Genomic DNA, 57,265 nt, shown 5'->3' on the forward strand with positions numbered 1-57,265 from the left:
CTCTCTTGCTCCTTAACCGGGGCGATCCAGCCGTGACCTTGTCGGGCCCCCCCCCCCCCCCCAGAACAAAGACACACTCAGCCGACGACGGAGAACAACCGCCGCCGCGCCCCCAGCAACGCGACGGAAGCCAGGACCAGCCCGACCCCCATCGTGACCAGCAGCGGGCTGGGGTCGCCCGGCAGCAACCCGGCAACCGACCGTGACGCGGTGCCCAGGGCGAGGTAGAGACCGGCCCAGGCGGCCGCGCCGATCGTCGCGCAGCCGAGAAATCGGCGGTACGACATCCGCAGCCCGCCGGCGGCCAGTGGCAGCAGCGCGTTGAAGACCGGCAGGAACGGCGCGACCACCATCATCCGGCCGCCGCCGCGACGCAGGATTCCTTCGGCCGCTGTCCAGCGGGCCTCGCCGATCCAGCCGCCGACGCGGCTGTCGCGCAGTCGGTCGGAGTAGCGACGGCCGACCAGGAAGCTCAGCGACCAGCCGGCCAGGCAGCCGATCAGCACCGCGGTGAAGGTGGCCAGCCCGGTGCTCGGGCGGCCGACGCCGACGGCGGCGAGGATCGCGACGTCGCCGGGGACCAGGACACCCAGCAGGGGTACGGCGTCGAAGAGCATGACGAGCCCGAGCGCACCCATCAGCAGCAGAATCGGTAGTTCTCCGATCTGGGCCAGCCATTGCGTCATACGCCGACGCTATGGCCGTAGCGCCACTTCGGACATCGGGTCGTAGCCCCCAGTGACCCCTGGTATCCGCCTCGGGGTCGCCCCTGAGTCGGGGTCGTCCGCCTCAGGCGGGGCGAAGCACCTGCACGTGGCGTAGCGACGAGTCGACCGACGGTTCGGTGGTGGGCACCGGGTAGTCGGCCAGCACGGTCAGGCGGTCCGTCGGTAGGTGTCCGCGGCCGGGGTCGCCGACCAGCACGTCGGCACCTGCGGCGGCAGCCCGCTGCAGGAAGGGCAGCATCCGGTCGGCCATCGCGCGGTCGTAGAAGACGTCTCCGGCGACGACCAGGTCGACCTTCGCTTCGGTGCTGTCGAGCAGGTCGTCCCCGGTCGCGTCGACGGCGACGTGGTTGGCCCGCGCGTTGAGGGTGACGGCGGCGACGGCGTACGGGTCGATGTCGTTGGCGATCACCTCCGCGGCGCCGGCGAGCGCGGCGGCGATGGCCACCAGCCCGGACCCGGCGGCGAGGTCGAGCACCCGGCGGCCGGCTGCCAGCTCCGGGTGGTCCAGGAGGTGGCGGGCGAGGGCCTGTCCTCCGGCCCAGGCGGACGCCCAGTACGGCGCCGGCAGCGCGTGCCCGGCGGCGGCCTCCATCCGGGCCCACCAGACGATCGCGTCCTCGGCCAGGTGCAGCCGCACCTCGGGGACGAACGGGGTGGGCATCAACCGGAGCCGGTCCAGACCGGCGCCGGGCGCGCGGATCTCGCGTTCCAGCTCGGTCAGCGCGTCGGCTGCGGCATCTCTCATCGGCGCAAGCATGCCCCAGCGGCAGTTGGTCGGGGCGGGTTTCGCATGCCGCCGCGCAGAGTTCACCCGAGTTCCGTCAAATACCTACGGCACTTCGGCCAGCGGATCGGGGTTTTGCCCGTTACTGTCGAACAGGTACGGGCGATCATCGGCCAGAGGCCGAGGGTCAGCCGCTTTGAACAGGGAGAGATGCATGGCAACCGGCACGGTTAAGTGGTTCAACTCGGAAAAGGGCTTCGGCTTCATCGAGCAGGACGGTGGAGGGCCGGACGTGTTCGTCCACTACTCCGCCATCGCTTCGAGCGGCTACCGGGAGCTCAACGAGGGCCAGAAGGTCGAGTTCGAGGTGACCCAGGGGCAGAAGGGTCCGCAGGCGGACAACGTCCGCCCGATGTAGCTCCGTGCCGGTGACGGCGGCCGGTCTCCGGCCGCCGTCGCAGCGCACTCAAGACGCCGCCGGGGCGGCGGGCAGGTCCCGCCGCCTCCGGATTGGCCCTACCAACAGAATCAACGGGGTGAGCGCCAGCCAGGCGGTCATCACGACAATTGCCGTCTGGACGCCGTAACGCGCGCCGATGGCACCGGCCAGCACGGCCGCCAGCGGGATCGTGCCGTAGTTGAGCAGATGCATGCTCACCGTCACGCGGCCCAGCAGGTGGTGCGGCGTGTAGGTCTGCCGGAAGGCACCCTTGACCACGTTGCCGATGGCCACCCCCAGACCGATCAGCAGGCCGCCGAGGGCTGGCCAGGCCAGCCCGACGCCGGGTGCGGCGAGCGGGATGAGCAGCGCGGGCGGGCCGGTGAGCGCCGCCGCGATAAGCAGCACCCGTGCGGTTCCGCAGCGCCGGGCCACCGTGGTGGCGAGCAGCGCGCCGATGATCCCGCCAGCGCTCATCACCCCGACGAGCCCACCCACCAGGCCCGGCTCGAGACGCAGTTCACGCACCAGGAAGACCACCAGGACGGCCTGGTAGCCGGTCAGCCCAATGTTGCTGGCCGCGCCGAAGAGCGTGAGCACCCGCAGGTACGGGTCTCGGGCGACGAAACGCAGCCCCTCGGTGATGTCCCGGCGCAGCGATCGAGACCGCTCCACGCGGCGTACGCGTGGTTCGCGGGTGCGGATACGCAGGAGAAACACCGCGGAGAGCAGGAATGTGAGCGCGTCCAGCAGCAGCGCGGCGACGGCGCCGGTGAGCTGGGCGATCAGACCGGCGAGGCCGGGTCCGACGACGTAGCTCACAGTCTGGGTCGCCTGAAGCTTGGCGTTGCCCTCCGGCAGTTGCCCGGGTCGCAGCAGCACCGGCAGGTAGACCTGGTCGGCGGTTTCGAAGAAGACCCGCGCGGCGCCCGCGCTCAATGCGACCACCAGCAGGTGCGCGACGGTGAGCCGGTCCAGTAGTGCGGCCAGCGGCACGCTGAGGAAAGCCACCGCGCAGAGCAGGTCGCAGATCACCATCACCGGTCGGCGGGGCAGCCGGTCGACCCACGCGCCGGCCGGCAGGCCGATCAGCAGCCAGGGCAGCCAGGCCGCGGCGGTGAGCACCGCCACCTGGAAGGTGCCGGCGTCGAGGACGGCGACCGCGACCAGGGGCAGCGCGACCTTGGTGACGTTGCTGCCGACGCTACTGACCGCCTGGCCGGCCCAGAGCAGCCGGAAGTCGCGGTGCCGCAGCAGCCCTCCGGTCGGCCGGACCTCGGTGGCGTCACAGCGGGTGGCGGTGGTCACGGTCGGGCCGGTACGCCGTGGACGAACACGAAGACCGGTCTGCGGTCGGCGTCGTCGTCGGGCAGGTCCCGGTTGGCCCAGCGCGTGAGGATGCCGATCATCTCGCGGCTCAGCTCGGCCAGTTCCTCGGGCGTAAGGCGCAGCCAGTGGTCGGTGGAGAACGCAGCGTCGTTCCAGGTGGCCTGCTCGGCCTCGTCGGCGGCGTGCCAGGCGCGGGCCAGGGCGACGTGCCGGTCGAGGTTGAGCGAGGTGGCGGCGTCGGCGACCGCCCGGGCGGCCGGGTCGGCGTCGAAGTCGGTGTTGGACCACCGCAGCCCCCGGGTGACCAGGCGCCACCACCGCTCGCGCCGGTCCCGGGCCAACTCGGGTGCCTCGGTGACCAGGTCGGCGGCGGCGAGGACCTTGAGGTGGTGGCTGACGTTCGCGGGGGCCTGGTCGGTGCGCTCGGCGAGCAGCCCGACGGTGGAGGGCCCGTGGACCTTGAACACGTCCATCAGCCGGCGGCGCAGCGGGTGGGACATGGCGGCCAGCACCCGGGAGTCGGTGATCTGGCGTACGTCAGAGCTGTCCATGCGGACAGGATGACATCTGCAACAGCTCTTGCGCAATGCTTATTGCTCAAGAGTCGTTGCGGAAGTGCCAAGAGAGGCGGCCCGGCGGCCTCGGGCCGCCCCTCGCTCAGGCGACCAGCCGGCGGGCCAGTTCGTCGGCGACCTGCTTGGCCATGGTGGGCGGAATGGCTGCGGCGATCTTCTCCGGCGTCAGCGAAGCCAGGACGCCCTGGACGATCGCCGGCTCGTCGGTGAAGTCCCGGTTGGACAGCGCGGTCAGCGCCGTCTGCAACGCGCTCACCTGGGCAGCGAGCGACTTCAGCGTCGGGTGCGCCGAGACGAAGTTCGGGACGGTGGCATCCTCACCCAACGCCATCCGGGTGTAGATCTGCCCGACCGGGTTGCGGCCGTCCAGCACGGTGAGGTTCTTGTGGACGGTTGCCAGCCAGTTGTGCTCTTCGGGGGTCATGTCGTCGTCCTCCAGGAGTCCGATGGAGCTGAGGTAGCGGCGGAACAAGGGCCGCTGGTCGCGGCCCGCCTTGATGGCGTCGCGAAAGAAGCTGAAGTGGGTGTGCCAGCGGTGGGAGCTGTCGCCGCTGGTGCGCTTGCCGAGGCGGTCCCACCGCTTCACCGTGCTGCCGTCGGGGCTGTAGATGATTTCCCGGATGTCCCGGGTGTCGGCCGCGTTCGCGGCGCACTGCGCGACGCACCAGACCGAGAAGCTGGGCAATGTGTTCGTACGACCACCGGAGCTGACATTGAACTGGCCGACGTCCAGCGCCGCCGCGTCGAGGGTCAGCCCGGCCCGGTCGCGGGGCGACTCGACCACCGAGTAGTCGTTGGTGACGACCCGGTCCGATCCGCAGTGGTAGCCACCCCGGTGGGCCGAGTCGCCGACGATGCCGACCTCGCCCGGGTCCAGGTCGTCTGGCCCAGGGGCGTTGTCCAGGTGAGTGAGAAGCAGGCTTCGGACGGCCAGAAGATTAGCCGGGGCCCGGGTCATGGGGTCCCCCTTTCGGAGAGGTGGGGACCGGGCACGACGTCACACCGCGTACGCGGTGCTGGGCTTGGGGCGAGCCCGGCCTACTGGTGCACGGCGCCGGGCGTTGACTCAACCATAGCCCCCTTATCAGACAAACGCCCAGCTCAGAGCAGGTCTGTTCAGATTGGAGGTTGCGGCGGGGCAGAGTGGACGATCGGCAGCAGCAGCGCCGAGGGGTGCGCCGGGTCGTGCAGAACCTGCCGCCAACCGGCACGCAGCGTCACCGCTGTGCCGAGCGGCTCCCCGGTGCCGGGGTTGCGGGCCCATCGTGGATGGGCGCCGCCGGAGACCTGCACCCGCAGTCGGTGCCCGGCGGCGAAGCGGTACGCGGTCGGCCAGAGCGGCACCGGAATCCGCAGCGCCCCGGAAGGATCGGCCGGGAAGCGCTCGGGCGTGACCCGCACCAGACCGTCGCACACGTTCCATGAGCGACCCCGACGGTCCACGTCGCACAGACGAACGAAGACGTCCAGGTACGGCAGATCGCTGCGGACGTGGATCTCGGCGCGGACCGGGCCGATCACCTCGACTGGCGCGGTCAGTGGGGCGCTGGTGTAGGTCAGCACGTCGGGGCGGGCCTCGACACGCCGGTTGTCGACCGGGCCGGCCCGTTGGGCGACGAGCAGTGGCCCGCCCAGCGACGGGGTGGGGTCGGCGGGGTCGTAGCGGAGTGCGTCCGGCGTCGACGCGACAGGTGGGCGTGCCGCCAGCTCGCCACCGGGTTGCAGGTGCCAGGCGGTCTCGACCGCCGGGGGTGGCCAGTCCGGCAGGTCCCGCCAGCCGCCACCGGCGCCGCTGACGTGGATGCGCACGGGCGGCCGGGCTGGTCCCGCCGGGACGGGCGATCGCGGCGCGGCCGGCAGATGCTCGTCGAGCCAGGCCAACCCCTCGCGCAGCGAGGCCACGAACAGTCCGGGGCTGCCGTGCGTCCACGGGCCGATCACCAGGCGCGACGGTGTGCCGGTGGCGCGCAGAACGGCGTGGTCGTCGAGCTGGGCGGGCAGGAAGATGTCGTGCCAACCGGTGACCATGACCACCGGGGCCCGCACCTTCGCGACCTGGTCGGCGAAGACCCGGCTCCGCCAGTACGCGGCCTGCGGGGTGTGGTGGCGCAACCACTCCTGGAAGAACGGGATGGTCACGCCGGTGGCCACCCGGTCGGCGTCGGTCAGGGGGAGGTGCTCCAGCGCGGCGGCCAGCCGGGGCTGCCCGCGCTTGAGTTCCCACTGCCGGGCCAGCCACGGCACGGTCTGCGCGTGCAGCAGCTCCGCCCAGGTCAGCACGGTGTCCAGGGCGAAGGACTCCCCCGCGTACGTCGAGTCGCGGGTGGCCGAGGCGGTCACCACGGCCACCATCGCGCACAGCTCCTCGCCGGCGTCGGCGGCCAGGGCCCACTGGGCGAAGCCCTGGTAGCTGACCCCGAACATGCCGAGTTGCCCGGACCACCAGGGCTGGCGACGCAGCCAGTCCAGCGTGTCCGCGCCGTCGTCGCGCTCGTGCACCAGCGGGGCGAACGTTCCACCGGAGCCGCCGGTGCCCCGGCACGACTGGATCACCGCGTGTCGACCCCGGGCGGCGAGCAGCCGGCCGAGCAACCGCAGCGGTCCACCCCGCCCGTAGGGGGTGCGGATCAGCACGGTCGGCGCGCCGCGCACGGCCGGGGCGTAGTGGTCGGTGCGCAGCACCACACCGTCGCGGGCCCGCACCGGGAGGTCACGGCGGACCCGCACCGGGCCGGGGCGGGTCGGTGGCAGACGCAGCGCGGCGCTGGCGAGGCGGGTGACGAGGTCCGGCACCGGTCAGCCCGTCGGGCGGCGGGGTGACTCCGGCCGGGCGGCGCGCACCGCGTCGCGGTGCCCCCGCAGCGACTCGCTCATCTCCGCCATGAACCGGTGCACCACCTCCAGCTCGTCCTCGCTGAAGCGGGCCATCACCGTGTCGGTACGGGCGCCCAGCGGCCGGAAGAACGCCACGGCCAGGGCAGCGCCCTGGTCGGCGTAGTGCAGCAGCACCTTGCGCCGGTCGACGGTGTCCCGGTCGCGGCGGATGTGCCCGGCCCGTTCCAGCCGGTCGATCAGGGCCGTGACCGAGCCGGAGGAGAGGTTCAGCTGCTCGCCGAGACGGCCGGGGGTGATCGGGTCACCGAGCAGCTCGGCGTCCATCACCGCGATCAGCGCCTGCAGGTCGGTCGGGTTGAGACCGTGCAGGTTGGCGAAGGCGTGGCCGACCTGCTGGGCGTCCGCCGCGTACCGCCGGAGGTTGTTGGTGATCTCCGCGACCAGCTGCTCGCGGCGCGTGTCGCGCCGTCGGTACATGCCGTGAGTCGCCACCTCGCGCCGCTCTTCCCGTCGTCGGTCCCCCGGGTTGCAGCATAGAACAGCCCCGGATAATCTCGGTCATCAAGATACTCGACTTTCGAAGGACCTTGAGGTCACTGATGTCTGTGTTCACCAGAGTCGCTCGTGGCCGGCTGGCCGCCTGGCTCACCGTGGCCGCCGCGATCGTCGTGGGCGCGGCCGTCTTCGGGACACCCCAGCCGGACAACCCGGCGCCGGTCTCCGCCACCGGCCTGTCCGTGCAGTGGCAGTCGACCCAGGTGCAACGTCTCCAGGATCAGCTGCCGTCGCGCGACGTGCAGCCGGCCATCGTGGTGATCAGTCGTGGTGACGGCGGCGCGCTGAGCGAGACCGACCGGGCGACCGTCGGCGCTCGCGCCGACGACCTGCGCCGCTTCGCGGTGGGTGGGCAGGTCAGCCCCGCCCAGGTCTCCCCGGACGGCGCGGTGGCCCTGGTCGCCGTGCCGCTGGACACCGCCGGCGGGCAGGAGGTCGTCACCGACGCGGTGACCCAACTACGCGCCACCCTCGCGGACCTGCCCGACGGGCTGACCGCCGAGGTGACCGGCGCCCCGGCGTTCACCGCCGACCTCTCCTCGGTGTTCGACGGCGCCGACGTCACGCTGCTCGTGGTGACCGCCGCCGTGGTCGCACTGCTCCTGCTGATCACCTACCGCAGCCCGTTCCTGTGGATCGTGCCGCTGGTCGTGGTTGCCGCCACCGAGCAGCTCACCCTGCGCGCGGTGGACGTCATCGTGCCGGGCGTCGGCATCAACCTCCAACAGGGTCAGGTCACCGGCATCGCCAGCGTGCTGGTCTTCGGCGCCGCCACCGACTACGCGCTGCTGCTCATCGCCCGCTACCGGGAGGAGCTGCGCCGCGAGGAGGACCGGTTCGCGGCGATGCGGGCCGCGCTGCGCCGCACCGCGGAGCCCATCCTCGCCAGCGGCGGCACTGTCGTGCTCGGCGTCCTCACCCTGCTGCTCAGTGAGCAGGAGACCAACCGGGCGCTGGCCGTGGCGTGCGCCACCGGTGTGGTCTTCGCCATGCTCTCGGCCCTGTTCGTGCTCCCCGCCGTGCTGGTGCTCTTCGGTCGCGGCCTGTTCTGGCCGTTCGTACCCCGGGTCGGCGGCCCGGTGCGCGAGGGTCGGCTCTGGGGTCGACTCGGCGCCGCCGTGCAACGCCGCCCGGTGGTTGTCGCGACGCTGGCCACCCTGCTGCTCGGCGGCCTGGCACTGGGTGGGCTCGGCATCCGTACCGGCCTGTCCGAGACCGAACAGTTCCGGGCCGAGCCCGAGGCGGTGACCGGGGCACAGACCCTGGCCAGGGCCTTCCCCGCCGGCAGCACCCAGCCCGTCGCCGTGATCACCACTCCGACGGCGGTGCGGGCGGTCACCGACGCCGCCACTGCGGTACCCGGTGTCGCCTCGGTGCGCCCCGGCGACGCCGGCGCGGCCGTCGCCCAGGTCGACGTCGTCCTCGACGCCGAACCCGGCACCACCGCCTCGGACCGCGCGATCGAGGCGCTGCGGGCGGCGGTCGCCGCCGTCCCCGACTCCGCGCCGCCGGCCGTCGCTGGCGCCGACGCCCCGTCGGGGGCGATCGTCGGTGGCTCCGTGGCCGCCACGTACGACTCCGACGAGGCCAACGACCGGGATCTGCGGCTCATCCTGCCGATCATCCTGCTGCTGGTCGGCGCCGTGCTCGTGCTGCTGCTACGCGGTCTGGTCGCGCCGCTGCTGTTGGTGCTCACCGTGATCGCGTCGTACTTCGCCAGCCTCGGCGCGGCCTGGCTGCTCTTCGACCACGTGCTGGGCTTCCCGGCCCTGGACAGCGGTGTGCTGCTGCTCGCCTTCGTGTTCCTGGTGGCGCTCGGCGTGGACTACAACATCTTCCTGGTCACCCGAGCCCGGGAGGACGCCCGCGGCGCCGGCACCCGCGCCGGGATGCTCTCCGCCCTGCGGGTCACCGGCGGCGTGATCACCAGCGCCGGAGTGCTGCTCGCCGCGGTCTTCGCCGTACTCGGTGTGCTGCCGCTGATCACCCTGACCCAGATCGGGATCATCGTCTGCATCGGTGTCCTGCTCGACACCCTGCTGGTCCGTACGGTCCTGGTGCCGGCGCTGGCGTTCCTGCTCGGCGACCGCTTCTGGTGGCCCGGCCGCATCACGCGCGACCCGGTGCAGGCCACCCCGCGCTCGCCCGAGCCGGTCGCCGCGCACGACTGACCGACACGTCGGGGCCGTGGCGAACCCGCTCCGGCCCCGACGAGGTCGGTACGCCAGGCAGACACACTCGCTCATCAGGGCCCGCACGTTGCGCACGTGTCGCCGCACCCCTAACAAGGTTCGACCGGGCGGCGGGGCCCCTGCGACGGCCGCCGGGGAGCCTGGTCCACCGGGGGCTGACCGTTGCCCACCGCCCGGTCCCGGGTCGCCCAGGCGACCATGAACACCACAGTCCAGAGCACCCCGAGCAGCACCGCCGCGGCCGTCCCGCTCGCCGTGTCCAGTCCGAGGTAGAGCCGCGCGCCGCCGATCCCGAGCACCCCCGCCGCCGCGGCGGTCCAGGCGGCCACCGCCACCGGCCAGCGGGCACTGCGCGACACCAGCCACGCCAGGGTGCAGAAACTCGCCGCGACCACGGCGTTCTGGGTCGAGAGCGGAGCCGCCTCACCGCCGCCCGGGGCGGTCCCGTTCGGGCCGGTCAGTTCGGCCACCACCGCCAGCACCACCAGCGGCACGAACGCGCCCACCGTGCCGACCACGCTGAGCAGGTCCGCCCGCCACGGTCGGTTGCGCCACGCCAGTACCGCCGCCACCAGCGCCACCAGCAGGATCAGCACCGACCCGCGTACCACCGACACCACGACCAGTGTGGCGTCGGCGGCGTCCGGGGTACGCCGGGCGGCGAACCACCCCGCGATGGCGCCGTCCAGCGCGGCCATCCCACTGTTGCGGACCGCCACCGCGAGCAGACCGGCGATGGCGAGCCCGGCGGCGAACAGCAGCAGCAGCCCGGCGGCCAAATTGAGCAGCAGCGTCCAGGCCGGGCCGATCCGCATGGCCACCAGGAAGAACAGCACCCCGTAGCGGGCGGTGAGCCACCGCACCGGGGGCAGAGCGCCGGCCCGGGACAGCAGCGCGCGCACCGGGTCGGGGTTACGGCCCAGCCACCGGCCCACGAGCACCACACCCACCAGGCCGGCCAGCAGCAGGAACGCCACCCCGGTGGCACGGCCGAGGAGCCGGGAGACCGTGTCGTACGACTCACCCGCGAGGTGACCGAGCAGCACCGAGCCGCCCACCCAGGTCACCACTCCGGCCAGGTTCCAGAGGGCGAACCGCCGGTACGGCATACCGGCCGCACCGGCCAGCCGGGGCACCAGGGTCCGGGCGAAAGCCACCCATCGGGCGGCGAACACCCCCCGCCCACCGAGACGTGCGAGCATGGCGTCGGCCCTTGCCCACCGCTGCGGCCCGACCCGGTGACCCAGCCCGGCGCGCAGCCGGGAGCCGTACCGCCGTCCGGCCCGAAAGGCCAGCCCATCGCCGAGGACCGCCGCGACGATCATCGCGAGCAACGCCGGCCCGAGCCGCAAGGTACCGTTGTAGGTGAGGAAGCCGACGAGCAGCAGGGTAGCCTCACCCGGCACGAGCAGGCCGAAGATCACCGCGGTCTCGCCCGCCACGATCAGCGCGGCGACCAGGTAGATCCACAGGGTGGGCAGACCCTGCACCCAGGTCAGCAGGTCGTGCACTCAGGCCCCCGGGACACGGGTGCCAGCATGCCAGCCGGGGGAACCACCGGCACAGCGGTTTCACCATAGATCAGGGGCACCTGGGGGTGACCCCGACGCAGCCTGCGCGAGCGCAGGCGGAAGGATAGAGGGTATGCAGCTTCGCACCGACCTCCGCAACGTCGCCATCATCGCTCACGTCGACCACGGCAAGACCACCCTGGTCGACGCCATGTTGCGGCAGGCCGGCGCGTACGGCGCACGCGGCGAGAACACCGAGCGGGTGATGGACTCCGGGGACCTGGAGCGGGAAAAGGGCATCACGATCCTGGCCAAGAACACCGGTGTGCGTTACCTGCCGGCGGACGGCTCCGACCCGGTCACCATCAACATCATCGACACCCCCGGCCACGCCGACTTCGGTGGCGAGGTGGAGCGGGGCCTGACCATGGTCGACGGTGTGGTGCTGCTCGTCGACGCCAGCGAGGGCCCCCTGCCGCAGACCCGCTTCGTGCTGCGTAAGGCGCTGCGGGCCCGGATGCCGATCATCCTGGTGATCAACAAGGTGGACCGGCCGGACGCCCGGATCAAGGAGGTCGTGGACGACACCTACGAGCTCTTCCTCGACCTGGACGCCGACGAGGAGCAGATCGACTTCCCGATCGTCTACGCCTGCGCCCGCGACGGCATCGCCTCGCTGACCCAGCCGGCCGACGGCTCGGTGCCCGACGACAGCACCTCCCTGGAGCCGTTGTTCCGCACCCTGCTGGACACCATCCCGGCACCCGCCTTCGAGGACGGCGCGCCGTTGCAGGCGCACGTCACCAACCTGGACGCCTCGCCGTTCCTCGGCCGGCTGGCGCTGTGCCGGGTCCGTCAGGGCACCATCAGCAAGGGTCAGACGGTGGCCTGGTGCCGCACCGACGGCAGCACCCAGCGGGTCCGCATCTCCGAGATGCTGATGACCGAGGGCCTGGAGCGTAAGCCGGCCGAGACCGCCGGCCCGGGCGACATCATCGCCGTCGCCGGCATCCCGGAGATCATGATCGGTGAGACCCTCGCGGACGTCGAGAACCCGGTCGCGCTGCCGCTGATCACGGTCGACGAGCCGGCCATCTCGATGACCATCGGCACCAACACCTCGCCGCTGGTCGGCCGGGTGAAGGGCTCCAAGGTCACCGCGCGGATGGTCAAGGACCGGCTCGACAAGGAGCTGATCGGCAACGTGTCCCTGCGGGTCCTGCCCACCGAGCGGCCGGACGCCTGGGAGGTGCAGGGCCGCGGCGAGTTGGCACTGGCCATCCTGGTCGAGCAGATGCGCCGGGAGAGCTACGAGCTGACCGTCGGCAAGCCGCAGGTGGTCACCAAGGAGATCGACGGCAAGACCTGCGAGCCGGTCGAGCGGCTGACCATCGACGCCCCGGAGGAGTACCTGGGCGCGATCACCCAGCTCCTCGCCACCCGCAAGGGCCGGATGGAGCAGCTGGTCAACCACGGCACCGGCTGGATCCGGATGGAGTGGCTGGTGCCGGCGCGTGGCCTGATCGGCTTCCGCACCGAGTTCCTCACCGACACCCGGGGCACCGGCATCCTGCACCACGTCTTCGAGTCGTACGAGCCGTGGTTCGGCGAGCTGCGCACCCGCAACAACGGTTCGCTGGTCGCCGACCGGGCCGGCGCGGTCACCGCCTTCGCGATGATCAACCTTCAGGAGCGCGGCCAGCTCTTCGTCGACCCCACCACCGAGGTGTACGAGGGCATGATCGTCGGGGAGAACTCCCGCTCCGACGACATGGACGTCAACATCACCAAGGAGAAGAAGCTCACCAACATGCGGGCGTCGACCTCCGACGAGACGGAGAAGCTGATCCCGCCGCGCAAGCTCTCGCTGGAGCAGGCCCTGGAGTTCTGCCGCGAGGACGAGTGCGTCGAGGTCACCCCGACCGCGGTGCGCATCCGCAAGGTGGTGCTCGACCAGCAGCTGCGGGGCCGCGCCGCCGCCCGCCGCAAGCACGCCGGCTGACCCACCAGCACCCGATGACGGGCGCGTCGGCCGCTTGCGGCCGACGCGCCCGTCGTTTTCCCCCCGACGGGTACGCGAGCCCACCCACGCTTGATCCGCTACGGTCACCGGCATGACCTGGGATGATCTCGACGCCCACCTGGACCGGGTGCCCGGCACCGTCTCCGCGTACGTGGGGCGGCTCGACGCGCCACCGACCTGGACCCGCCACGCGGACGCCGGCCACTACGCCGCGAGCACCATGAAGGTGGCGGTGCTCGCGGCGCTGCACCGCGCCGCCGAGGCCGGCACCCTGGACCTGGACGCCCCGGTCCCGGTCGTCAACGACTTCGACTCCGCCCAGCCCGGCGCACCCCGCTTCGCCAACGCCCAGCCCTACGACAACGACGACGCGGTCTGGGACCGCATCGGCGGCACCGCGTCGCTGCGCTGGCTGGCCGACCGGATGATCGTGCGCTCCAGCAACCTCGCCACCAACCTCGTCCTCGGACACGTCGGACTGCCCGCGGTCGCCGAGGTCTGGGCGCTCGCCGGTGCCCGCAACAGCGTCACCGGCCGCGGCATCGAGGACTTCGCCGCCCGCGAGGCCGGCATCACCAACACGGTCACCGCCGCCGACCTGGCCGCCCTGCTCGGCGCTCTGGCCACCGGGGCCGACACTCCCGGCCCACTCGCCTCACCGGCCGCCTGCACGACCATGCTGGACGTCCTGCTCGCCCAGGAACACCGCGAGGACCTCGCCGCCGGCCTGCCCGCGGGCACCCGCATCGCGCACAAGAACGGTTGGGTACGCGGCGTGCGCCACGGCGCCGGCGTGGTGCTGCCCGACGACGCCCCGCCGTACCTGATCGCCGTTTGCACCACCACCGACCTGGCCGGGGACGACGACCAGGTCGAGGACGACGCCTGCCTGCTGCTTGCGCACATCTCAGCGCAGGTCTGGGCCGCCCGCCACCAGCTCTGACCGCACCGCCTCGACGGCGCGGCGAGCGCCGCCGACTACGGCTACGCTGCTCGCACCCCCACCCCCGGAGCCGCAGATGCCCCGTAGTCGCACCGTGCTGATCGCCTTCCTCGTCGTGACGGCAGCGAACCTGCTGGCCAACGCCACCGATGGCCGCGTGGCCGAGGTGCTCACCAAGCCGCTGCTGATGCCGCTGCTGGCCGGGTACCTCTGGCGGGCCGCCGCCGAGGGCGGCGCCCGCCCGGACCGGCTGGTGCTCGTTGGGCTGGCCTTCTCCACCGGCGGCGACGTGTTACTGCTCGGCGACGGCACCGGCTGGTTCCTCGCCGGCATGGCCTGCTTCCTCGGCACGCACCTCTGCTACCTCGCGGCCTTCACCCGACACGGCGCCGCGACGGCGCTGCGCCGCACGCCGCTGGTCGCCGTCCCCCTCGGGTACGCGGTGCTGACCGTCGTCGCACTGACCTGGATGTGGGCAGGGCTGACCGATGTCGGGCTGGCCGTACCGGTGGCCGGCTACGCGATCGCGCTGGCCGCCATGGCGAGCACCGCCGCCACCCAGGGCTGGCGGGTCGGTCTGGGCGCCGCGCTCTTCCTCGGCTCCGACCTGCTGATCGCCGCCGGGGTGGCCGAGGTGGCCCAGCCACCTGGCGCGCCGGTGCTGGTCATGGCGACCTACGCCGCCGGTCAGGCACTGATCGTCACCGGCCGCGCCGCCCGCACCGGCACACCCACCGACGCACCGGTCACTCCAGCAACTGCGCCCGCAACGCCCTGAGGTCGGAGTCGGTGAGCCCCAGCCCGTCGCGCAGGTACGCGTCGAACGAGCCGTGCACCCGACCCACCTCGGCGTAACCGGCGTCGAGATACTCGGCGCGGACCTCCAGCACCGGCAACACCGCGTCCACGTCCAACTCGGGATTCCGCCGACGCATCGCCTCGACGATCACCGCCCGCAGGCTGTCGGTCAGCTCGTTGTTGCGCAGGTAGTCGGCGCGAATGGCCGCCTCGTCCACTCCGAGCGCCGTCAGCAGGATGACGGTCAACCAACCGGTGCGGTCCTTGCCGGCGGAGCAGTGGTAGAGCAGCGGCAGATTCTCCGGCCGGGACGCCAGCCGCACCGCCTCGGCGAAACCGACCCGCGCCGACTCACCGGTGACGAACCAGCGGTAGATCGCCGCCATCGCCCCCGCCGTGCCCTGCCGGGCCAGCTCCGCGTACGCGTTCAGGTCGTGACCGAGCAGCACCGCCGAGACGTACGTGAAGACCGGGTGCTCCGCGTCGTGCACCGGCAGGCGCACCACCCGCGGCTCACCGGCGAACCGGTCCTCCGGCGCGACCGCGATCTCCGAGGCGTCGCGCAGATCCACCACGCACGCCGGCCCCAGCTTCGCCAGCACCGGTAGGTCCTCGTCGGTCAGCCGACCCAGCGCCGGAGTGCGGATCAACTGGCCGACCCGGACCCGCCGCCCGTCCGCGCCGACGAGCCCGCCCAGGTCACGCGCGTTCGGTGCACCCACCAGCTCCCAGCCCTGCCCGGCCATCCGGTCTCCCCTCCCGCGGTGAACCTCCGTATAGGGTGCCTCACATGACGATCTCGGCGGTACGCACCCACCGGGTTTCCGCCCCCTTACACACCCCATTCGTGACCGCGCTGCGCCGTACCACCACAGTGGACACCCTGGTCGTCGAACTCGTCGACAGCGACGGCCGGTCCGGTTTCGGTGAGGCGCCCCAGGTCTGGCAGGTCACCGGCGCGTCGGTCGCCGGCGCGCAGGCGTGCGTCCGCGAGTTGCTCGGCCCGCAGCTGATCGGCCGCGACCCGGACGACCTGGTGACCCGTTGCGCCGAGGTGCAGCGCGCCGTGGTCGGCAACGAGGCCGCGAAGGCGGCGGTGGACGTCGCCCTGCACGACCTCGCCGCGCGGCGGCTGGGCGTACCCCTGGTGCGGTTGCTCGGGGGCACCACGCTGCGGGTCCCGACGGACGTCACCCTGGCGGCGGGCGACGCGGTGGACCTGGCGGCCGCGGCACGGCAGCGGCAGGCCGACGGCTTCGGCGTACTCAAGTTGAAGGTCGGCACCGACGCGGTCGGTGACCTGGACCGGGTGCGCGCGGTACGGGCAGCCGTCGGCCCCGGCACCCGGATCCGCCTGGACGCCAACCAGGGCTGGACGCCCCGGGAGGCGGTCCGGGTGATCCGCGGCATCGAGGACGCCGGGCTCGACGTGGAGCTGGTCGAGCAGCCGGTGGCCCGCTGGGACCTGGACGGGCTGGCCTGGGTCAGCGACCGGGTGTCCGTGCCGATCCTGGCCGACGAGGCGGTCTTCGGGGTCCGTGACCTGGTGGAGGTGATCCGCCGCCGGGCCGCCGACCTGGTCAACGTCAAGCTGGCCAAGTGCGGTGGGCTGCATCCGGCGCGCACCCTCCTCGACCTGGCCACCGCCCACGGGCTCGGCACGGTGGTCGGCTCGATGATGGAGAGTCAGGTCGGCATCGGGGCGGCGGCGAGCCTGGTCGCCGCGTACGGCACCACAGCTGTCGCCGACCTGGACGCCGCCTGGTGGCTGGCCTGGTCACCGGTGCAGGGTGGCATCCGTTACGACGGGGCGACAGTGGTGCTGCCGGATGCCCCTGGCCTGGGCATCTCCGGCCTCGCTGAAGCAAAAGTGCAGACTCGTGGTTGATGACCGTCGGTTTCTTTCATAGGGTTCCCCTGGACAGCCGACACGATCTGGGGGTTGACGTGGAGCTGCAACCGGGCCGCGAGGCCGTCGTCCGGGTCGCGGTGGCGACGCTGTGGACCTCCCCCGAGGCAGTCCGCCCGGTCGACCGTCCGGCGCTGACCGCCGGCGCCGACATCCCGACCTGGGTCTCGGGCATGGACACCGACCAGCAGGTCGGCGACTGCGTGCTGAGCCAGCTCCTGCTCGGCGAACGGGTCCTCGTCAGCGAGTTACGCCCGGACGGCTGGGCCCGGGTCGTCGCCGTCGAACAACCAGCCGCCAAGCTGGACCCCCGCGGCTACCCGGGCTGGCTCCCCGCCGAGCAGTTGGCCGCTCTCGACCCGGCCCACACCAGCATCGACCATCCGCTGGTGGTGGACGCCACTGTCACCGGGCTGCACGCCGCCCCGAACGGGCCGGTGGTGCTGCCCGGCGTCGTCGTCGGCACCCGGCTCGTCCCGGCCGGCCCCGCGTTCGACGACTGGCGGCCGGTGCACGTCCCCGGCCGGGCCACCCCGCTCTGGCTGCCGGACGGGCACCTGGTCCCGGCGTCGGCCGCGTCGCCTACCGCCGAGCAGGCGCTCGCGGTGGCGCAGCGGCTGCTGGACGTGGTCTACATCTGGGGCGGTCTCTCCGCGCACGGCATCGACTGCTCGGGGCTGGTGCATCTGGCCTGGCGGCGGTTCGGGGTGCTGCTGCCCCGCGACGCCGACGATCAGGCCGTGGCCACCACTCCGCTGTCACTGGGCGCGGAACGCCCCGGCGATCTCTACTTCTTCGCCCGACCCGGCCGCAAGATCCACCACATCGGCATCGTCACCGCCGCCCCCGGCGACGGCAGCCAGCGCCGGATGCTGCACGCCTGCTACCGGCGGCGGCGGGTCATCGAAGAGGAACTGCCGGCCGACCGGACCGCCACGCTGGTGGGCGCGCACCGGGTCTAGGGCGTTGTCGCGGGGCGGCGGCTGGGCCCGCCGCCGGCCGGCCAGCACTTCCGAAACACGCCCTCCACCGGCCGGGCGCGTGTCCGCACCCGGCCGGTGACCGGTCAGTGTCGGGCGTCGGCCAACTCGCGACGCCGGTCCCGGGAGGACTTGATCAGGCTGGCGGCGGTGGCGACGCCCAGGGTGCCGATGATGACCAGCAGCGACAACCAGATCGGGATGTGCGGCGCCCAGCCGACGTGCTCGCCACCGTTGATGAACGGCAGGTTGTTGTCGGCCAGTGCCTCCAGCACCAGCTTGACCCCGATGAAGCCGAGCACGACGGCCAGGCCGTAGCTCAGGTAGATCAGCCGGTCCAGTAGGCCGCCGAGCAGGAAGTAGAGCTGCCGGAGGCCCATCAGCGCGAAGACGTTCGCGGTGAAGACCAGGTACGGCTCCTGGGTGATGCCGAAGATCGCCGGGATCGAGTCCAGCGCGAAGATCAGGTCGGTGGTGCCGATCGCGATCATCACGATCAGCATCGGGGTGAACAGCCGCTTGCCGGCCACGTGGGTGGTGAGCCTCGCGCCGTCGTACTCCTTCGAGATCGGCAGCGCCTTGCGGCTCCACCGGATCAGCACGTTCTCGGAGAACTCGTCCTCGTCCGGCTCACCCTGCCGAGCCAGGTTCACCGCCGTGTAGATCAGGAACGCGCCGAAGATGTAGAAGACCCAGGAGAACTGCGTGATCAGCGCCGCACCCGCAGCGATGAACCCGCCGCGCATCACCAGCGCCAGCACGATGCCCACGAGCAGCACCTTCTGCTGGTACTGCCGGGGCACCCCGAAGCGAGCCATGATGATCACGAAGACGAAGAGGTTGTCGACCGAGAGGCTGTACTCGGTGAGCCAGCCCGTGTAGAACTGGCCGGCCGCGCTGGCCCCGGAGGTCAGCCAGACACCCGCACCGAAGAGCAGGGCGAGACCGACGTAGAAGCCGACCCAGAGGCTCGACTCCCGCACGCTCGGCTCGTGCGGGCGCCGACCGATGATCAACAGGTCGACGAGCAGGACCGCAGTCAGTGCGACAAGCGTCCCCGCCCACACCAATCCGGACACGTCCAACGTTCATTCCTCCGGCAGACACGCGGCGTCGGGCACACCGTACGCCCCTGCGGGAGCCGGCGTGCCGCTGTCGCTCACTCTGGTGACTGTCGGAGGTCTCTTCCGCCGTCGCCCCGGTGCGGGGCGGCGACCTACGGCGCCGGGTCGGGCCGCCGTGGTTCCGGCGATCGACCGTGCTGACGACTCCGTTGCGGGGGAATACTCCCCTCCTCGGTGACCATTGTTGCCCACCACGCCCCGTGATCACACCCCGGGCACCCGGTGGTGCCGGACACCCGCTCGACGTGTCACACCGGCTAGGGCTTCCTAGGAGGCTAGTGCACGTCGGGTGCGGCGATCGGGTCGGCGAGCGACCAGCCGGCGGCGAGCAGGTCGTCGCAGGCCCGCACCGCTCGGGCCAACCGGTCGGCGTGCGATCCGGCCAGCTCCACCACCGGCACCCCGCATCCGGCCAGCTCGGCCCGGAAGCGCCCGGTCATCCAGGCCCGCAGGTGCTCACCGTCGCGCAGACCGTCATCGGTGAACGGCACCCCCCGGTGATCCGTCAGCAGGTACAGCGCCGGCCGACGCGCCGCCGCCCGTACCTCCTCCGACGCGCTGCCCAGGTAGCGCTCCTCCCACACCGCCGTCGCCCGCGCGTCGGTGTCGCAGACCAGCAGCGGCCCGCTCGTCCGGGCCGCCGCGTCCTCGGCCGCCTGCTGCTCGCGGACCACCGCACGGAAGTCGTCCCGGTCCCAGGCGACGTCGAAGACGGTCGCCTCCGGCGTTCGTTCCCGCAGCCGGGCCAGCTTGCGAGCGGTCAACTCCCGGCCGTACTCCGGCACCCAGGACGTGCCGTAGTGCCCAGCGAGCGCCGCCGCCATCGTCGTGGTCCCGGTCGACTCGGCCCCGACCACCACCACCCGCCGGACGAACCACGACCGCACCGGTGGGCTCAGCCACCGCCAGTGACCCGCCGGGTCCGCGCGCACGGCCGTCCCGGACACCGGCACGGTCCGCCGGTCCGGATCCACCGACACGGGTACGGCGTGGAAGCGGCGCGCCAACTCGGCGCCGTACGCCTCGGAGGAGAAGACCGCGTCCACCGACCCCGACCCGACCGCCTCGCGGAACACCGCGCAGTGCGCGTCCCAGACGGCCGGATCGGCGTAGTCCACCGGGTGGTCGTCGTACCGGCCGACGAAACGGACCCACGGCGTGTCCGCGTGCACCTCGCGCAGCCAGTCCAGGCGCAGCGGGAGCGGAATGGACTCCCGACGTGAGGGCGCCACGACGACGGTCACCTCGGCGCAGCGAGCGGCTGCGGCCCGGATCAGCGCGTGGTGCCCGGCGTGCGGTGGATAGAACTTGCCCACCACCATCCCGTGCCCGAACTCCGCCACGCCGGCCGGCCGGCGTGGCGCCGGCGCCCGGCCGGACGTCTGGGCGTTCACGCGGTGACCGGGGCCGGGCCGGGCGGTACCGCACTCGGCCGGTCGGCCCGACGCAGGTCGGCACGCCAGGCCCGCAACCCGAGTACGCACAGGGCGAGGAAGACCAAATAGAGGACGGCCGTCAGGTGCAGCCCCTTGTACGCGTACAACGGGATGTAGATCAGGTCGGCGGCGATCCAGAGCCACCAGCTCTCCACCCGCTTGCGGGTCTGCCCGTACGTGGCCAGCAGGGACAGCGCCGTGGTCAGCGCGTCCGGCAGCGGCACTGTCGAGTCGGTGGCCCGGTCCAGCAGCACCCAGAGCGCGCCGGTCAGCAGCAGCCCGACGACTGCCAGCGCCAGCCACTCCCGCCGCTCCGTCCGGCTGACCGTGAGCCGGGTGCGCCGCTCGCCACCGAACAGCCAGTGCCACCAGCCGTAGCAGCCGAGCGCGACGTAGACGACCTGGAGCCCCGCGTCGGCATACAGCCCGGCGGTCCAGAACAGCACCATGAGCAGCAGCACGTTGGCGATGCCGATCGGCCAGTTGGCGACCTTCTGCCGGGCCACCAACCACACGTTGAGCACACCGGTCACGAACCCCAGCAGCTCCGCCCAGGTGGTGCCCGTACCGGCCACCCGAAAAGCGGTGCCGGTGAGCCAATCGATGATCACGAGGCCACCCTAGGGTCTGTGTCAACGCCCTCGGCCGAGCCGAGGCGGAGTCCAGGCAGTGGTCCGACACAGACCCGCGACACCCACTGCCCCGACCACCGTGGGAGGCTGTCCGACATGGTGCTTGAGGTCGCGCTGATCGACGTACTACCCGGACACGAGGACGCCTTCGCCGCCGCGTACGCCGAGGGTCACCCGGTGCTCGCCGGAGCGACCGGCTGCCGGTCCGTGCGGATGACCCGAGGAATCGAGTCACCGACCCGCTTCGTGCTGCTCGTCGAATGGGACTCGGTCGAGGCGCACGAGAAGAACTTCCGGGCCACCGAACGGTTCGACAAGTGGCGGGCGCTGATCGGGCCGCACTTCGCGGGACCGCCAGTGGTCGAACACTTCCTCGACGTACCGGCCTGAGCCGAGCTGTCGTACCCCGCGGTTATCGTGCCGGGCGCACGCGCCGGCCGCCGGTCCCGACGGGCTCGGGGGCGCCGGGCCCGGTGGCCGCGCGGCGCGTCGCCGTCGGCACCGGTCGACCGTTACTCGCCGACGCGGCGGGCCAGCACGGTGACCGTCTCCTCCGGTGACAGCGCCGCGGCCAGCAGCGCCGAGGTCATCCGCTCGTAGCGGTCGACGTCGAGCAGCGTGGCCAACCGGACGTCGGTGGTCAACGCCTCGAGCATGACCGTGCGCGGGTCCGCCGGGTCGGGAAAGGCGTAGCAGGAATACGGTGTGAGCGGGTGCAGCCCGCCACCGGCCGCTCCGCGTGGCAACAGCCGCACCGTGACGTGGGACAGGCCGGTCACCGCGACCAGATGACGCAGCTGTTCACGCCAGACCGCCACCGGCAGGTCACCCGGGTCGCAGACCGCCTCGGCGAGCACCGCCGTGTAGCGCGGCGGGTAGGCCCGCCGCAGCACCTCCTGCCGCAGTGCCCTCGCGCGCACCTCGGCCTCCACATCGACCTCCGGCGTGAGCTGGGCGCCGGCGGTGACCAACACCCGGGCGTACGCGGGCGTCTGGAGCAGCCCCGGCACCACCGACGGCTGGTACTCGACGATGTCGGCGGCCCCCGCCTCCAACTCGGCGTAGGTGCGCTGCCGTTCGCTCATCTCGCCCAGCGTCTTCCACCAGCCTCGACTGGTCGCCGCGTCCCGGGCGATGACGATCAGCGCCTCCCGGGCGGGCGTGGGCACCTTGTAGACATCCAGCAGATCGAGCACGTCGGCGAGGTCCGGACGACTCTGACCCAGCTCGATGCGGGACAGCTTCGACGTCGAGGCCCAGCCCAGCCGGTCGCAGACCTGCTCCAGGGTCAGCGACTCGCGCCGACGAAGTTGGCGCAATTCTGCGCCGAGACGTGCACGTCGAATGACAGGACTTGTTGGCAGCGGCATCCCGGCCTCCCCACCGAGGGAGACTACGCAGGACGATCACCCAGTGCAATAGCTCGCTCGCGCACCGCAATCAGGGCATTCGACGCCGCCGGCCGGCCGGGCCAGCCCGAACAGACCGTTTCCGCAGGTCAAAGCGGTTTCAATCCACTGAGGCTGGTCCCGGCGGGCCGCCCGTCCCGGTCGGCGTGGCCGGCTCAGGGTCGGTAGGTGCCGAAGGACCAGACGTTGCCGACCAGATCGCGGGCGGCGTAGTCACGGGAGCCGTAGTCGGTGTCGAACGGCTCGCGGATGATCTCGGCGCCGGCCGCGCGGGCCCGGGCGCAGTGGGCGTCGACGTCCGACACGGCCACGTAGACCGACCAGTCGTCCTCGGCCGGCCGGGGCGGGGCGTCGGCCCGAGCACCCAGCATGATCATGCCGGTGTCGAGGACCAGCTCGGCGTGCGCGACCGTACCGTCCGGCGCCTCGTGCACGGCATGCACCCGGAAACCGAAGGCGGCACCGAGCCAGTCGATCGCAGCGCGGGGATCGGGATAGCGGAAGACCGGATAGATGGTTCGCATGACCCGATTCTGCGGCCGGCCGCGTGGCTCCGGATTGGACGAATGTGACCTCGGCGGTTCGCCGACCGGCTCCGGCCGGCTCGGCGGTCGCCGGCCCGGCCTCGGTCGGCCGGCGCTCGTCAGCGGGCGGCGAGCAGCGCGGCCGGCGTGGCCCCCGCGAACTCGTGGAAGTCCCGGATCAGGTGGGACTGGTCGTAGTAGCCGCAGCCCGCCGCCACGGCGGCCCAGTCGACTCCCCGCCCGACCCCGCCGGCCTGGGTCAACGCGGCGTGAGCCTGCTGAAAACGCAGCAGCCGCGCGGCCATCTTGGGCGGCAGCCCGACCTCCTGCCGGAACCGGGACGCGAGGTGCCGGCGGCTCCAGCCCAACTCGTCGGCGAGCACACCGACGCTCCCCCGCCCACCACTGGCAGCCAGCCACCGCCACGCCCAGTCGAGCCGCGGGTCCACCGGCGGGGACGCCGCCAGCCGGGCGGCGAGCACCCGGTCGAGCAGGTCGAACCGTTCCGACCAGCCGGGGGCCTCGGCCAGCCGGCCGCGCAGCCGTTCCAGCCAACGGCCCGGGAGTTGCCCGACGCCGACGGCCCGATTGGTCAGCTCACTCAGAGGCAGACCGAGAAGCCGGCGGGCGGTGAGGGGGGCGAGCAGCAACTCGACGCCCTCCCCCACGCCCACGGTGCGCGTGGTGCACCAACTGTCGAAGGTGCCGGCCACGAACGAGTCGACAGCGGTGACGCCGCGCTGCGCGCTACGCGGATCGGTCACGTCCAGCGGAGCACCCCAGCCCAGGATCAGCACCACGAAGACGCCCGCCGACTCCCGGCGGACCAGTGGCACGTCCGCCCGTTCCCGGTAGCCCACGTACCGGTCGACGAACGGACGCAGGCTGGCGTCGGGCACCCCGAGGACCATCTTGCCGATCGGCGCCACCGCCGTCACCAGTGCCCGCCCTTCGCGTGCCCCGGCCGGCCGGGCCCGAGCGGAGCGCTGAGCGGGGCCGGCCGGGTGGCCGTCACTTCACGCCGGCGGCGTCCATGCCGCGCAGCTCCTTCTTCAGGTCGGAGACCTCGTCGCGGATACGGGCCGCCAACTCGAACTGAAGCTCGCGTGCGGCGGCCAACATCTGGTCGTTGAGCTCCTGGATGAGCTGGGCGAGGTCGGCGCGGGCCATCCCCTCCCGGGATGTGGTGCTCGCGGCGGACCGGCTCCGGCTGCGGGTCTCCTTGACCGGCGCCTTGCCTCGGGAAAGCTGACGCACCGCGCCACCGACCCGGGAGTTCTCGGTGTCCTCCGCCTCGCGGTAGATGTCGTCCAGAATGTCGTGGATCTTCTTACGCAGCGGCTCCGGGCTGATGCCGTGCGCCTCGTTGTGCGCGATCTGCTTGGCCCGACGCCGATCGGTCTCGTCGATCGCCGCCGCCATCGACGGGGTGATCTTGTCGGCGTACATGTGCACCTGGCCGGAGACGTTACGGGCGGCCCGCCCGATGGTCTGGATCAGCGACCGGCCGCTGCGCAGGAAGCCCTCCTTGTCGGCGTCGAGAATCGCCACCAGCGACACCTCGGGCAGGTCCAGACCTTCGCGGAGCAGGTTGATGCCGACGAGCACGTCGTAGTCGCCCTTGCGCAGCTCGCGCAGCAGCTCCACCCGGCGCAACGTGTCGACCTCCGAGTGCAGGTAGCGCACCCGGATGCCGTTCTCCAGGAGGTAGTCGGACAGGTCCTCGGCCATCTTCTTGGTCAGCGTGGTGACCAGCACCCGCTCGTCCCGATCGGTGCGCAGCTTGATCTCGTGCATCAGGTCGTCGATCTGGCCCTTGGTCGGCTTGATCACGACCTCCGGGTCGACCAGACCGGTGGGTCGGATCACCTGCTCGACGAACTCACCCTGCGCCTGCTCCATCTCCCAGGTGCCGGGGGTCGCGGAGAGGAAGACCATCTGGCCGACCCGCTCCAGGAACTCGTCGAAGCGCAGCGGCCGGTTGTCGGCCGCACTGGGCAGCCGGAAGCCGTGGTCGATGAGCATCCGCTTACGCGACGCGTCGCCCTCGTACATGCCGCCGATCTGCGGGATGGTCACGTGCGACTCGTCGACCACTGTGAGGAAGTCGTCGGGGAAGTAGTCGAGCAGGGCGTGCGGCGGGCTGCCGGGCAGCCGCCCGTCCATGTGCATCGAGTAGTTCTCGATGCCGGAGCAGAAGCCCACCTGCCGCATCATCTCGATGTCGTAGGTGGTTCGCATCCGCAGCCGCTGCGCCTCCAGCAGCTTGCCCTGCCGCTCCAGCTCGGCGAGGCGCTCGGCCAGCTCCACCTCGATGTCGCGGATCGCCCGCTCCATCCGCTCCGGACCGGCCGCGTAGTGCGTGGCCGGGAAGATCACCAGCTGGTCGACCTCGCGGACCACGTCGCCGGTCAACGGGTTGAGGTAGTAGAGCTTCTCCACCTCGTCGCCGAACATCTCGATGCGGACCGCCAGCTCCTCGTACGCCGGGATGATCTCCAGCGTGTCGCCGCGGACCCGGAAGGTGCCCCGCTGGAAGGCCATGTCGTTGCGGGTGTACTGGATGTCGACGAGCCGGCGCAGCAACTGGTCGCGGTCGAGCTCCTGCCCGATCTGCACCTTCACCGCCCGGTTGAGGTATTCCTCAGGGGTGCCCAGGCCGTAGATCGCCGAGACGGTCGCCACCACGATCACATCGCGCCGGGTGAGCAGCGACATCGTCGCCGAGTGCCGCAGCCGCTCCACCTCCTCGTTGATCGAGGAATCCTTCTCGATGTAGGTGTCGGTCTGCGGGATGTAGGCCTCGGGCTGGTAGTAGTCGTAGTACGAGACGAAGTATTCGACCGCGTTGTGCGGCAGCAGCTCGCTGAACTCCTTGGCCAGCTGCGCGCAGAGCGTCTTGTTCGGGGCGAGCACCAGGGTGGGGCGCTGCAGCCGCTCGATCAGCCACGCCGTGGTGGCGCTCTTGCCGGTGCCGGTCGCGCCGAGCAGCACGGTGTTGCGGTCGCCGCGCCGAACCCGACGCTCAAGTTCATCGATGGCCGCCGGTTGGTCGCCGGCCGGCTGAAAGTCACTGACGACCTGGAAGCGGCTGTCCAGCCGGGGAATGTCGAGCGCCATGCCATCAACGGTACGCCGGAGGTCCGACAGGAACGGCCGTCACGCCAGGTACGTGATCAGCTTCAATATTCCCATTGTGTGGCCCATGTCACCGGGACTACCCTCTTCATGTAGGCCGCTCGCGGCGGCCGACCGGGCCGGTGGCCAGGCCGACATCACGGCCAGTCACCCCCGGCACTGCGGTCGCAGCACCCGGCTCGTCCGGCGTGCGCACCCGTGTGGTCGCGCTCGAGGCGCTGACCGGCCGCCGCGAGCGCCCCTGCTCGTCACCCCGGTGCCTCCCCGCCCGTTTCATCTCCGTGGACACCTCTCCGACCCCGGCGCCCGACACTGCCCGCACCGCCACACCCCCGCCGGACGACCCGGGCACCGCCCGCAGCGGGCGGCACCGCACCGGCCCGGGCGGCAGCGCCTCGGCGGCCAGCCGGACCCCCAGCGACGCCGGAGGTAGGCCCACGGCCGGCCGGACCAGCGGCGGCGCGCGCCGAGCCACCGCCGGCCGCAAGACCGACGACACGCGGCGGGCCGTCGCCGAGCGAAGCCTCGCGGAGAGCCGCGCCACTATCCGCCGCGACGACACCCCGAAACCCGCCGACACCACCGAGGCCGCCGACACCACCGGGCCGCCCTCGGCCGGCCGTCGTCGACGTACGGTGCTGCTGCTGCTCGGTCTGACGGCGGTGACGTCCGCGGCGGCGCTGGTGCTCGGGCTGTTGAGCTGGGCGCCCGACCCGCCCGAGCCGGCCCGGCCGCTGACCCTGGGGGAGCGCGACCGGCTGGCCGCCGTGCGGGTCACCAACCTGCGGGACCTGCGCGCCGGCGTACGGGTCACGGCCGGCACCGGCGCCGCCCGCATCGAACTGGTGGGCTGGGTGGACTGGTCCCGGTCACTGCTCTACCTCGACGTGGGCGGGCCGGGAGCGGGCACCGAACGGGGACTGTTGCAGAAGAGCGGTCCGGTGCTCGTGATCCGGCCCGATCCGGCGGCGGTGCCCACCCCCGCCGCCCCACCACTGATGCCCCCGACGGACCGGTGGCGGCTGCACCGGCTGGCACCCGGGTCGCACCTGGCACCGGTGCTCGACCTGCTGCTCGATCTCGCGGCCGACCGACCCGACACCACGACCCGGACGGCACCGCCCGACGGGGCGCGCTGGATCGCCCGGGAGACCGTCCCGGCCGGCCCACTGGACGTCATACAGGCACCACTGCCCACCGGCGCGCCATCCGCCAGCACGGCGATCGGCACCCCCAGCGCCGCGACGCCCACCCCGGACGGACCGACCCGGTACTGGCTCGACCAGGACGCCCGGCTGCACAAGTTGGTGACCCGGCTGCCCGACGCCGGACCGGTCACGATGATCTTCAACCGCGCGGACCGGCCGACACTACGGCCGGTCGACGCACTCGGCGGCCGCCCCGGTCTGTCCCGCGCGCTGACCGACGCCGAGCAGCGTCGGCTCGACCGGCTGCCGGCCCGGCTCCGCGCCCACGGCGGTGCCACGGTGACGCTGACCGCGCCGACGGGCACGGACACGAACCTGCGGGGCGCCGGCTGGTTGAGCTGGAGCGCGCGTACCGCGTACCTCGCGGTCGCCGACCTGGGCGTACCGGACCGCCGGACCCTGCTGCGCCGCGACGCCGCCGGTCTGGCCCGGGCGGACCTGCCGGCGGCCGATGCCGGCGGCGGCACCGCGGAGGCACCGGCCCGGCCGCCGCTGCCACCCCCGGCCGGCGGATGGCGGGTCTCCCGGCCCGGCCGGGACGACCTGAGCGTGCTGGTCGACGCCGCAATCGCCGCCGGGTCCGTCGGGCAGCGCGGCACGGCAGTGCGGGTACGCGAGGACGTTGCCGCCGGACGGACCGTGGACGTCATCGAGTCGGGTCCGGCCGACGCGCGGCTGCGTTACTGGCTCGACCGGGACGGGTCGCTCCGCCGGCTCGAGTTGCGGACCGACGCCGGCGCGTGGGCATACCTGGATCTCCAGCCCGCCGTCGTACCCCGACTGGCCGCCAACCCTCGGCCCACTGCCCCTCGACCTTCGGCCCCTCGGTCTTCGACCCCTCGCCCCGGTGCCCGCTGACCGGTGCCTCAGGGGTGCCAGCCGGTCTGCTCCGCCCACTGCTCGGCCCGCAGGTACTCCTCGTCGAACCACGGGTTGCGGGCCGTGCCGGAATCACCGGCCTCCGGCGCCGCGTCGACCAGGTCCCGCTTGAGCAGCAGGTACGCGGCCCGCTGATCCGGGTCGGCACGCAGGTGGTCGCGCATCAGCAGCGCGTACCGCCAACCCGGCGAATCCGCCACCCGCACGTGCAGACGAACCGGGCGGGCCGGGTCCGCACTGCCGTGCAGCCGCTTCTCCCACCGGCCCCTGCCGGCCGGGCGCGGGTCGTCCCACCACTGCCCCGGCACCCGCGGAAACCCGGCGCTCGCCAGCCGATCGGCCAACGGCCCGTCGGCGTCGGCGAGGCTGGCGACCGCCACCTGCACGTCGATGACGTTCTGGGCGGCCAGGCCGGGCACCGCCGTCGAACCGATGTGATCGATCCGCAGGGCATCCGAGCCGAGCGCGTGCTGGATCCGGGCGGCCAGCCGCGCGTACTGCTCCGGCCAACTCGCGTCGGCGCCGGCCAACTCCACCGCGTCCGGCGGGACCACCCGCCGCTGACGCAGGTTGTCCTCGTAGGGCACCAACCGCTGCTTCCAGAGCAGGTCGACGGCGTCGTGCAGCGCCGTCAGGCTCCCGTCGTTGGTCAGCACCACGTCCGCCGCCACCCGGCGGCGGGCGTCGTCGGCCTGGGCGGCGATCCTCCGCTCGGCCTCCGCGCGACCCATCCCCCGGTCGCGCGCCAGCCGCTCCAGTCGGGTCGCCACGGCCGTCTGCACCACGACCACCAGGTGGTACGTCGGCGCGAGACCCACCTCGACCAGCAGCGGTACGTCGTTGACGACTATCGCGTCGGGTGCCGCCGCGGCAGTCAGCTCCGCCGTGCGGGCCCGCACCCGGGGGTGGGTGATCGCCTCCAGCCGACGGCGGGCGGTCTCGTCGGCGAACACCACCGCTCCCAGTGCGGCACGGTCCAGTGCGCCGTCGGCGTCCACCACCGCATCGGAGAAGGCGGCGACGATCTCGGCCAGCCCGTCCGAACCTGGCGCCACCACCTCCCGGGCCACCCGGTCGGCGTCAATCAGCACCGCGCCCCGCTCGACGAGCCGCGCGGCCACCGCGCTCTTGCCTGACCCGATCCCGCCGGTCAACCCCACCCTCAGCACCCGAACAGTCAACCGGATCGACAAGCCCGCCGCCAAACCCACCCACGGTCCGGCGCCTCCCAACCACCAGCCCCGACCGCTACCCGCTCGCGCTCCGGCACCGGCATCCGGCCCCGGCCCCGGTCGCGGTCCCCCGGCTCCGCGCCCCGCGCCCCGCGCCCCGCGCCCCGCGCCCCGCGCCCCGCGCCCCGCGCCCCGCGCCCCGCGCCCCGCGCCAAGATCGTGCTCGAACCAGGATGTAGTGGTGTGCGGCGCCCGGGAGGCCCCTACATCATGGATCGAGCACGATCTTGGCGGTCCGCACCAGCCGCCGGGCTCACCGCGCCCGCAACAGCGCCCCGGACGCCGCGCACCACCCCCGCAACTCGCGCTCCCGAAACTCGCGCCGCTGCGGCGAGTGCGGGGCACGGGCGGGTACGGCGAGGGCCCCGCCCCCAGCGATCCGGAGATCGCGGGGACGGGGCCCGTCGTCGTTCAGCGGGTCACTTACCGCCGGCGAGCTTCTCCCGCAGTGCGGCGAGCGCCTCGTCGGTGGCCAGCGTGCCGGCCGGCTCCTCGGCCTGCCGGCTCGGGGCCGGGCTGGATGAGGAGGTGGTGCCACCGCCACCGCCACCGCCACCGCCAGCGGCCGGAACGGCCGGAGTCGGGTTGGCGGCAGCCTCGGCGTCGGCGGCCCGAGAGGTCTGCACCTGCTTGGTGTGGGCCTCCCAGCGCAGACGAGCCTCGGCGTACTGGTTCTCCCAGGTCTCGCGCTGCTTGTCGTACCCCTCGAGCCACTCGCCCGTCTCCGGGTCGAAGCCCTCGGGGTAGATGTAGTTGCCCTCGGTGTCGTACGTCGCGGCCATGCCGTAGAGGGTCGGGTCGAAGTGCTCCTCGCCCTCGACGAAGCCCTCGTTGGCCTGCTTGAGCGACAGCGAGATCCGGCGGCGCTCAAGGTCGATGTCGATGACCTTGACCATGACCTCGGAGCCAACCTGGACGACCTGCTCCGGGATCTCCACGTGGCGCTCGGCCAGCTCAGAGATGTGGACCAGGCCCTCGATGCCGTCGTCGACGCGGACGAACGCACCGAACGGAACCAGCTTGGTGACCTTACCCGGCACGATCTGCTGGATCGCGTGGGTGCGGGCGAACTGCCGCCACGGGTCTTCCTGGGTCGCCTTCAGCGACAGCGAGACCCGCTCGCGGTCCAGGTCGACGTCCAGGACCTCGACCTCGACCTCCTGGCCAACCTCGACGACCTCGGACGGGTGGTCGATGTGCTTCCAGGACAGCTCGGAGACGTGCACCAGACCGTCGACGCCGCCCAGGTCCACGAAGGCGCCGAAGTTGACGATCGAGGACACGACGCCCTTGCGGACCTGGCCCTTCTGCAGCTTGTTGAGGAACTCGGTGCGCACCTCGGACTGCGTCTGCTCCAGCCAGGCCCGGCGGGACAGGACCACGTTGTTGCGGTTCTTGTCCAGCTCGATGATCTTGGCCTCGAGCTCCCGCCCGACGTACGGCTGCAGGTCGCGCACACGACGCATCTCGACCAGGGACGCGGGCAGGAAGCCGCGCAGCCCGATGTCGAGGATGAGGCCGCCCTTGACCACCTCGATGACCGAACCGCGGACGACGCCGTCCTCGTCCTTGATCTTCTCGATCGTGCCCCAGGCCCGCTCGTACTGCGCCCGCTTCTTGGAGAGGATCAGACGACCCTCCTTGTCCTCCTTCTGGAGGACAAGGGCCTCGATGTGGTCGCCAACCGTCACAACCTCGGCGGGGTCCACGTCGTGCTTGATCGACAACTCCCGAGAGGGGATGACACCCTCGGTCTTGTAGCCGATGTCGAGCAGGACCTCGTCCCGATCGACCTTGACGACGGTGCCTTCGACAATGTCGCCGTCGTTGAAGTACTTGATGGTCTCGTCGATCGCGGCGAGGAATGCCTCCTCGGAACCGAGATCGTCGTGGGTGACCCGGGTGGCGCTCGAGGGGGCCTCGATGCTGCTCGTCATGTGGGCGGTTGCTCCGGTCGGTGGGTTGTCACAGCAGGCTGGTGTGTCGCAGTGACCTGTTCGCGCCAGCGGATCCGTCGCCGGGCACACCGAACGATCGCCTAGTGAGATCATGATGTGGCTCCGTCGACCGCGCACCTGCTCCCTGCCGAGGCAACGCGATCCGCGAGCGCATCGTCTAGCCTACCGTGCGCATTACCACAGCGTGCAAGCCCTCCCGGGTTCTCTTCGTGCGATGACCTGCGAAAGCCGAACAATCGCCCGGAAAACACCCCTGCTGTCTCCTGCGTCACAGCAGCCCCTCCCACCCCGCCGGCGCGCACCACGGGCCGCGCCTGATCGACCCGGCTTCCCGGAAGTCGGTGCGGCCCGCCGGCTCGGACACCGCGACGTCACCGAAGAGGAGCCGATCACGCCGACCGCGCGAGGGGTCGCTCAGATCGCGGACGCGCGCCGCCGTACCCAACGGGGTGGGTGGGGCCTAGCGTGAGCGCGTGGATGACGACAGCCGGGTTACCCGGCGCCGGGTGGGTGACGCCGAGGCCCGGCGCGCCAACCGCGGCTGGTGGGACACCGACGCCGACGACTACCAGGCCGAACACGGCGCGTTCCTCGGCGACGTGGACTTCGTGTGGTGCCCCGAGGGCCTGCGCGAGGCCGACGCCCGGCTGCTCGGCGACGTGTCGGGGCGGCGGGTGCTGGAGGTGGGCGCCGGCGCCGCGGCCGCCGCCCGCTGGCTCGCCACCCAGGGCGCCCGGCCGGTCGCCTTCGACCTGTCCGCCGGCATGTTGCGGCACGCCGCCGAGGCCGCCGACCGCACCGGGGTACGCGTACCGCTGGTGCAGGCCGACGCGCTCGCCCTGCCGTTCGCCGACCGGTCGTTCGACGTCGCCTGCACCGCGTTCGGCGCGATCCCGTTCGTGGACGACTCGGCGGCGCTGCTCGCCGAGGTGCACCGGGTGCTGCGCCCAGGCGGTCGGTGGGTGTTCTCGGTGACCCACCCGATGCGGTGGATCTTCCTCGACGACCCCGGCGAGGGCGGCCTGACGGCCGTGCACTCGTACTTCGACCGCTCCCCGTACGTGGAGCAGGACGAGAGCGGCGTGGCCACCTACGTCGAGCAGCACCGCACCCTCGGCGACCGGATCCGAGAGCTGGTCGGCGCCGGGTTCCGGCTGCTGGACCTGGTGGAGCCGGAGTGGCCGGAGGGGCACAAGGGGATCTGGGGGCAGTGGAGCCCGCTGCGCGGACGACTCTTCCCCGGCACCGCCATCTTCGTCACCGAGAAGCCCACCGGGTGAGCGCCGCCGCGGGGTGCGACAAGCTGCCGACCGCCGAGATCACCCCGTAGCCGTTTCTCCCTGGCCGGGTCGGGTAGCCGACGACCATGGCCGAACAGAGATTCCACCAGGGCGACCACGTCTCCTGGTCGGCCCACGGCAGCCGCGCGTACGGCGTGGTGCGGGGGACGATCACCGAGCGGACGCGGATCCGCGGGCGGGCGGTGAACGCGGCCCCCGACGACCCGCAGTACCGGGTCCGCAGTGACAGCACGGGCCGCGACGTGGCCCACCGCCCCGAGGCGCTGCGTCATGAGCAGAAGTGACGACGGCCGGGACACCTACCGGGAGTTCACCGAAGCGGTGAACATGAAGCCCGGTGAGCTGTCCACGTGGCTGGAGACCGACGAGTCGAAGCAGGTCGGCTGGCACAAGGGCGGTCGTGCTGGTGGTGGCGAGTCCGTCGGGCACGAGTCCGGTCGGAAGATCATCAACCTGCTCCGCCGCAAACGCGGTGACCTGTCCGAGGGCGACTACAAGCACATGCGCAAGGTGGTCGGCTACGTACGCCGGCACATGGCGCAGCGTCCCTCCGGCAACGTCCGCGACACCAAGTGGCGCTGGTCCCTCATGAACTGGGGCCACGACCCGATGAAGTAAGAACCGGCGCGCGGCCGTCGGTGCACGCTGGGCGCTGTGGGGACGGGCGGCGCGAGGGCTCCGCTTGATCCGGTTAGCGCCTACCACTCCTACGGCCGCGACGGAGCGACCCGGTCAGGGGTTCCGGGGCGGCCCGACCCACGCAGGGATCAAGCCTGACCGCCCGGAGCGGGTCGGGCTGCCCCGGAACCCCCACACCGCAACCAAGAAACGATCAGTGATCCGCGCTGTTCCAGTCCCGGCCCAGACCGACCGACACCTCCAGCGGCACCGACAACGGGTAAGCCTCGCCCATCTCCCGCCGGACCAGGGCCTCCAACGACTCCCGCTCACCCGGGGCGACCTCGAAGACCAACTCGTCGTGCACCTGCAACAGCATCCGTGAGCCCAGCCCAGCCTCGCGCAGCGCGGTGTCGACGTGCAGCATCGCCACCTTGATGATGTCGGCGGCGGAGCCCTGGATGGGGGCGTTGAGCGCCATCCGCTCCGCGATGTCACGGCGCTGCCGGTTGTCGCTGACCAGGTCGGGCAGGTAGCGGCGTCGGCCGAGGATGGTGGAGGTGTAGCCGTCCTGGCGGGCCCGGGCGACCACCTGCTGGAGGTAGTCGCGCACCCCACCGAAGCCGGCGAAGTAGTTCTCCATCAGCCCGCGCGCCTCTTCGGTGCTGATGCTGAGCTGTTGGGACAGGCCGAAGGCGCTCAGGCCGTACGCCAGGCCGTAGTTCATGGCCTTGATCTTGCGGCGTTGGTCGGGGGTCACCTCGTCCAGTGGCACCCCGAAGACCGACGAGGCGGTGGCAGCGTGGAAGTCGGCGCCGGAGTTGAACGCGTCGATCAGCGCGTCGTCCGAGCTGAGGTGCGCCATGATGCGCATCTCGATCTGGCTGTAGTCGGCGGTGAGCAGACACTCGTAGCCCTCCCCCACCACGAAGGCCCGACGGATCCGACGGCCCTCCTCGGTGCGGATCGGGATGTTCTGCAGGTTGGGCTCGGTGGAGGAGAGCCGACCGGTGGCCGCCACGGTCTGGTTGAAGGTGGTGTGGATCCGGCCGTCGTCGGACACCGACTTCAGCAGCCCGTCGACGGTCGACTTGAGCTTGGCCACGTCCCGGTGACGCAGCAGGTGGGCCAGCACCGGGTGCGGCTGCTGCGCGTAGAGCCACTGCAGGGCGTCGGCGTCGGTGGTGTAACCCGTCTTGATCTTCTTGGTCTTCGGCAGACCCAGCTCGGTGAAGAGGATCTCCTGCAACTGCTTGGGCGAGCCGAGGTTGAACTCCCGACCCACCGCCTCGTACGCGCCCTGCGCGGCGGCCTTCACCTCGGCGGCGAAGTGGGCCTCCAGCTCGGAGAGATAGTGGGTGTCGGCGGCGATGCCGGTGCTCTCCATGGTGGCCAGCACCCGCATCAGCGGCAGCTCCACGCCGGCCATCAGCCGGGCGGACTGCTCGCCGTCGCGGGACAGCTCGGCGTCGATCGCGTCGGCCAGGTCGAGGGTGGCCCGGGCCTGGAGCATCAGGTTCTGCTCGACAACCCCTTCGTCGCCGAGACCGTCGAGGGTGAGCTGGCCGGACTCCGGGACGTCCACCCGCAGCTCCCGGTGCAGGTAACGCAGCGCCAGGTCGGTCAGGTCGTAGGACCGCTGGTCGGGGCGGGCCAGGTACGCGGCGATCTGCGTGTCCCGGACGATGCCGGCGAGCTGCCAGCCGTGCGCGGCGCAGGCCAGCACGGCCGGCTTGCTGTCGTGCAGCACCTTGGGGCGCTGCTCGTCGGCCAACCAGCCGGCCAGGGCGCCCTCGTCGGTCGGGTCGAGCTGCGCCGGGTCGACCCAGGCAGCCGCGCCGCCGGCGGTGGCCAGCGCGAGACCGGTGATCGAGGCGGTGTGCCGGCGGTTGGGGCCGGTGTCGAGCTTGACCGCCAACCCCGCCGGGGTGCCGGTCGGAACGTGCGTGGTCAGCCACCCGGCCAGCGCACCGGGCTCGGTGAGCACCTCGCCGGTGAGGTCGAAGCCGGACTCGGCCTCCGGCTCGACCGCCTCCAGGTACTGGTAGAGACGGTCGCGCAGGATGCGGAACTCCAGGGTGTCGAAGACCTGGTGCACCGCCTCCCGGTCCCAACCCGTCCAGCGGGTGTCCTCCGGGCGCAGCGGCAGCTCCAGGTCGGAGACGAGGCAGTTGATCTCGTAGTTGCGGATCACGTCGGCGAGCCGTTCCCGCAGGCTGTCGCCGGCCTTGCCCTTGATCTCGTCGGCCCGGGCGATCACGCCCTCCACCCCGCCGTACGTGGTGATCCACTTGGCCGCGGTCTTCGGGCCGACGCCCGGGATGCCGGGCAGGTTGTCACTGGTCTCGCCGACCAGCGCGGCGAGGTCCCGGTACTGCTGCGGCGGAACGCCGTACTTCGCCTCGATCGCCGCCGGGTCCATCCGGGCCAGGTCGGAGACGCCCTTACGCGGATAGAGGACGGTGATCTGATCGTCGACCAACTGGAACGCGTCGCGGTCACCGCTGCTGATCAGCACCGACATGCCCTGGTCGCGGGCCTGGCAGGCGAGCGTGGCGATGACGTCGTCGGCTTCGAAGCCCTCCTTCTCCACCACCGGGATCTGCAGCGCGGCCAGGACCTCCTTGACCAGGCTGACCTGGCCCTTGAAGTCGGTCGGAGTCTCGCTGCGGCCGGCCTTGTACTCCGCGTACTTGTCCGTGCGGAAGGAGTGGCGGGAGACATCGAAGGCCACGACGATGTGGGTGGGCTGCTCGTCGCGCAGCACGTTGATCAGCATCGAGGTGAAGCCGTACACCGCGTTGGTCGGCTGACCCGTCGTGGTGGAGAAGTTTTCCACCGGCAGGGCGAAGAACGCCCGGTATGCCATGGAATGTCCGTCGACGAGGAGCAAGCGCGGTGTCGTAGCTGTCACGGCAGCGACTCTAGTCCGTAGCACCGACAGATCCGCCGACCACCTCGCGCAGAGGGGTCACCACCTCAACCACTTCGCGAGCTGAGGCCGGCGGTGCGGCCGGGAGGACCTCTACTGGCCGCATGCCCGTCGGCGACGACCCTGCCGCCGAACGGGGCAGCGATGATCGTGGCCATCGATTAGGTTGATTGCAACTTCGATCAACGGGGGTTGCGAATGCGTAAGACGATCATGCAAGTCGTCGTGGCGATGCTTGTCGCGGCGGGTGGGCTCACGGCCACGGCCGCCCCGGCTCAGGCGGGCGGCTGGATCACGATGTCCTTCTACTATCCCTCGGAGCTGCCCCAATGCGAGGCCGACGGCCGAGCGAAGGTGGCCGCCGGTTACACCACCTACTGGTGCGCACCGGGGTTCAGCGGCAGCCGTCCAGTCGCGGCTGAGCGCATCGCCGGTTCGGCAACCACCCAGGCTGTGGCCTGCGATCGGTGCGGTACGCGCGGCTACTGGCTCCGGCTCTACATAAGCTAGCCCGATTCGGCAGGACGTGAAACGCCCGGCGGATGAACCGCCGGGCGTTTCACGTCCTGGGCTGGCATCCCGTCGTGGTGGAGAGAAGTTTTCCACCGGCAGAGCGAAGAGAGCCCGGTGTGACATGGAATGTCGTCGACGAAGAGCAGTCACGATGTCGTAGCTGTCACGGCAGCGACTCTAGTCCGTCGCACCGACAACCTTGCTCGCCACGTCGGACGGGCAGCGGAGCTCATCCCGCGCAGGCACTGGTCGGGTGGGTACCGCGATCATTGGCCCGGACGGGACAGCCGGACTCGATCATCGCAGTTAGACTCCCCTCAATCTTTCTCGCAACGGGGGTTATCGATGAAGAAGTGGACGAGTCGCGTCCTGGTAACTATGTTTCTCGGCCTGACCGGGGTGGTGGGGGTGGCCGTGCCAGCCCATGCCGACGGCTGGGTCCACACGACCACCAATCCGTATCCCAGCGAGGATGCCTGCAACGCTGCTGGAGAGCGGTACGTCTCGCACGACTGCACACTCACCACGTACCCGAAGTGCGGCGCTCGGTGCGGTGTACGCGGTTGGTACCTCAGCTACTTCATGAGCTGACGGTCCCGGCGTCTGATGGATGCGAGCCGGCCGGTGAGGGGCACCCCTCACCGGCCGGCTCGTTCGTCCCGCAGTAGCTGTCAGGCCACGCCGAGGTACGCCTCCTTGGCCACCGGGTCAGGCAGGAGTTCCTGACCCCCGGCTCAGAGCACCTTGGCCAGGAACGCCTTCGTCCGGTCGTGCCGGGGGTTGGCGATCACCTCGCGCGGCGCGCCGGACTCCACCACCACGCCGTCGTCCATGAAGACCAGCGAGTCGCCGACCTCCCGGGCGAAGCCGATCTCATGGGTCACCACGATCATCGTCATGCCGTCGCGGGCCAGGTCCTTCATCACGTCGAGCACCTCGCCGACCAGCTCCGGGTCCAGCGCGCTGGTGGGCTCGTCGAAGAGCATCAGCTTCGGCTGCATCGCCAACGCCCGGGCGATGGCCACCCGCTGCTGCTGCCCGCCGGAGAGCTGCCCCGGGTAGTTGCCCAGCTTGTCGCCGAGCCCGACCCGCTGGAGCAGCGCGGCGGCCCGGTCCCGGGCCGCGCCCTTGCGCTCCCGGCCCGTCAGCACCGGCGCCTCGGCGACGTTCTGCAGGGCGGTCATGTGCGGAAAGAGGTTGAACCGCTGGAACACCATGCCGATCGCGCGGCGCTGGGCGGCGATCTCCTTCTCCCGCATCTCGTGCAGCTTGCCGCCGCGCTCCCGGTAGCCGATCAGGTCGCCGTCCACCCGGATCCGGCCGGCGTTGATCTTCTCCAGATGGTTGATGCAGCGCAGGAACGTCGACTTGCCGGAGCCGGAGGGCCCGAGCAGACAGCAGACCTCGCCGCTGCGGACCTCCAGGTCGATGCCCTTGAGCACCTCCACCGACCCGAACGACTTGTGCACCTGCTCGGCGCGGACCATCACGCCGTCGCCGGCCGTTCCCGCGGCCTCCGCCGGTGTCGTCACCTGTGTCATCACCGACCCGCCTCGCTCGCGCTACCGCCGGCCTCCGCGGTGATCCCGCGCAGTCTGATCTTCGCTTGGGCGCTCTTGCCGAACCCCTTGGAGAAGTGCCGCTCCAGGTAGTACTGCCCGACGAGCAGCACGCTGGTCAGCAGCAAGTACCACAGGCAGGCTGCCACGTACATCGGGAAGACCTGGAAGGTCCGGTTACCCACGGCCTTGAGCTGGAAGAACAGCTCGGTGGAGACCGGCACGAAGGCCACCAGCGAGGTGTCCTTGAGCATCGCGATGGTCTCGTTGCCGGTCGGCGGGATGATCACCCGCATCGCCTGCGGCAGCACGATGCGGCGCAGGATCTGGGTACGGCTCAGGCCCAGCGCCTGCGCCGCCTCGGTCTGCCCCTCGTCCACCGACTGGATCCCGGCCCGAACGATCTCGGCCATGTACGCCGCCTCGGAGAGCCCGAGCGCCAGCATGCCGGCGACGAATCCCGTGAGGATCTCCAGCGCGGAGAAGCCGAACAGACGTGCCTCGAAGTCGTCCACGCCGAAGAGCGCGCCGATCTGCCGATCGAACGGGAGCCCGAACTCGATCCGGGCCCAGAGGATGCCGAGGTTGCCGAAGAGGATCGCCAGCACCAGCCGGGGCACCGCCCGGAAGAACCAGGTGTACGCCCAGGAGACGCCCCGCAGGATCGGGTTCTCCGACAACCGCATGATCGCGACGACAACGCCGAGACTGACGCCGATCACCATCGCGAGCACGGTCAGCGCGAGCGTGCCGCGCAGACCCTCCATGATCGGCGGCCGGAACATCTCGTCGACCATGAACGCCCAGTTGAACGCCTTGTTCGTCACCAGCAGGTGGACGAACATGGCCACCAGCACCCCGATCACGGCGACCGCTACCCAACGCCCGGGATGCCGGACGGGCACGGCCTGGATGGGTTCCGGCCGTGCCCGTTCGGTTGTGTCCGTTTCCGACGACATGCGTCAGCTGGCGGGGTTCAGCGCCGAGGAGGTGATGGCGCCGCCCTCGACGCCCCACTTCTTCAACGCGGTCTGGTACGAGCCGTCGGCGATGACCGCCTGGACGGCCTCCTTGAGCACCTCGGCGAAGGCGGTCTGGTCCTTCTTGACGGCGTAGCCGTACGGGGCGGACTCGTAGATCTCGCCGACCAGCTCCAGCGAGCCGTTGCTCTGCTTCACCGCGTACGCTCCGACCGGCGAGTCGGCCAGCATGGCGTCGTTCTTGCCGCTGAACACGGCGGCCGTGGCGTCGCTCTGCGCCTGGTACTGGTCGATGGTGATCGCCGGCTTGCCGCCGGTGGTGCACTTCTTCGACCGGGCGGTGATGTCGTCGAACTGCACGGTGCCGGTCTGCACGGCGATCTTCTTGCCGCAGGCGTTCTCAATGTCGATCTTGGCCGCGTTGCCGGCCTTGGTCACCCACTGGGTGCCGGCGGAGAAGTAGCTCACCATGTTGACGCTCTTGAGCCGCTCGGCGTTGATCGTGAACGACGACACCCCGACCTCGTACTTGGCGGAGTCGACGCCGGGCAGGATCGCGTCGAAGGGCGCCGACTCGTACTCGGCCTTGAGACCGAGCTTCTGCGCCACCGCGTTGAACAGCTCGACGTCGAAGCCGACCACCGTCTTACCGTCGGCGTCGAGGAACTCCGCCGGGGCGTACGTCGAGTCGGTGCCGACCTTGATCACACCGTCGGACTTGATGGCGTCGGGCACCTTCCCGGCCAGCGCCGAGTCGGCCGCCGCCGTGACGGTCGGACCGGCGCCGGGCGAGCCGCTGTTCTCCTTCTCCCCACACGCCGTCAGCGAGAGGGCGATCAGCGCCGCACTGGCGGCGCCGAGCGCCGCCCGGCGGGCACCGTTGGTATTGAACATGTCTCTGCACTCCTTGCGTGAGGGGTGTGACGGCCGCTCAGGCCACGCCGAGGTAGGCCTCTTTGACCGCCGGGTCGTGCAGCAGCTCGGCGCCGGTCCCGGTCTTGACGATCCTGCCGGTCTCGAGCACGTACGCCCGGTGCGCTCGGGCCAGCGCCTGCTGCGCGTTCTGCTCCACCAGCAGGACTGTGGTGCCCTGCTCGTTGATCTCCTTGATGATGTCGAAGATCTGTTGGATCAGCATTGGCGCCAGCCCCATCGAGGGCTCGTCGAGCAACAGCAGCTTGGGCCGGCTCATCAATGCCCTACCGACCGCCAGCATCTGCTGCTCGCCGCCGGAGAGGGTACCTCCGGCCTGCTTACGTCGCTCCGCCAGCCTCGGGAAGAGGTCGAGCACCCGGGCCAGGTCCTCGGCGATCCCGGCGCGGTCGCGCCGGGTATACGCCCCCATGTCCAGATTCTCGAGCACCGACATGCCGGGGAAGATCCCACGACCCTCGGGCGCCTGGCAGAGCCCCCGCCGGACCCGCAGGTCCGCCCGGAGCTTGGAGATGTCCTCGCCCTCGAAGCGGATGCTGCCGGTGGCGATGGGCCGAATCCCGGAGATCGCCCGCATGGTGGTCGACTTCCCGGCGCCGTTGGCGCCGATCAGCGCGACGATCTCACCCTCGGCCACGGTCAGGCTGATGCCGTGCAACGCCTGGATCCGCCCGTAGAGCAGGCTCACATCCTCGATCTCAAGCAACATCGTCCGGCACCCCCAGGTACGCCGCGACCACCTTCGGGTTGTCCCGCACCTCGGCGGGCAGCCCTTCGGCGATCTTCTTTCCGAACTCCAGCACGACGATCCGGTCAGTGACGCCCATGACCAGGCGCATGTCGTGCTCGATCAGCAGCACGGTCACGCCGGTGTCCCGGACCTGCCGGATGAGCTGGAGCAGCTCCTCCTTCTCCGCCGGGTTGAAGCCGGCGGCCGGCTCGTCCAGGCAGAGCAGCACCGGATCGGTGGCCAGCGCCCGGGCGATCTCCAACCGCCGCTGCTCCCCGTAGGAGAGGTTGCGGGCGAACTCGTGCAGCCGGTGCCGGATGCCGACGAACTCCAGCAGCCGCTCGGCCTTCTCCCGTCCCTCGCGCTCCTCGCGCCGGTGCCGGGGCAACCGGAACAGAGCGGAGAGCACACTGGTCTTGTGGTGCGCGTCCGCGCCGACCTGGACGTTCTCCAGGGCGGTCATCTCCGGGAACAGGCGGATGTTCTGGAACGTCCGGGCCATACCCATCTGGGTGATCTGGTGGCGCTTCTTCCCGCTGATCTTGCCGCCACGGAACCGGATCTCACCCTTGGTGGGCTGGTAGATACCGGTCATCGCGTTGAAGCAGGTGGTCTTGCCAGCGCCGTTCGGGCCGATCAGCCCGAGGATCTCCCCCTTGTAGAGGGTGAAGTTGACGTTGTCGAGCGCGACCACGCCGCCGAAGCGCAGCGTGACGTCGTCGACCTCCAGCAGCGGCTCCCGGCTGGGGACCGCCTCCACCGCCGGCGCGCCCGCCTGCGCCGGAACAGCCGGCGTCTGATCGGTGTCACTCACCGACGATCACCTCCTTGCGACGGTCTTTGAACTCCGCCGCCCGTCGTCGGTTCGGAATCAGGCCTTCCGGCCGGAAGATCATCATCACCACGAGGACCAGACCGAAGATCAGGAACCGGTACTCGTACAGCTCCACGCCGAACAGCTCGATGCCGCGGAACCGCTCGATCATGTACGCCACCAGGCCACCGCCGACGATCGCGCCGACGATGTTGCCCGAACCACCGAAGATCACCGCCGCCAGGATGATGATCGAGTTGAGCAGCTCGAAGTTCTGCGAGTTGACGAAGTTCTGCTTACCCGCGAAGAGTGCGCCGGCCAGGCCGGCGATCGCGGCACCCGAGGCGAACGCCCAGAGCTTGAACTTGAACGTCGGCACGCCCATCAGCTGCGCGGCGTCCTCGTCCTCCCGGATCGAGATCCAGGCCCGACCGACCCGACTGTGCGTCAGGTTCCGCACACCGATCACCACCAGGATGATCAGCGTGAGCACCAGCCAGTAGTACGGCCGGGCGTCCAGCACGCCGAAGAACGGCTTGCCGTCGGCGTACTTGCCGGGCGGGTGCGGGATCTGGTTGAAACCCCGCTGGCCCTTGAGGAACTCCGAGCTGACCGCGGCGATCCGGATCATCTCGGCGAAGCCGAGCGTCACGATCGCCAGGTAGTCGCCGCGCAGACGCAGCGTCGGCGTACCGAGCATCACACCCGAGAGCATGGTCAGCCCGATCGCCAGCGGCACCACGAGCAGCCACGGCCAGAGCGTCTTGAGGTTGCTGCTCGGCGAGGTCAGCACCGCGACGGTGTACGCGCCGACGGCGAAGAAGCCGAAGTAGCCCAGGTCGAGCAGGCCGGCGAAACCGACCACGATGTTCAACCCGACGGCCAGCAGCACGTAGATCGAGACGGTGAACAGCACCTGCGTGAAGTTCGCACCGGGGGTCGGGATCGGCCCGAGATACTGGTAGAACTCCCTGTTCGGTAGCGCGTAGAAGAACGCGATCACCGCGACCAGCAACGCCCAGCGCACCCAGCGCGGCGCGCCGCGCCACCGTTCTCCGGCCGCCTCGCGGCCGGAGCGCACCCTCTCCAGGACGGTCGTCATGCTCGTGCCCTCCCCAGCGATTCGCCCAGCAGACCGGTCGGCCGGAACATCAGCAGCACCACCAACACCGCGAAGGCAGCGAAGTCCTTCCACTGACTACCGAACAGACCTGCGGCGTAGTTCTCCACCACGCCCAGCAGCAGGCCACCGATCAGCGCGCCGCGCAGGTTACCGATACCACCCAGCACCGCGGCGGTGAAGGCCTTGAGCCCCAGCAGGAAGCCGACGCTGTAGGTCAGCGTCTGGATCCGCACGTCGTAGAGCAGACCGGCCACACCGGCCATGGCACCACCGGTGATGAAGACCATCAGGATGATCCGGTCCTTGTTCACGCCCATCAGCGCGGCGGTGTTGGCGTCCTGGGCCACGGCCCGGATGCCCCGGCCGGTACGGCTGCGGTTGATGAAGAGGTCCAGCAGGACCATCATCAGCAGCGCCGCGCCGATCGTCAGCAGCTGCACCGAGTCGATCGGCACGCCGAAGAGGTGGAACAGCGGCTTGCTGCTCACCAGGCTGGGCGCGCCCTCCGGCAGTCGGCGGGTCCAGATGCCGAAGGCCTCGGAGATCGCGATCGAGGCGCCGATCGCGGTGATCAGGAAGGCCAGCGGCGGGGCGTTGCGCTTACGCAACGGCCGGTACGCCACCCGCTCGATCACCGTCGCGGTACCCGCCGAGGCGATGGCGGCGACGATCATCGCCACCAGCAGGTAGAACAGGATCGATCCAACCCCGCTGACCTGTGAGTTCTGGTCGAGTCCAAAGCCGTTCCAGGTCCAGATCGCCGCGAACGCGCCGGCGATGAAGACCTCGGAGTGAGCGAAGTTGATGAGTCTCAGCACGCCGTAGACCAGCGTGTAGCCGAGCGCGACCAGGGCGTAGATCGCGCCCTGGGTCAGGCCGGTCGTGGTGAGTTCCCCGAAGTTGGAGAACAGTCCATTGAAGTCCAAGGGAGGGACGCTCCATCACGTCTGGAGAGAAAATTGGGGTGCGGCCGGGAGCGAGCAGCTCCCGGCCGCACCCGCGATCACAACTCAATCGCCGAAGCAGCGACCAACATCAGGACTTCGGGATCTCCTGATCCGGGACAACCTTGCCGCCGGTGACCTTGAAGGCCCAGACCTTGACCTGAGCCGGGTCCAGCTCGCCGGTCTCGGTGAACTTGTAGCTCGCCGCGACACCCTCGCCGCTGTAGCCCTTCACGAACTCCAGCAGGCTCTCGCGGGTGGTCTTGCCAGCCTTGATACCGGCCAGCAGGATGTTCGCCGCGTCGTAGGCGGTGTCGCTGTAGGTGCCCGGGTCGGTGCCGTTGAGCGCCTTGAACTCCTGCACGAAGGTGCCCCGGGCCTCAGCGGCCGGCTGGCACGGGCAGGTGAGGATGGTGCCCTCGGCCGCCGCCTGACCAGCGGAGGTGATGTACGCACCGTCGTTGACGCCGTCGCCGGCGACCAGCGGCGCGGTGACCCCGGCAGCGGTGAGCTGCTTACGGATCAGGCCGGCCTCCTGGTAGTAACCGCCGTAGAAGATCGCCTTCACGTTGGCGGCCTTGACCTTGGTGACCACGCCGGAGAACTCGGTCTGCTTGCCCTCGCCCTGGACCTTGTCCGAGCCGACGACCGCCGGGCCGAGCAGCTTCTTGACCTCGTCGGCCAGGCCGGCGCCGTACGCGGACTGGTCGTCGATGACGTAGACCTTGTCGGCCTTCATCACGTTCTTCATGTAGTTGCCGGCCGCCGGGCCCTGGCTGAAGTCGTTGCCGACCGCGCGGAAGAAGGTCTTCCACTTCTGGTCGGCCAGGCTCGGCCGGGTCGCGGACGGGGTGATGGTCACCAGGCCGGCCTCGTTGAACAGCGGGCCAGCGGCCTCGGACTCACCCGAGTAGGCCGGGCCGACGACGCCGAGGATCTTGGTGTCGTCGATCGCCTTCTGCGCCAGACCAGGTGCCTGGTCGGGGCTGCCCTGCGAGTCCAGGGAGGCCAGCTCGACCTTGCAGTCGGCGTTTTCCTTGTTGTACTTGTCGACGGCGAGCTTGACACCGTTGTTCTCGTTGATGCCGAGCGCGGCCGAGCTGCCGGTCAGCGCGCCGAAGAACGCGATCTTGCTGCCGCAGGCGTCACCGCCCCCGCCTGCCGCATCGTCGCCACTGGAGCATGCGGTTCCGCCGGCGACGAGCGCCACCATGGCGACCCCACCGATAACGCGCGCGAGCTTTTGCCTCAAGGCCCGAACCCTCCTCGTCCCATGGTCCGAACCACCCGCTGGCTATTGGCCCTTGCGGGGGCGGACGAACCAGACCGTCGTCGCCGGTCTGGGGCCGGACGTTATCCCACCGTGGAGCTGTGACGTAAGCCCCAAGCGAGCGGGTTGACCGAACCGTTACACGCCGTGGCGGATTGGAAACGATCCCTGTAAGAACCTTCGGTCGTGAAGCATCTTCACCTTTGTTTCGTCGGCGCCGGCCAGCGGGCTTCCGTCAGCTACCGATCCAGGTCTGAGACCCCCGCCCACCAGGCACGCGACGTTTCCCCATCGTCCGTCACCAGCAGCAGTCGATCTCCCGTCGAGGTCACCGCGACAGCAGTGTCTCCGCTGTCCGGTACCGGCTGCGGCATGGTCATCGCCCGCCATGACTCCCCCATATCGACCGAGAGCCACAGTGCGTGACGGTCCCCGTCCCTCGTCACCGCCACCAACCTCTGCCCGACGGCCACCAGCCCGGCCGCCGACGCCACACCTGGTCCGGCCGCCCCGAATCCGCCCGCCCGCCGCCAGCCCTGCGTCGTCAGCCGCCAACTGCCGAACCCCGCCCGCACCGGCCCGACCGCCACCGGCACGTCGCCGAGCACCGCCACCCGTTGCGCCTGCCCCCGTCCGTCCACCACCGGCAGGGCGGCCCGCTGCCAGCTCCGGCCGTCCGCCGAGGACCAGGCCAACGGCGCCAGCGCGGTACCCCCGGGCGGCAGCAGCGCACCCACCACCAGCCAGCCCGACGGCACGGCGACCGCGTCGTACGCCGCCGTCCGCCCCCGCTCGTCACCAGCCAGCTCCGGTGCCCCCTCCACCAGCGCGAACCCGGCCGCGTCCGGGGAGATCCAGACCGCCGCACCGTCGATCCGACTACCGGCGATCAACCAGCCCTGCGGCCCCGCCGCCAGCCGAGCCACGTTGACCGCGCGCGGCCCGGCGTACCGCTCGAAGGGCGCGTCCACCTCGTGCAGCGCGCCGTCCGGCGCCTGCCTCCAGGTGCCGGTGCGGGGATTGCCGTGCGCGCCCCCGCTCTTCGCCCCGATCGCCGCCAGCCGTCCGTCCCGGCAGGCCGCCGCGGAGAGCACGTGCTGCCGGCCGTAGAACGTCACTGGCGCCGTCGGCAGCGGCTCCCAGGAATTGGCGTCCGAGCTGCTCCAGGCGGCCGGGCGGGTCTCGCCGGCCAGATCGACCACGCCGCCGACCACGTACCACCGGTCGGCACAGGCGGTGGCGTCGCGCACCACCGGCCGACCCGGCGCACCGGGCGTGTCCGGAAGGACCACCGACTGCCAGGCCGGCCGGACCGGTAGCGGCTCCTCACAGTCGGGACAGGCCGAGGCCTCACAGGCGGCCACCAGCACGGCGAGAACGCCGAGTACTGCCCACATCCGCCTCGGCACGGGTCGATGCCGGTCAGGGTGCCGGGAGGGTCACCTCGCCGCCGGCGGTCTCCGCGAGGATCCGCTCGGCAACCTCTTTCATGGTCATCCGGTGGTCCATCGCCGTGCGCTGGATCCACTTGAACGCCTGCGGCTCGGTCATCCCGTACGTGGTCATCAGCGCGCCCTTGGCGCGCTCCACCGACTTACGGATCTCCAGGCGGTCGGTCAGGCTGGCGACCTCCGCCTCCAGGGCCGCGACCTCCGAGTAACGCGACAGCGCGATCTCCACCGCCGGGACGAGGTCGCTCTTCTGGAAGGGCTTCACCAGGTACGCCATGGCGCCCGCCGCCCGCGCCCGCTCCACCAGATCACGCTGGCTGAACGCGGTCAGGATGATCACCGGGGCGATCCGGGCACCGGCGATGCGCTCGGCGGCGGCCAGCCCGTCCATGATCGGCATCTTGATGTCGAGGATGACGAGGTCGGGCTTCAGCTCCTCGGCGAGGCGTACGGCTGTTTCGCCGTCACCGGCCTCCCCCACCACCTCGTAGCCCTCTTCGACCAGCATCTCGGCGAGGTCCAGCCGGATCAGCGCCTCGTCCTCGGCGATCAGTACGCGCCTACGCTCGGCATCCGTCGGCGTCTCAGCCACCAGCCCTACCCCCACCATCGATCACTGCACGGCTACCACCCATGCTCCCGCATGAGAGTAGTCGGGTACAGTAGGCGCCACCCGCCGGGATGGTGGAACGGCATACACGGAAGTCTCAAACACTTCTGCCCGAAAGGGCTTGCGGGTTCGAATCCCGCTCCCGGCACCCTGTCATACACCCGTTCGATGATTCGAGTGTGCATCCACCGCAGATGCGGGCACAGGCCCGCGCCCTCCGCGCTCGCGGACACAGCATTCACTCCGTAGCCCGCACGCTCTTCCTGCCGTACGCGACGGTCTGGCACTGGTGCGTCGATCGGCCCGAACCGGTGAAGCGCGGCACGGAGCTACGGTGCTTCCGATGCCGGCCGGATGTCGAGAATCCGACGGACTCCGCTGCCTATGGCTACCTGCTCGGTCTCTACCTGGGCGACGGTCATCTGGCCGTCTCACCGAAGGTGCCGGTGCTTCGAATCGCTTGCACGGCCATATATCCGGACCTCATCGACGCGTGCGAGGCCGCCATGCTCGCGGTGCTCGCCGCGCGTGTGCAGAGGATTCCCAAGCAAGGCTGCATCTCGATCGAGAGCAGTGGGGCACACTGGCCGTGCCTGTTGCCTCAGCACGGCCCAGGCAAGAAGCACGAGCGACCGATCATCCTGGCCGACTGGCAGCGCGAACTCGTTGCCGCGCACCCGGGCGACTTCCTGCGTGGGCTGTTCCACTCCGACGGCTGTCGGTTCGCCAATCGGGTGACAGTGCGTGGCAGGGCGTACGTCTACCCGCGCTACATGTTCGTCAACGAGTCGGCCGACATCATGGGGCTCTGCCAGTGGAGCCTCGACCTGCTCGGCGTCGCCTGGCGCATGAACCGGCGCAACTCGCTGTCGGTGGCGCGACGCGACGCCGTCGCCACGCTGGACCGGCACGTCGGCCCGAAGTCCTGACCGCTACCCGCGCGGATCACGCTGGCCATGGGAGCCTGGCTGACGATCGAGCCGAAATGCAGGCGACGACAGGGGTGGGATCTGATGCGGGTGGTTGTCTTCGGTGCGACCGGGATGGTCGGTCAGGGCGTGTTGCGCGAGTGCCTGCTCGCCGATGACGTGCGGGAGGTGCTGACTGTCGGTCGGCGGCCGACCGGCGCGCGGGATCCGAAGCTGCGGGAGCTGACGGTCGCGGACGTGGGCGAGTTGGACGCGGTGCGGGCCGAGTTGACCGGTGTGGACGCGTGCTTCTACTGCCTGGGGGTGTCCTCACTGGGTCTGGACGAAGCCGCGTACACGCGGGTCAGCTACGACTACCCGATGGCGGCGGCGCGGTTGTTCGCGCAGGTGAGCCCGCAGGTCACCTTCGTCTACGTCTCGGGTCAGGGGACCGATTCGTCGGGTCAGGGTCGGGTGATGTGGGCGCGGGTCAAGGGGCGTGCCGAGAACGCGATCATGGATCTGCTGCCCAACGGTTACGCGGCGCGGCCGGGGTTCATCCAGCCGACGTACGGTGCCGTGTCGAAGACGCGGTGGTACCGGTTCGGGTACGCGGTCACCCGTCCGCTGTTTCCGGTGCTGCGTCGGTTGCTGCCGAATCAGGTCACCACGACCGACGGGATCGGTCGGGCGATGCTGCGAGTGGCTCGGGAGGGCTCGCCGGTGCGGGTGTTGGGCAACCGCGAGCTGCGCTGACGCTCAGGCGATCGTGTCGAGGGCGTGGGCCAGGTCGGCGCGCAGGTCTTCGGGGTCTTCGAGCCCGACCGAGAGGCGCAGCAGGGCGGCGGCGGGTTTGGCGTCGCCCTCGACCGGCCGGTGGGTGAGTGAGGCGGGGTGCTGGATGAGGGTGTCGACGCCGCCGAGGGACACCGCGTGGGTGATGAGGCGGCAGGCGCCGGCGACGGCGGCCGCGGCGGGCGCGCCGCCGCGTACCTCGAAGGCGATCAGGCTGCCAGGTCCGGACATCTGCCGCCCGACCAGCGCCGCCGGGTCGTGCACCGAGGGGTGGTGCACCCGGTGTACGGCGGGGTGGTCGGCGAGCCAGCCGGCGACTTTCTCGGCGGTGGCCTGTTGGGCGCGTACCCGCAGCGGCAGGGTTTGCAGGCCGCGGTGCAGCAGGTAGCCGCCGAGGGGGTGCAGGATCGCGCCGGTGACCGCGCGGACCTGGCGTAGGCGTACGGCCCAGGTGTCGTCGCAGGCGACGACGCCGGCGAGGACGTCGCCGTGTCCGCCGATGCTCTTGGTGGCGCTGTGCAGGACGAGGGTGGCGCCGTGGCGGGCGGGTTGTTGCAGCACGGGGGTGGCGACGGTGTTGTCGACCAGCAGAGGGATGTCGCCGGCTGCGGCGGCGAGGGCGGCGATGTCGACCAGGTCGAGGGTGGGGTTGGCGGGTGTCTCGACGATGACCAGTGCGGTGTCGGGGCGGATGGCGGCGGCGACCTCGTCGGGGCGCGTCCAGGTGACTGTGGTGCCGAGCAGGCCGGTGGCGAGGACGTGGTCGGTGCCGCCGTAGAGGGGTCGGACGGCGACGACGTGTCGGCGGTCGTCGCGGGCGGCGGCGAGCAGGGTGGCGGTGAGGGCGGCCATTCCGCTGGCGAAGGCGACGGCCTGGGCGGTGCCTTCCAGCTCGGCGAGGGCGGTTTCGAAGCGGGCGACGGTGGGGTTCCAGAGCCGTTGGTAGACGGCGCCGCCGTTGGCCGGGAGCGTGCCGCCGGTGGCGAGTTGCTCGTACGCGGCGCCGCCGTCGTCGACGGAGGGCAGCGGGTTGGTGGTCGACAGGTCGATGGGTGGTACGTGCACGCCGAGGGTGCGCAGGTCGTCGCGGCCCGCGTGGACGGCCCGGGTGTCCATCGTTGTCATGGCGGTAGCGTCGAACATCTGGCGTCTGACGGGCAATGGTTTGGCAGATGATTCTGCGAATTGGGTTGGTTTCCGTCTTGGGTTCGGGAGAGGATGGCGCAATGCCCCCTGAGCCGAATGATCTGCGGCCGCACCCGGCCCTGGATGAGGTGGACCGCGCGATCCTGACCGAGCTGGCGGCGGACGGCCGGCTGCCGAACAACGCCCTCGCCGAGCGGGTGGGTGTGGCGCCGTCGACGTGCCTGACCCGTACCCGGGCGCTGCGTGAGCGCGGTGCGATCCGCGGTTTTCACGCCGAGGTGGATCCGGCGGCGCTCGGTCTGCCGTTGCAGGCGTTGGTGTCGGTGCGGTTGACAGCGCACGAGCGGGCGGCGGTGGACGCGTTCCGGGCCCGGTCGGTGCGGCTGCCGGGGGTGGTGTCGGTGTTCCACGTGGCCGGCGCGGAGGACTACGTGCTGCATGTGCGGGCGGCGTCCGGCGACGCGTTGCGGGACTTCGTGCTGGACCACCTGGCGGTGGACCCGGTGGTGCAGCACACGCAGACCAGTCTGATCTTCGAGCAGGCGCGCGGGATGGGCTGAGCCGGCGGGTGAGGTGGCCGACGAAAACCCGCATGCTGGAACAAAGCCGGTCGGTGACGGGTTGGCTGACCGTGTGATCACCGTACCGTTGTCTGTTCTTGATCTTGCCCCGGTCGCCAAGGGCACCACCGCTGGCGCGGCGTTGCAGGCCACCACGGAGTTGGCCCGCCGCACCGAGGAGTTGGGCTACCACCGGTTCTGGGTGGCCGAGCACCACAACATGCCGGCGATCGCCAGCTCCGCCCCCGCGGTGCTGCTGGCACACCTGGCGGCGAACACCTCGACGATCCGGCTGGGGTCGGGTGGGGTGATGCTGCCCAACCATGCGCCGCTGGTGGTGGCCGAGCAGTTCGGCACCCTGGAGGCGCTGCACCCCGGTCGGATCGACCTGGGCATCGGGCGGGCGCCCGGCACCGACCAGGTGACCGCGCTGGCGTTGCGGCGCACCATGGAGGGCCTGTCGGCGGAGGGTTTCCCGCGCGAGCTGACGGACCTGATGAACTACTTCAGCGGGGAGAAGCCGGGGCAGATCATCGCCACGCCGGGCCGCGGTGAGCAGCCGGCCGTGTGGCTGTTGGGCTCCAGCGGTTTCAGCGCCCAGCTCGCCGGTCTGCTCGGTCTGCCGTTCTCCTTCGCGCACCACTTCAGCTCGCAGAACACCCTGCCGGCGTTGGCCCTGTACCGGCAGAACTTCCGGCCGTCGCAGTGGCTGGACAAGCCGTACGCGATGGTTGCGGTCAACGCGGTGTGCGCGGAGACCGACGAGCGGGCCGAATGGTTGGCCGGGCCGAGCGCCCTGTCGTTCCTGAAGTTGCGCTCCGGGCGGCCGGAGCCGCTGTCCACGCCCGACGAGGCGGCGGCCTACCCGTACTCGGAGATCGAGCGGGAGTTCGTCCTGGCGCGCCGTGACGGCCAGGCGATGGGCTCGCCGGAGACGGTGCGTCGGCAGCTGACCGACCTGGTGGAGCGCACCGGCGCGGACGAGCTGATGCTGACCACGCTGGTGTACGACGTGCAGGACCGGGTGCGGTCGTACGAATTGATCGCCGAGCAGGTGGCGGGCGGTCTGCGCCAGGGCGCGTGAAACACGATCTTCACGTCAGCGTCACCCCGCCGACCCGGACGGTGCCTAATGTTGGTGCCGGTGGTGGTACGGCATTCCCGGTCGGGACGGGTTGGGAATGCCGCGGTGTGGCGCACCGGGCCGGAGCTGAGCGGATTCCGCGGCTGCGGCCCGGTGCCTGCCACCCTAGGCGACCCCGCTCGGGACCGCCAGGGTTGCATCAGCGTAGATGGATGTCCGGCGTGGGCGGGGTGCCCATTGCGTTGCCGATGAAGAACCCCGGGTGCGGCGGTTGGTTGTAGGCGGTGTTCTGCCACGCGATCGCCACCCGATACTGCGGGTCGTGCATCAGGGTGTAGATCCGGGTGCTGGTCGGGGTGGGTGTGCTGTAGATGCGCAGCGCCCGGCTGTCGGTGGTCCGCCAGATCACCTCCTCGCGCCAGTCGCCCAGGATGTCGCCGGAGAGCGCCGGCGTGGACTTGGTGCCGTTGTTGGACGCCACCCCGCTGCCGTCGAGCAGCCGGGTCTCACCGCCGGTGCCGTACTTGTCGATCTTCGTGCCGTCGAGCAGTTCCCGCACCGGGTCGCCGTCCCACCAGGCGAGGAAGTTGGCCGAGGACGGCTTGCGCCCGACGTTCTGCCCCCTGGTGTTGGCCAGTCCGGCGACCGCTGACGACCACGACTCCGCGCCGGGGCTGCCCGCCCAGATGTCTGCGGAGACACCCCGGCCGTTGTCGCCGGACGCCGCCGTGGACCAGAGGACCTGACCGGTGCGGGCGTCGGCGAAGTAGGAGCTGGGCTTGCTGGCGTCCTCGTCGACCTTGAACACCTCCAGGCCGGCGCGGGCCGGGTCCAGATCCCCGACGTGCAGGGCGTCGCCGTGACCGTTGCCCGTCGAGTGGAGCAGCCGGCCGTTGTCGTCGATGGTGGCGGCCCCGTACACGATCTCCTGGCGACCGTCGGCGTCGACGTCGGCCACCGAGAGCTGGTGGTTGCCCTGTCCGGCGGCGGCGCCGTTGCCGGAGGAGTTCGAGTCGAACGTCCAGCGCCGGGTGAGCGTGCCGTTGCGGAAGTCCCAGGCGGCGATCACCGCGCGGGTGTAGTAACCCCGGGCCATGATCAGCGAGGGGCGCTGCCCGTCCAGGTACGCGGTGCCGGCGAGGAACCGGTCCACCCGGTTGCCGTACGAGTCGCCCCAGGACGACACGGTGCCGCGCGGCGGGTCGTAGTTGACGGTGGAGGCGACCGCGCCGGTCTGCCCGTTGAACATGGTCAGGTACTCCGGGCCGGAGAGCACGTAACCGCTGGAGTTGCGATGGTCCGCCGACGACGAACCGATGAGCTGACCGGTGCCGGAGCGAGTGCCGTCGGCGGTCTTCATGGCCACCTCGGCGCGGCCGTCGCCGTCGTAGTCGTACACCTGGAACTGGGTGTAGTGGGCGCCGGCCCGGATGTTGCGGCCCAGGTCGACCCGCCACAACCGGGTGCCGGTGAGTGTGTACGCGTCGACGTAGACGTTGCCGGTGTAGCCGGACTGCGAGTTGTCCTTGGCGTTCGACGGTTCCCACTTGAGCACGATCTCGTAGTTGCCGTCGCCGTTGAGGTCACCGACTGAGGCGTCGCTGGCGCTGTACGAGTAGCTCTCGCCGCTGGGGGTGCTGCCCCCGGCCGGGACCTGCAACGGCACGTCCAGGTAGCCCGCGCCGAACTGCAACGCCGGTGGTGACGCCGTCTGCTCGGCGCCGCCCACCACGGCCCGCACGGTGTACGCCGAGCCGGCCGCCGCGCCACTGTCGAGGTAGTTGGTGGCGCCGGTGATCGGGCTGGCGTTGACCCTGGTGGAACCCCGGTAGAGGTTGAACGCCACCCCGGAGGTCTCGGTGCCGAGCAACCGCCAGGAGACCAGGTTGCCGCTGCCGGAGCGGACGCTGACCAACCCTCGGTCCAGCTTCTCCATCTGCACCACCCCGGCCGGCGGCGGAGGTGTGGTCGGAGGTGGGGTGGTCGGTGGCGGGGTGGTCGGCTCGTCGGTGGGTGGGGCGCCCGTGCAGGTGGTGCCGTTGAGCGCGAAGCTGCCCGGCACCGGGTTGCTGCCGGTCCACGAACCGTTGAAGCCGAACGAGGCGCTGCCGTTCGTGGCGATGGCGGTGTTGTGGTCGACGTTGCGCGCGGTCACCTGGGCGCCGGACTGGGTGACGGCGGCGTTCCACGCCTGGGTGACCTGCTGGCCCGCGGCGTACGACCAGGTGACGGCCCACCCGTTGAGCGGGTCGCCGAGGTTGGTGACCGTGACGTTGGCGCCGAAGCCACCCTGCCACTGGTTGGTGATCTGATAGTCGACCCGGCAGCCGACGGCGGCGGCCGAGGCGACGACCGTGCCGAGGGTGCCGGCCACGACGGTGGCCGCCGTCGTGGCGGCCAGCAGGATCAGCCGATGTCTGGACGGGTGCATGCACTGCCTCCGGGGATCCGGTGATGATCGCTACGACCCACCGGCCCTGCCCGGGAAGCACAGTGGACCAACCCACCGCGACGGTGGCGGGCGGCGATCTGATCGGGGTGAAACGCCCTGGAACTCACGGATCCGACTCACCGCGCATCGTAAGGCAAGCGCTTTCCACTCCGCAACATCGATCATCGTCGCTTGGTTGCGCGTCTCGCTCCTGCCTCGGTGGAGTCCCGTTCCTGCCTCGGTGGGGTCTCGCTCTTGCCTCGGTGATCGATGCCTGATCAACTCGTCCGGGTGAGCGCTCACCACATGGATCCCGCCGAATTCCGTCGCGCCGGCCACGCCGTCGTCGACTGGATCGCCGACTACTGGGCGACAGTGGAGCAACGACCGGTCGCGCCGGCCGACCCACCGGGCACCGTGGCCGCCGCACTGCCCAGCGAGCCGCCCACCACCGGCGGCGAACCGGTCGAGGCGATCCTGGCCGACCTGGACTCGATCGTCGTGCCAGGGCTGACCCACTGGCAGCACCCCGGCTTCTTCGGCTACTTCCCCGGCAACACCTCCGGCCCGAGCGTGCTCGGCGACCTGGTCAGCTCCGGGCTCGGCGTCCAGGGCATGCTCTGGGCCTCCAGCCCGGCCTGCACGGAGCTGGAGACGGTGATGATGGACTGGCTCGCCCACCTGCTGGACCTGCCACAGCGGTTCCGCTCCACCGGCACCGGTGGTGGCGTCATCCAGGACTCGGCGTCCTCGGCGACGCTGGTGGCCACCCTGGCCGCACTGCACCGGGCCAGCGGTGGCCGCTGGCGGCACAGCGGCATCGACCGGCGTTACCGCGCCTACACCTCCATCCACGGGCACTCGTCCATCGAGAAGGCGGCACGGATCGCCGGGCTGGGCAGCGACGGAATCCGGTCGATCGAGGTGGACCCGGACACCCAGGCGATGCTGCCCGGCGCGCTGCGGGCCGCCATCGACGCCGACCTGGCCGCCGGTGACGTACCGGCCATCGTGGTGGCGACCATCGGCACCACCTCCACCACCGCCGTCGACCCGCTGCCGGAGATCGGGGCCATCTGCGCCGAGTACGGAATCTGGCTGCACGTGGACGCCGCGTACGCGGGCGCCGCCGCCGTCTGCCCCGAACTGCGGTGGACGCACGCCGGCCTGGAGTACGCCGACTCCTACTGCTTCGACCCGCACAAGTGGCTGCTCACCGGCTTCGACTGCGACGCGTTCTGGGTGGCCGACCGGGCCGAACTGATCGAGGCGCTGACCGTACTGCCGGAGTTCCTGCGCAACGCGGCCTCGGAATCCGGCGCGGTGATCGACTACCGGGACTGGCAGGTGCCGCTGGGCCGGCGGTTCCGATCCCTCAAGCTGTGGTTCGTGCTGCGCTGGTACGGCGCCGAAGGACTGCGGGCGCACATCCGCTCCGGGGTGGCGCTGGCCGAACGGTTCGCCGAACGGGTCCGCACCGACAACCGGTTCGAGCTGGCCGCGGCGCACCCGTTCTCGCTGGTCTGCTTCCGGCTGCGCGCCGACGACGACACCAACGCGGCGTTGCTGGCCTCGGCGAACGCCACCGGACGGGTGCACCTCACGCACACCCGCGTCGCCGGCCGCTACACGCTGCGGCTGGCGGTCGGTTCACCCCAGACCACCGAAGCGCACATCGACGAAGCCTGGACCCTGCTCTCCGAGACAGCCGACACCCTGCCTACCCCCTAACCCGCGGTCGCCCCGCACCGCTCCCCCACGCCAAGGTCACGCTCGATCCAGGATGTAGGGGCCACGAAACGCCAGGAAGCCACTACATCCAGGATGTTGCACGATCTTGGCGACTCGGCCTCGGCGATGACGGCGTTTGACCGGGCATCGGCGGGTGGGTGGGCGCAACGGGGTTCAGCGTGGGGTGGGCGTACCCGTTGCGGCCAGATCGGCCGGGACCTCGCCGACGGATGCGGCGTCGGAGGCCTCGGCGGGCACACCGGCAGCGGTGGCGGGAGCGGCGGTGCCGGCTTCGGCGGCCTCGGCACGGGCGCGGCGGGTACGGCGTAGGGCGCGCACGGCCAACACCAGGGCGGCCAGCCAGCCGGCGGCGAGCAGGGCGTACAGGGCGGGGCGGGCCGGGCCGTCCAGTTCGGCGGAGCGGATCAGGGTGCGGGCGTTGGTCAGCACGATCACGCCGCCGACTGCCGCGCCGAGCAGTTGGGCGGGCACGATTCGCACCAGCCAGGCGGCCAGCGGGGCGGCGATGAGCCCGCCGATGAGCAGCGCGGCGACGGTGGGGAGCAGGAATCCCTCCGAGCCCAGCCCGATCAGGAAGCCGACGCTGGCCGCGCTGGCCACCACGAACTCGGACGTGTCCACGGAGCCGATCACCTTGCGGGGTTCCATGCGGCCGGAGACCAGCAGCGCGGGGGTGGCCACCGGGCCCCATCCGCCGCCGCCGGTCGCGTCGACGAAGCCGGCGACCAGGCCCAGGGGGCCGAGGAAACGACCGCGGAGCCGTCCGCCGACCCGGTCGGTGCGCAGTGGTCGGGCGAAGCGGATCAGGAGGTACGCCCCGAGCGTGAAGAGGATGCCGGCCATCCACGGTGCGGCGGCCTCGGTGGAGATCGAGCTGAGCAGTGTGGCGCCGGCGAAGGCGCCGATAGCGCCGGGTAGGGCGATGCGGGTCACCACCCGCCAGTCGACGTTGCCGAACCGCCAGTGCGCGACCCCGGCGGCGAGCGTGGTGCCGATCTCGGCCAGGTGCACCGAGGCCGAGGCGGCGGCCGGGGCGACTCCGGCGACCAGCAGCAGAGTGGACGAGGTCAAGCCGTATGCCATGCCGAGCGAACCATCGATCAGTTGCGCGACGAGCCCGACCAGAGCGAGGACCAACAGCTTGCGCACGAGCGCCCCCAGACTTTTCGGCATCTCCTATCGACTTGGTCGACAATGCGCGATGGGGCAGCCAGGGTCAAGCCCCCGATCGGTGGATGGGATGCGGCCGGGCGGTGCGCCGGCCGCGGCCCGTGGCGCAGGGGCCGGGAACCGAGCGGCGGCAATCCAGGCATGCAGGCGCAGGAGTCACGTGGCGCAGGGGCCGGAACGAGCGGCGGCTAATCCAGGCATGCAGGCGCAGGAGTCACGTGGCACCCGGCCGGATAACGAGCCGGCACGCAGACCCAGGTGCCTGGGTCAGCGACCCGGTGATGGGGGGCCGGCGCTCAGATCCAGGCGCGCGGGTCGGCGGCCAGCTCGGTGACCCGCGCGGGCAGGGTGCCGGCGGCGACGTCGGCGACGCTGACCAGTTCCAGGATCTCCCGCTCGCTTGCCCGTAGCGCGATCCAGACCTCCTGGAGGGCGTGCGCCGGGCCGTGGTACCCGAGCTGCTCGGGGCGTTGCCCGCGTACGTGGGCGAGGGGCCCGTCGATGACCCGGATGACCTCGGCGAGGGAGATCTCCTCGGCGGGGCGGGCCAGCCAGTAGCC

At 71.1% G+C, this 57,265-nt stretch carries 50 protein-coding genes, 1 tRNA gene and 1 pseudogene (1 of these 52 cut by a window edge); 19 read left to right on the forward strand and 33 right to left on the reverse strand.

The features are described from left to right. Positions 1-77: 77 nt before the first annotated feature. Positions 78-686, reverse strand: coding sequence for a DedA family protein (locus ABTW72_RS20635; protein ID WP_350861010.1), 609 nt, complete (start codon positions 684-686; stop codon positions 78-80). A 103-nt stretch (positions 687-789) separates the two neighbouring features. Continuing rightward, positions 790-1,473 (reverse strand): class I SAM-dependent methyltransferase, encoded by a 684-nt coding sequence (locus ABTW72_RS20640; protein WP_350861012.1) that lies wholly within the window; start codon positions 1,471-1,473, stop codon positions 790-792. Between the two features lie 193 nt (positions 1,474-1,666). On the opposite strand from ABTW72_RS20640, the gene ABTW72_RS20645 reads away from it, so the two are divergent. Beyond that, the gene (locus tag ABTW72_RS20645) at positions 1,667-1,870 is read left to right on the forward strand and encodes a cold-shock protein (RefSeq protein ID WP_007462771.1); all 204 of its coding nucleotides are present in this window, start codon (positions 1,667-1,669) and stop codon (positions 1,868-1,870) included. A gap of 48 nt (positions 1,871-1,918) precedes the next feature. Here ABTW72_RS20645 and ABTW72_RS20650 read toward each other — a convergent pair whose 3' ends face one another. The 5 genes from ABTW72_RS20650 to ABTW72_RS20670 form a co-directional block, all read right to left on the reverse strand. Next, complete coding sequence (locus tag ABTW72_RS20650; protein WP_350861014.1) at positions 1,919-3,199, reverse strand: MFS transporter; 1,281 nt, start codon at positions 3,197-3,199, stop codon at positions 1,919-1,921. Then, positions 3,196-3,771 carry an ArsR/SmtB family transcription factor gene (locus ABTW72_RS20655; RefSeq protein WP_350861016.1) on the reverse strand — a complete coding sequence of 192 codons (576 nt, stop codon included), beginning with the start codon at positions 3,769-3,771 and terminating at the stop codon, positions 3,196-3,198. Before ABTW72_RS20655 ends, ABTW72_RS20650 begins: the two co-directional genes overlap by 4 nt. Positions 3,772-3,877: 106 nt before the next feature. After that, on the reverse strand, positions 3,878-4,753 hold the full coding sequence (locus ABTW72_RS20660) for a hypothetical protein (RefSeq protein ID WP_350861018.1): 876 nt from the start codon (positions 4,751-4,753) through the stop codon (positions 3,878-3,880). A 158-nt stretch (positions 4,754-4,911) separates the two neighbouring features. Beyond that, positions 4,912-6,588 carry a CocE/NonD family hydrolase gene (locus ABTW72_RS20665; RefSeq protein WP_350861020.1) on the reverse strand — a complete coding sequence of 559 codons (1,677 nt, stop codon included), beginning with the start codon at positions 6,586-6,588 and terminating at the stop codon, positions 4,912-4,914. A gap of 3 nt (positions 6,589-6,591) precedes the next feature. Next, the gene (locus ABTW72_RS20670) at positions 6,592-7,107 is read right to left on the reverse strand and encodes a MarR family winged helix-turn-helix transcriptional regulator (RefSeq protein WP_350861022.1); all 516 of its coding nucleotides are present in this window, start codon (positions 7,105-7,107) and stop codon (positions 6,592-6,594) included. 122 nt (positions 7,108-7,229) lie between these two features. Between ABTW72_RS20670 and ABTW72_RS20675 the strand changes: the two genes are divergently transcribed. Then, complete coding sequence (locus ABTW72_RS20675; protein WP_350861024.1) at positions 7,230-9,356, forward strand: MMPL family transporter; 2,127 nt, start codon at positions 7,230-7,232, stop codon at positions 9,354-9,356. Between the two features lie 110 nt (positions 9,357-9,466). Here ABTW72_RS20675 and ABTW72_RS20680 read toward each other — a convergent pair whose 3' ends face one another. Continuing rightward, positions 9,467-10,888: a DedA family protein gene (locus ABTW72_RS20680; RefSeq protein WP_350861026.1), complete on the reverse strand. Its 1,422-nt coding sequence runs from the start codon at positions 10,886-10,888 to the stop codon at positions 9,467-9,469. Between the two features lie 133 nt (positions 10,889-11,021). Between ABTW72_RS20680 and typA the strand changes: the two genes are divergently transcribed. The 3 genes from typA (at position 11,022) to ABTW72_RS20695 (ending at position 14,632) form a co-directional block, all read left to right on the forward strand. Further along, the gene (typA, locus tag ABTW72_RS20685) at positions 11,022-12,890 is read left to right on the forward strand and encodes a translational GTPase TypA (RefSeq protein WP_350861028.1); all 1,869 of its coding nucleotides are present in this window, start codon (positions 11,022-11,024) and stop codon (positions 12,888-12,890) included. 112 nt (positions 12,891-13,002) lie between these two features. Next, entirely contained in the window at positions 13,003-13,854 is an 852-nt protein-coding gene (locus ABTW72_RS20690; RefSeq protein WP_350861030.1) for a serine hydrolase, read from the forward strand. 76 nt (positions 13,855-13,930) lie between these two features. Next, positions 13,931-14,632 (forward strand): lysoplasmalogenase, encoded by a 702-nt coding sequence (locus ABTW72_RS20695; RefSeq protein WP_350861032.1) that lies wholly within the window; start codon positions 13,931-13,933, stop codon positions 14,630-14,632. Here the strand turns inward: ABTW72_RS20695 and ABTW72_RS20700 are convergent. Continuing rightward, the gene (locus ABTW72_RS20700) at positions 14,601-15,398 is read right to left on the reverse strand and encodes a tyrosine-protein phosphatase (protein WP_350861034.1); all 798 of its coding nucleotides are present in this window, start codon (positions 15,396-15,398) and stop codon (positions 14,601-14,603) included. The genes ABTW72_RS20695 and ABTW72_RS20700 overlap by 32 nt on opposite strands. A gap of 44 nt (positions 15,399-15,442) precedes the next feature. Between ABTW72_RS20700 and ABTW72_RS20705 the strand changes: the two genes are divergently transcribed. Beyond that, positions 15,443-16,540 carry a mandelate racemase/muconate lactonizing enzyme family protein gene (locus tag ABTW72_RS20705; protein WP_350861036.1) on the forward strand — a complete coding sequence of 366 codons (1,098 nt, stop codon included), beginning with the start codon at positions 15,443-15,445 and terminating at the stop codon, positions 16,538-16,540. Then, complete coding sequence (locus ABTW72_RS20710; protein ID WP_350861038.1) at positions 16,540-17,523, forward strand: C40 family peptidase; 984 nt, start codon at positions 16,540-16,542, stop codon at positions 17,521-17,523. The genes ABTW72_RS20705 and ABTW72_RS20710 overlap by 1 nt, the downstream gene beginning before the upstream one ends. Positions 17,524-17,627: 104 nt before the next feature. Here ABTW72_RS20710 and ABTW72_RS20715 read toward each other — a convergent pair whose 3' ends face one another. The 3 genes from ABTW72_RS20715 to pnuC all read right to left on the reverse strand — a co-directional run bounded on the left by ABTW72_RS20715 (position 17,628) and on the right by pnuC (position 20,712). Then, positions 17,628-18,626 (reverse strand): TerC family protein, encoded by a 999-nt coding sequence (locus tag ABTW72_RS20715; RefSeq protein WP_350861040.1) that lies wholly within the window; start codon positions 18,624-18,626, stop codon positions 17,628-17,630. 314 nt (positions 18,627-18,940) lie between these two features. Further along, on the reverse strand, positions 18,941-20,059 hold the full coding sequence (locus tag ABTW72_RS20720; RefSeq protein WP_350861042.1) for an AAA family ATPase: 1,119 nt from the start codon (positions 20,057-20,059) through the stop codon (positions 18,941-18,943). After that, positions 20,056-20,712 carry a nicotinamide riboside transporter PnuC gene (gene pnuC, locus ABTW72_RS20725; protein ID WP_350861044.1) on the reverse strand — a complete coding sequence of 219 codons (657 nt, stop codon included), beginning with the start codon at positions 20,710-20,712 and terminating at the stop codon, positions 20,056-20,058. The genes ABTW72_RS20720 and pnuC overlap by 4 nt, the downstream gene beginning before the upstream one ends. 117 nt (positions 20,713-20,829) lie before the next feature. Between pnuC and ABTW72_RS20730 the strand changes: the two genes are divergently transcribed. Beyond that, positions 20,830-21,123, forward strand: a complete 294-nt coding sequence (locus ABTW72_RS20730) for an antibiotic biosynthesis monooxygenase family protein (RefSeq protein WP_210785904.1) — start codon at positions 20,830-20,832, stop codon at positions 21,121-21,123. A 122-nt stretch (positions 21,124-21,245) separates the two neighbouring features. On the opposite strand, the gene ABTW72_RS20735 is transcribed toward ABTW72_RS20730, so the two are convergent. The 4 genes from ABTW72_RS20735 to uvrB form a co-directional block, all read right to left on the reverse strand. Further along, positions 21,246-22,103, reverse strand: coding sequence for a helix-turn-helix domain-containing protein (locus ABTW72_RS20735; protein ID WP_350861046.1), 858 nt, complete (start codon positions 22,101-22,103; stop codon positions 21,246-21,248). Between the two features lie 194 nt (positions 22,104-22,297). Next, on the reverse strand, positions 22,298-22,666 hold the full coding sequence (locus ABTW72_RS20740) for a VOC family protein (protein WP_350861048.1): 369 nt from the start codon (positions 22,664-22,666) through the stop codon (positions 22,298-22,300). A gap of 119 nt (positions 22,667-22,785) precedes the next feature. Further along, positions 22,786-23,604 carry a helix-turn-helix domain-containing protein gene (locus ABTW72_RS20745; protein ID WP_350861050.1) on the reverse strand — a complete coding sequence of 273 codons (819 nt, stop codon included), beginning with the start codon at positions 23,602-23,604 and terminating at the stop codon, positions 22,786-22,788. Positions 23,605-23,677: 73 nt separating this feature from the next. Continuing rightward, the gene (uvrB, locus tag ABTW72_RS20750) at positions 23,678-25,786 is read right to left on the reverse strand and encodes an excinuclease ABC subunit UvrB (protein WP_350861052.1); all 2,109 of its coding nucleotides are present in this window, start codon (positions 25,784-25,786) and stop codon (positions 23,678-23,680) included. A 206-nt stretch (positions 25,787-25,992) separates the two neighbouring features. Between uvrB and ABTW72_RS20755 the strand changes: the two genes are divergently transcribed. Then, the gene (locus tag ABTW72_RS20755) at positions 25,993-27,870 is read left to right on the forward strand and encodes a hypothetical protein (RefSeq protein WP_350861054.1); all 1,878 of its coding nucleotides are present in this window, start codon (positions 25,993-25,995) and stop codon (positions 27,868-27,870) included. Positions 27,871-27,878: 8 nt separating this feature from the next. Here ABTW72_RS20755 and coaE read toward each other — a convergent pair whose 3' ends face one another. Both coaE and rpsA read right to left on the reverse strand, forming a co-directional pair. After that, entirely contained in the window at positions 27,879-29,060 is a 1,182-nt protein-coding gene (gene coaE / locus ABTW72_RS20760; RefSeq protein WP_350861056.1) for a dephospho-CoA kinase, read from the reverse strand. A 482-nt stretch (positions 29,061-29,542) separates the two neighbouring features. Further along, complete coding sequence (gene rpsA, locus ABTW72_RS20765; protein ID WP_350861058.1) at positions 29,543-31,060, reverse strand: 30S ribosomal protein S1; 1,518 nt, start codon at positions 31,058-31,060, stop codon at positions 29,543-29,545. A 494-nt stretch (positions 31,061-31,554) separates the two neighbouring features. On the opposite strand from rpsA, the gene ABTW72_RS20770 reads away from it, so the two are divergent. The 3 genes and pseudogenes from ABTW72_RS20770 to ABTW72_RS20780 all read left to right on the forward strand — a co-directional run. Then, on the forward strand, positions 31,555-32,361 hold the full coding sequence (locus ABTW72_RS20770; protein WP_350861060.1) for a class I SAM-dependent methyltransferase: 807 nt from the start codon (positions 31,555-31,557) through the stop codon (positions 32,359-32,361). 86 nt (positions 32,362-32,447) lie between these two features. Beyond that, the gene (locus ABTW72_RS20775) at positions 32,448-32,666 is read left to right on the forward strand and encodes a hypervirulence associated TUDOR domain-containing protein (protein ID WP_350861062.1); all 219 of its coding nucleotides are present in this window, start codon (positions 32,448-32,450) and stop codon (positions 32,664-32,666) included. Further along, a pseudogene (locus tag ABTW72_RS20780) lies at positions 32,653-32,997 on the forward strand (DUF3140 domain-containing protein); the annotation flags it as partial. The gene ABTW72_RS20775 and the pseudogene ABTW72_RS20780, both read left to right, overlap by 14 nt. Before the next feature lie 217 nt (positions 32,998-33,214). On the opposite strand, the gene polA reads toward ABTW72_RS20780, so the two are convergent. Next, on the reverse strand, positions 33,215-35,914 hold the full coding sequence (gene polA / locus ABTW72_RS20785; protein ID WP_350861064.1) for a DNA polymerase I: 2,700 nt from the start codon (positions 35,912-35,914) through the stop codon (positions 33,215-33,217). Between the two features lie 216 nt (positions 35,915-36,130). On the opposite strand from polA, the gene ABTW72_RS20790 reads away from it, so the two are divergent. Then, entirely contained in the window at positions 36,131-36,442 is a 312-nt protein-coding gene (locus tag ABTW72_RS20790) for a hypothetical protein (RefSeq protein WP_350861066.1), read from the forward strand. Between the two features lie 737 nt (positions 36,443-37,179). Here ABTW72_RS20790 and ABTW72_RS20795 read toward each other — a convergent pair. The 10 genes from ABTW72_RS20795 to ABTW72_RS20840 form a co-directional block, all read right to left on the reverse strand. After that, the gene (locus tag ABTW72_RS20795; RefSeq protein WP_350861068.1) at positions 37,180-37,986 is read right to left on the reverse strand and encodes an amino acid ABC transporter ATP-binding protein; all 807 of its coding nucleotides are present in this window, start codon (positions 37,984-37,986) and stop codon (positions 37,180-37,182) included. Further along, the gene (locus ABTW72_RS20800; RefSeq protein ID WP_112582677.1) at positions 37,986-38,963 is read right to left on the reverse strand and encodes an amino acid ABC transporter permease; all 978 of its coding nucleotides are present in this window, start codon (positions 38,961-38,963) and stop codon (positions 37,986-37,988) included. Before ABTW72_RS20800 ends, ABTW72_RS20795 begins: the two co-directional genes overlap by 1 nt. A gap of 3 nt (positions 38,964-38,966) precedes the next feature. Further along, positions 38,967-39,878, reverse strand: a complete 912-nt coding sequence (locus ABTW72_RS20805) for an ABC transporter substrate-binding protein (protein ID WP_350861070.1) — start codon at positions 39,876-39,878, stop codon at positions 38,967-38,969. 37 nt (positions 39,879-39,915) lie between these two features. Next, positions 39,916-40,626 (reverse strand): ABC transporter ATP-binding protein, encoded by a 711-nt coding sequence (locus tag ABTW72_RS20810; RefSeq protein ID WP_350861072.1) that lies wholly within the window; start codon positions 40,624-40,626, stop codon positions 39,916-39,918. Beyond that, positions 40,616-41,461 carry an ABC transporter ATP-binding protein gene (locus tag ABTW72_RS20815; protein ID WP_393222009.1) on the reverse strand — a complete coding sequence of 282 codons (846 nt, stop codon included), beginning with the start codon at positions 41,459-41,461 and terminating at the stop codon, positions 40,616-40,618. Before ABTW72_RS20815 ends, ABTW72_RS20810 begins: the two co-directional genes overlap by 11 nt. After that, complete coding sequence (locus ABTW72_RS20820; RefSeq protein ID WP_091407909.1) at positions 41,454-42,563, reverse strand: branched-chain amino acid ABC transporter permease; 1,110 nt, start codon at positions 42,561-42,563, stop codon at positions 41,454-41,456. Before ABTW72_RS20820 ends, ABTW72_RS20815 begins: the two co-directional genes overlap by 8 nt. Then, entirely contained in the window at positions 42,560-43,510 is a 951-nt protein-coding gene (locus tag ABTW72_RS20825) for a branched-chain amino acid ABC transporter permease (RefSeq protein ID WP_112582681.1), read from the reverse strand. The genes ABTW72_RS20820 and ABTW72_RS20825 overlap by 4 nt, the downstream gene beginning before the upstream one ends. A gap of 109 nt (positions 43,511-43,619) precedes the next feature. Next, a complete protein-coding gene (locus ABTW72_RS20830) occupies positions 43,620-44,780 on the reverse strand; it encodes a branched-chain amino acid ABC transporter substrate-binding protein (protein ID WP_350861075.1) in 1,161 nt (386 codons plus the stop codon). Positions 44,781-45,037: 257 nt separating this feature from the next. Continuing rightward, positions 45,038-46,195, reverse strand: a complete 1,158-nt coding sequence (locus tag ABTW72_RS20835) for a Kelch repeat-containing protein (RefSeq protein WP_350861077.1) — start codon at positions 46,193-46,195, stop codon at positions 45,038-45,040. Between the two features lie 25 nt (positions 46,196-46,220). Then, complete coding sequence (locus ABTW72_RS20840) at positions 46,221-46,841, reverse strand: ANTAR domain-containing response regulator (protein ID WP_091408093.1); 621 nt, start codon at positions 46,839-46,841, stop codon at positions 46,221-46,223. Between the two features lie 83 nt (positions 46,842-46,924). On the opposite strand from ABTW72_RS20840, the gene ABTW72_RS20845 reads away from it, so the two are divergent. The 3 genes from ABTW72_RS20845 to ABTW72_RS20855 all read left to right on the forward strand — a co-directional run bounded on the left by ABTW72_RS20845 (position 46,925) and on the right by ABTW72_RS20855 (position 48,523). Next, a tRNA-Leu gene (locus ABTW72_RS20845) sits at positions 46,925-47,007 on the forward strand. A 298-nt stretch (positions 47,008-47,305) separates the two neighbouring features. Further along, positions 47,306-47,788: a hypothetical protein gene (locus ABTW72_RS20850; protein WP_350861079.1), complete on the forward strand. Its 483-nt coding sequence runs from the start codon at positions 47,306-47,308 to the stop codon at positions 47,786-47,788. Between the two features lie 84 nt (positions 47,789-47,872). Further along, positions 47,873-48,523 (forward strand): NAD-dependent epimerase/dehydratase family protein, encoded by a 651-nt coding sequence (locus tag ABTW72_RS20855; protein WP_350861081.1) that lies wholly within the window; start codon positions 47,873-47,875, stop codon positions 48,521-48,523. Positions 48,524-48,526: 3 nt separating this feature from the next. On the opposite strand, the gene ABTW72_RS20860 is transcribed toward ABTW72_RS20855, so the two are convergent. Further along, the gene (locus tag ABTW72_RS20860) at positions 48,527-49,705 is read right to left on the reverse strand and encodes a trans-sulfuration enzyme family protein (protein ID WP_350861082.1); all 1,179 of its coding nucleotides are present in this window, start codon (positions 49,703-49,705) and stop codon (positions 48,527-48,529) included. 83 nt (positions 49,706-49,788) lie between these two features. On the opposite strand from ABTW72_RS20860, the gene ABTW72_RS20865 reads away from it, so the two are divergent. Together ABTW72_RS20865 and ABTW72_RS20870 are read left to right on the forward strand one after the other, a co-directional pair. Further along, on the forward strand, positions 49,789-50,268 hold the full coding sequence (locus ABTW72_RS20865) for an Lrp/AsnC family transcriptional regulator (protein ID WP_091407895.1): 480 nt from the start codon (positions 49,789-49,791) through the stop codon (positions 50,266-50,268). Positions 50,269-50,341: 73 nt separating this feature from the next. Further along, the gene (locus ABTW72_RS20870) at positions 50,342-51,352 is read left to right on the forward strand and encodes an LLM class flavin-dependent oxidoreductase (RefSeq protein ID WP_350861084.1); all 1,011 of its coding nucleotides are present in this window, start codon (positions 50,342-50,344) and stop codon (positions 51,350-51,352) included. A 199-nt stretch (positions 51,353-51,551) separates the two neighbouring features. Here ABTW72_RS20870 and ABTW72_RS20875 read toward each other — a convergent pair whose 3' ends face one another. Continuing rightward, positions 51,552-53,783, reverse strand: a complete 2,232-nt coding sequence (locus tag ABTW72_RS20875) for a rhamnogalacturonan lyase family protein (protein WP_350861086.1) — start codon at positions 53,781-53,783, stop codon at positions 51,552-51,554. A 270-nt stretch (positions 53,784-54,053) separates the two neighbouring features. On the opposite strand from ABTW72_RS20875, the gene ABTW72_RS20880 reads away from it, so the two are divergent. Beyond that, a complete protein-coding gene (locus tag ABTW72_RS20880; RefSeq protein WP_350861088.1) occupies positions 54,054-55,514 on the forward strand; it encodes a pyridoxal-dependent decarboxylase in 1,461 nt (486 codons plus the stop codon). Between the two features lie 174 nt (positions 55,515-55,688). Here ABTW72_RS20880 and ABTW72_RS20885 read toward each other — a convergent pair whose 3' ends face one another. Together ABTW72_RS20885 and ABTW72_RS20890 are read right to left on the reverse strand one after the other, a co-directional pair. Next, a complete protein-coding gene (locus ABTW72_RS20885; RefSeq protein ID WP_350861389.1) occupies positions 55,689-56,684 on the reverse strand; it encodes a sulfite exporter TauE/SafE family protein in 996 nt (331 codons plus the stop codon). Between the two features lie 317 nt (positions 56,685-57,001). Then, positions 57,002-57,265 carry the 3' portion of an RrF2 family transcriptional regulator gene (locus ABTW72_RS20890; RefSeq protein WP_091407884.1) on the reverse strand. The gene runs 201 nt beyond the window's last position, so 264 of the gene's 465 nt are visible here — the last part of the coding sequence; the start codon falls outside the window, past its right edge; the stop codon is at positions 57,002-57,004.

Source organism: Micromonospora sp. NPDC127501, assembly GCF_040302185.1.
GTDB lineage: Bacteria > Actinomycetota > Actinomycetes > Mycobacteriales > Micromonosporaceae > Micromonospora.

Bases quoted from the DNA above. Each gene is read 5' to 3' on its own strand.
- rpsA (WP_350861058.1), bottom strand. From the start codon at position 31,060: ATGACGAGCAGCATCGAGGCCCCCTCGAGCGCCACCCGGGTCACCCAC.
- ABTW72_RS20635 (WP_350861010.1), bottom strand. From the start codon at position 686: ATGACGCAATGGCTGGCCCAGATCGGAGAACTACCGATTCTGCTGCTG.
- ABTW72_RS20795 (WP_350861068.1), bottom strand. From the start codon at position 37,986: ATGACACAGGTGACGACACCGGCGGAGGCCGCGGGAACGGCCGGCGAC.
- ABTW72_RS20855 (WP_350861081.1), top strand. From the start codon at position 47,873: ATGCGGGTGGTTGTCTTCGGTGCGACCGGGATGGTCGGTCAGGGCGTG.
- ABTW72_RS20875 (WP_350861086.1), bottom strand. From the start codon at position 53,783: ATGCACCCGTCCAGACATCGGCTGATCCTGCTGGCCGCCACGACGGCG.
- ABTW72_RS20835 (WP_350861077.1), bottom strand. From the start codon at position 46,195: ATGTGGGCAGTACTCGGCGTTCTCGCCGTGCTGGTGGCCGCCTGTGAG.
- ABTW72_RS20670 (WP_350861022.1), bottom strand. From the start codon at position 7,107: ATGTACCGACGGCGCGACACGCGCCGCGAGCAGCTGGTCGCGGAGATC.
- uvrB (WP_350861052.1), bottom strand. From the start codon at position 25,786: ATGGCGCTCGACATTCCCCGGCTGGACAGCCGCTTCCAGGTCGTCAGT.
- ABTW72_RS20690 (WP_350861030.1), top strand. From the start codon at position 13,003: ATGACCTGGGATGATCTCGACGCCCACCTGGACCGGGTGCCCGGCACC.
- ABTW72_RS20710 (WP_350861038.1), top strand. From the start codon at position 16,540: ATGACCGTCGGTTTCTTTCATAGGGTTCCCCTGGACAGCCGACACGAT.
- ABTW72_RS20740 (WP_350861048.1), bottom strand. From the start codon at position 22,666: ATGCGAACCATCTATCCGGTCTTCCGCTATCCCGATCCCCGCGCTGCG.
- ABTW72_RS20675 (WP_350861024.1), top strand. From the start codon at position 7,230: ATGTCTGTGTTCACCAGAGTCGCTCGTGGCCGGCTGGCCGCCTGGCTC.
- ABTW72_RS20790 (WP_350861066.1), top strand. From the start codon at position 36,131: ATGCGTAAGACGATCATGCAAGTCGTCGTGGCGATGCTTGTCGCGGCG.
- ABTW72_RS20700 (WP_350861034.1), bottom strand. From the start codon at position 15,398: ATGGCCGGGCAGGGCTGGGAGCTGGTGGGTGCACCGAACGCGCGTGAC.
- ABTW72_RS20660 (WP_350861018.1), bottom strand. From the start codon at position 4,753: ATGACCCGGGCCCCGGCTAATCTTCTGGCCGTCCGAAGCCTGCTTCTC.
- ABTW72_RS20645 (WP_007462771.1), top strand. From the start codon at position 1,667: ATGGCAACCGGCACGGTTAAGTGGTTCAACTCGGAAAAGGGCTTCGGC.
- ABTW72_RS20695 (WP_350861032.1), top strand. From the start codon at position 13,931: ATGCCCCGTAGTCGCACCGTGCTGATCGCCTTCCTCGTCGTGACGGCA.
- ABTW72_RS20800 (WP_112582677.1), bottom strand. From the start codon at position 38,963: ATGTCGTCGGAAACGGACACAACCGAACGGGCACGGCCGGAACCCATC.
- ABTW72_RS20775 (WP_350861062.1), top strand. From the start codon at position 32,448: ATGGCCGAACAGAGATTCCACCAGGGCGACCACGTCTCCTGGTCGGCC.
- typA (WP_350861028.1), top strand. From the start codon at position 11,022: ATGCAGCTTCGCACCGACCTCCGCAACGTCGCCATCATCGCTCACGTC.
- ABTW72_RS20805 (WP_350861070.1), bottom strand. From the start codon at position 39,878: ATGTTCAATACCAACGGTGCCCGCCGGGCGGCGCTCGGCGCCGCCAGT.
- ABTW72_RS20820 (WP_091407909.1), bottom strand. From the start codon at position 42,563: ATGACGACCGTCCTGGAGAGGGTGCGCTCCGGCCGCGAGGCGGCCGGA.
- ABTW72_RS20865 (WP_091407895.1), top strand. From the start codon at position 49,789: ATGCCCCCTGAGCCGAATGATCTGCGGCCGCACCCGGCCCTGGATGAG.
- ABTW72_RS20655 (WP_350861016.1), bottom strand. From the start codon at position 3,771: ATGGACAGCTCTGACGTACGCCAGATCACCGACTCCCGGGTGCTGGCC.
- ABTW72_RS20860 (WP_350861082.1), bottom strand. From the start codon at position 49,705: ATGTTCGACGCTACCGCCATGACAACGATGGACACCCGGGCCGTCCAC.
- ABTW72_RS20735 (WP_350861046.1), bottom strand. From the start codon at position 22,103: ATGCCGCTGCCAACAAGTCCTGTCATTCGACGTGCACGTCTCGGCGCA.
- ABTW72_RS20880 (WP_350861088.1), top strand. From the start codon at position 54,054: ATGCCTGATCAACTCGTCCGGGTGAGCGCTCACCACATGGATCCCGCC.
- ABTW72_RS20640 (WP_350861012.1), bottom strand. From the start codon at position 1,473: ATGAGAGATGCCGCAGCCGACGCGCTGACCGAGCTGGAACGCGAGATC.
- ABTW72_RS20730 (WP_210785904.1), top strand. From the start codon at position 20,830: ATGGTGCTTGAGGTCGCGCTGATCGACGTACTACCCGGACACGAGGAC.
- ABTW72_RS20705 (WP_350861036.1), top strand. From the start codon at position 15,443: ATGACGATCTCGGCGGTACGCACCCACCGGGTTTCCGCCCCCTTACAC.
- ABTW72_RS20810 (WP_350861072.1), bottom strand. From the start codon at position 40,626: ATGTTGCTTGAGATCGAGGATGTGAGCCTGCTCTACGGGCGGATCCAG.